Consider the following 57,671-nt stretch of genomic DNA (forward strand, 5'->3'; position numbering starts at 1 on the left):
TGAGATCCATAGGTTTCAGCTCTCTCCAGGGCATGGTCAGATCCTCGCGAAATCGACCCTGCCAGTTAAAAACTGTTACCTATGTGCGTGAACTGATTTGTAACCCATGTGGGTGAGTCATACCGGCGAAGGCCTTTTGCTTACTTTTGGGCCTTTCCAAAAGTGAGCCGCTGTAAGAGCGGAACCATAGGCAGCCGTTACCGCAGCAATGGATATGTACTCCGACCCAAAAGCCCCAGCGCCTGACACATAGCCTTCGCGAGCAAGCCCGCTCCCACATTTGGATCGGGGTACATCCGACAAACTACAGTCGCCTGACACATAGCTATCGCAGGCAAGCCAGCTCCCACATCCAGGTGTCAGCTTTTGTGCAGCTTGCTCATCAGTTGCGCCTCAGCCTGGGTCAGCCCGCAGGACTGGGTCAACTCATCCACCGTCGCCCCCATCCCCACCAACTTCGCCGCCTGGGCAAACGACAGGCTCGACGGATCACGCTGCTCAATCTGCGCCAACTTGTCCGGCAACGGCGCCAGAATCGCGCGCAGCTCGTGCACCTCATCCCCCACCCGCACCGCCGTCTGCTGGTAATGATCAACCCGCTTGACCAACTCCAGCACACGCCGATCACGCACGGCGTCGCGCTCGGCCTGTTGCAGGGCCACTTCCCGTTGCTGGCGCACATAGCGCAGCAGGAAGGCCAACGTCCCGGCCCACAACAGGGCCAGGACGATCACCGCCGCTTCAAGAAACAATCAGATGTTCTCCAGATCCGACCATTCTTCTTCGCTCATCATCTTGTCCAGCTCAACCAGAATCAGCAGTTCGCCGTTCTTGTTGCACACGCCCTGGATAAACTTGGCGGATTCTTCGTTGCCCACGTTCGGCGCGGTTTCCACTTCCGATTGGCGCAGGTAGACCACTTCGGCCACGCTATCGACCATGATCCCGACCACTTGCTTGTCGGCTTCGATGATCACGATACGGGTGTTGTCGTTGACTTCGGTCGGCACCAGGCCAAAACGCTGGCGGGTGTCGATCACGGTGACCACGTTGCCGCGCAGGTTGATGATGCCCAGCACGTAGCTCGGCGCACCTGGCACGGGCGCGATCTCGGTGTAGCGCAGCACTTCCTGCACGCGCATCACGTTGATGCCGTAGGACTCGTTGTCCAGCTTGAAGGTTACCCATTGCAGGATCGGATCATCCAAACCTTGTGCGGACGCTGACTTGTTGTTCATACCCCTGACCCCTTCAAATGCCGCGTAACACGGCGTGTGTGCTTCATTGGCCCCGAAACATCGCGGCCCTTATTGTTCAATCAACTGCGTGTATTAACCGGCATCGACTTGACCGCACCGCTGGCGATCAACTCGGCCAGTTCGGACACGTCGAGCAATGCGCACATGTGTTCGATCACGGTGCCCGCCAGCCAAGGCCGCTGGCCCCGGTGGCTGCGCCATTTGATTTCGTTCGGGTCCAGGCGCAACGAGCGGCTGACTTGATGCACCGCCAGCCCCCACTCGTAGCCCTGCACCGAGATCACGTATTGCAGGCCTTGGCGGAAGTCGTCGCGGTAGCGGTCGGGCATTACCCAGCGCGCGGTGTCGAGGACTTTGAGGTTGCCGGCCTGGCTGGGCAGGATGCCGAGGAACCACTCCGGTTGCCCGAACAGCGGCGTCAGCTCCTGGCCTTCCAGGGAATAGATCGAGCCCAGGCACACCAGCGGCACCGCCAGGGTCAAGCCGGCGACGTCGAACAGCAGGCATTCGAACGGCTCGGCGGCCCAGCTCGGGCGACCATCGGTGGTGACCGGCGGCGGTGTGATGCTCGGCGGCAGATGGACTTCCACCACCGGCGCGACCACCACGGGGGCAACGGGGGCCACCACGACGGGCGTGATCGGCACCACCACCTGGGCATCGCGGGCTTGTTCTTCGAGCACTGCCAACTGGAATTCATCCAGTGTGGCTGGCGACTCGACGACCGGCTCCAGCACCAGCAGCGGTTCGGGCAGCTCTTCGGCGGTCGCGTCCTGGAGCAAGGCATCCAGGTAGGATTCCAATGCCAGTTGCGGCCGGGTCTTGAATTCGACGGGACGGTTCATCAAGCCACCTGCGCCACAAGCTGCTGGGACAGCAGGTGCTTGAGCAGCGCGCGGTAGGCCATGACGCCACGGCTCTTGCCGTCGAACTGCGACGGCGTGAGGCCGGCGCGGCTGGCGTCACGCAGGCGCGTGTCCACCGGGATGTAGCCGTTCCAGATGGTTTCCGGGTAGGCATCGCGCAGTACGCGCAGGGTGCCGAGGGATGCTTGGGTACGGCGGTCGAACAGGGTCGGCACGATGCTGAACGGCAGCGCCTGTTTGCGCGAGCGATTGATCATCGCCAGGGTGCTGACCATGCGCTCCAGGCCTTTGACCGCGAGGTGCTCGGTCTGTACCGGGATCACCAATTGCTGACTGGCCGCCAAGGCGTTGACCATCAGCACGCCAAGCAACGGCGGGCTGTCGATAATGGCGTAGTCGAAGTCCTGCCACAGTTGCGCCAGGGTCTTGGCGATCACCAGGCCCAGGCCGCTTTGCCCCGGTGACTGGCGCTCAAGGGTAGCCAGCGCGGTGCTGGACGGCAGCAGGGAAATGCTCTCGTTGCTGGTGGGCAACAACAGTTGCCCGGGCAGGTCGGCCGGCACGCTGCCCTTGTGCAGGAACAGGTCGTAGCAGCTGTGTTCCAGCGCATCCGGGTCGTAGCCGAAATAGCTGGTCATCGAGCCGTGGGGGTCGAGGTCGACCACGACCACACGCTTGCCCGCCTCGGCCAGCAAGCCAGCGAGGGCGATGGAGGTGGTGGTCTTGCCGACCCCACCTTTTTGATTGGCAACTGCCCAGACTCTCATTCAGTTGGTTCCTCCCGGTGGGCACAGGCGCGACCGAGACATTGCATAGGTTATTGAGCCGGTGACGGAGAATTGACGGAGCTCTGCCGCACCGGCGGCGTTACCACTGCCGGTGCAGTTTGTGTGCCAGCGCGCTTCAAGGCCGCGTCCGGTGTTGCATTGGCCGTGCCGGTACCGGTCAGGCTGCGGCGCACATCAAGGTTGCGCGACACCACCAGGACCACCCTGCGGTTCTTCGCACGCCCTTCCACCGTGGCGTTATTCGCCACCGGCTGGAATTCGCCATAACCCACCGACGCCAGGCGCCCGGGGTTCACGCCCTGCATCGCGAGCATGCGCACGATGCTCGATGCCCGCGCCGAAGACAGCTCCCAGTTGGTCGGGTACTGCGCGGTGCTGATGGGGAAATTGTCGGTAAAGCCTTCGACGTGTATCGGGTTCTCGAACGGCTTGAGGATGCCCGCCACCTTGTCGATGATGGTGAATGCCTGATCACTGGGCAGCGCATCGGCACTGGCAAACAGCAGGCTGGAATTGAGTTCGATCTCGACCCACAACTCATTGCCGCGCACGGTCATCTGGTTGGAGCTGATCAAGTCGCCAAAGGCGGCGCTGATGTCGTCGGCGATGCTTTTCAGCGGGTCGCTGGTGCCGCCGACGCCAGCGGCGGTTTCGTCGCTGTCATTGACCAGCGGCTTGGCCGGGGTCACGGTCTTGGGCCGCTCTTCACCAATGGGGATCGGCTTGAGCGAACGATCGGCGTCGTTGAACACGCCGATCAGCGCTTGGGAAATGACTTTGTACTTGCCTTCGTTGATCGACGAGATGGAGTACATCACCACGAAAAACGCGAACAGCAAGGTGATGAAGTCCGCGTAGGACACCAGCCAGCGTTCATGGTTGACGTGTTCTTCAGGCTCGCGACGGCGACGGCTCACAATCATGACCTCCCATCAGTCCATGAAACCCTGGAGCTTCAATTCGATGGAGCGCGGGTTCTCGCCCTCGGCAATCGACAGGATGCCTTCCAGCAACATTTCGCGGTAACGCGACTGGCGCTGGGCAATCGACTTGAGCTTGCTGGCCACCGGCAACAACACCAGGTTGGCACTGGCCACGCCGTAGATGGTGGCGACGAACGCCACGGCAATGCCGCTGCCCAGTTGCGAAGGGTCGGCGAGGTTGCCCATCACGTGGATCAGGCCCATCACCGCACCGATGATGCCGATGGTCGGCGCGTAGCCGCCCATGCTTTCAAAGACCTTGGCGGCGTTGATGTCGCGGCTTTCCTGGGTGTAGAAATCCACCTCCAGGATGCTGCGGATCGCTTCCGGCTCGGCGCCGTCCACCAGCAATTGCAGGCCTTTGCGCGCGTAGCTGTCGGGCTCGGCATCGGCCACGCCTTCAAGGCCCAGCAGGCCTTCCTTGCGGGCGGTGAGGCTCCAGTTGACCACGCGATCAATGCCACCGGCCAGGTCGACGCGCGGCGGGAAAATGATCCACACCACAATCTGCATGGCGCGCTTGAACGAGCTCAACGGCGACTGCAACAACGCGGCGCCAACGGTGCCGCCGATCACGATCAATGCGGCCGGGCCGTTGGCCAGCGCACCGAGGTGGCCGCCTTCGAGGTAGTTGCCGCCGATGATGGCGACAAACGCCATGATGATGCCGATCAGGCTCAACACATCCATTAGAGGCAGGCCTCCACCAGATGCTTGCCGATGTCGTCCAGGCTGTAGATGGCGTCGGCCAGGTCAGCCTTGACGATGGCCATGGGCATGCCATAGATCACGCAACTGGCTTCGTCCTGGGCCCAGATTGCACTGCCGCCCTGCTTGAGCAGGCGCGCGCCTTCACGGCCGTCGGCGCCCATGCCGGTGAGGACCACCGCCAGAACTTTGTCGCCGTAGGACTTGGCTGCCGAACCGAAGGTGATGTCCACGCACGGCTTATAGTTCAGGCGCTCATCGCCCGGCAGGATTTTGATCGCGCCACGGCCATCCACCATCATCTGCTTGCCACCCGGGGCCAGCAGCGCCAGGCCAGGGCGCAGGATGTCGCCATCCTCGGCTTCCTTGACGCTGATGCGGCACAGCTTGTCCAGGCGTTCGGCGAAAGCCTTGGTGAACGCGGCGGGCATGTGCTGGATCAGCACGATCGGCGCCGGGAAGTTCGCCGGCAACTGCGTCAACACGCGTTGCAGGGCCACCGGGCCGCCGGTGGACGTACCAATGGCGACCAGCTTGTAGGCTTTGCGCTTGGGTGCTGGCGAGTGCGCGCTTGGCGCTGCGGCACGAACCGGCGCGGGGGCTGGTGCAGGCCGGGCCACCGGCGCAGGGGCCGGGCGACCGAACGACGACGTCGGCGCAGGCGGCGCCGCAACCGGTGCCGGCGCAGGGGCGCTGAACAGGCTGCGACGGTTACTGCGGGAAATGCTGTGGACTTTCTCGCACAGCAGTTGCTTGACCTTCTCGGGGTTGCGCGAGATGTCTTCGAAATTTTTCGGCAGGAAGTCCACCGCACCGGCGTCCAGCGCATCCAGGGTTACCCGGGCGCCTTCATGGGTCAGCGAGGAGAACATCAACACCGGGGTCGGGCAGCGTTGCATGATGTGGCGGACTGCGGTGATGCCATCCATCATCGGCATCTCGTAGTCCATGGTGATGACGTCAGGCTTCAACGCAATGGCTTGATCAATCGCCTCTTTGCCGTTGGTGGCCGTGCCGACCACCTGGATGCTTGGATCGGCGGAAAGAATTTCCGAGACGCGGCGGCGGAAGAAACCCGAATCGTCCACCACCAGGACCTTGACTGCCATAAACACTCCGTTAGGCGGGGCGGGCAAACCGCCCTGCCCCACCAGAATCAAATACGCCGAGCGGCGTAACGCTTGAGCATGCTCGGAACATCGAGAATCAGCGCGATCCGACCGTCACCGGTGATGGTCGCGCCGGACATGCCCGGGGTTCCCTGCAGCATTTTGCCCAAAGGCTTGATCACCACTTCTTCCTGGCCAACCAGTTGATCGACGACAAAGCCGATCCGCTGGGTGCCCACGGAGAGGATCACCACATGGCCTTCGCGCTGCTCTTCATGCTTGGCCGATGCCACCAGCCAGCGCTTGAGGTAGAACAGTGGCAACGCCTTGTCGCGCACGATCACCACTTCCTGGCCGTCCACCACGTTGGTGCGCGACAGGTCGAGGTGGAAGATCTCGTTGACGTTGACCAGCGGGAAGGCGAACGCCTGGTTGCCCAGCATCACCATCAGGGTTGGCATGATCGCCAAGGTCAACGGCACCTTGATCACGATCTTCGAACCCTGGCCCTTGGTCGAGTAGATGTTGATCGAGCCGTTGAGCTGGCTGATCTTGGTCTTCACCACGTCCATGCCCACGCCACGGCCGGACACGTCGGAGATCTCGGTCTTGGTCGAGAAGCCCGGGGCAAAGATCAGGTTGTAGCACTCGGTGTCGGTCAGGCGGTCGGCGGCGTCCTTGTCCATCACGCCACGCTTGACCGCGATATTGCGCAGGATCGCCGGGTCCATGCCTTTGCCGTCATCGGTGATCGACAGCAGGATATGGTCGCCTTCTTGCTCGGCCGCCAGGATCACCTTGCCGCCACGGGACTTGCCCGAGGCTTCGCGTTCTTCCGGGGTTTCGACGCCGTGGTCGACGGCGTTGCGCACCAAGTGGACCAGCGGGTCGGCCAGGGCCTCGACAAGGTTTTTGTCGAGGTCGGTTTCTTCACCCACCAGTTCCAGGTTGATCTCTTTCTTGAGCTGGCGCGCAAGGTCGCGAACCAGGCGCGGGAAGCGGCCGAAGACTTTCTTGATCGGCTGCATCCGCGTTTTCATCACGGCGGTTTGCAGGTCGGCGGTGACCACGTCGAGGTTCGACACGGCCTTTTGCATGGCTTCATCGCCGCTGCTCAGGCCCAGGCGCACCAGGCGGTTACGCACCAGGACCAGTTCGCCGACCATGTTCATGATGTCGTCCAGGCGTGCGGTATCAACCCGCACGGTGGTTTCGGCTTCACTGGCAGGCTTTTCAGCAGCGGCCGGTGCCGGTGCCGCAGCACGGGCAGGGGCAGGGGCTGCTGCGGCAGGCGCAGGAGCGGGTTTGGCCGCTACCGGAGCGGGTGCTTTCGCGGCTACCGGCGCAGGGGTTGCGACCGCTGCCGATGCGCCCACTTCGGTGAACTTGCCCTTGCCGTGCAACTCGTCCAGCAGGGACTCGAATTCGTGATCGGAAATCAGCCCGTCAGCGGCCGGTGCTGCGGCAGCGGTAGGCGCTGCCGCCGCGACTGCCGGCAACGCGTCGGCCACAAACGTGCCCTTGCCGTGCAGTTGGTCGAGCAGCGCTTCGAATTCATCGTCGGTGATGTCGGTGCTGGCAGCAGCGGCAGGCGCTTCGGCCGCAGCGGCAGGCGCAACGGCGTCGGCAGCGAACTGGCCTTTGCCGTGCAACTGATCGAGCAACGATTCGAATTCGGCGTCGGTGATGTCTTCGCCCGTCGGCGCTGCAACAGCAGCCACCGGAGCTTCGGCTTCAGCCTTGACCGCGTTGAGGGAGTTGAGCAGTTGTTCGAACTCGCTGTCCGTGACATCCGCCTCGGCCTCGACCACAGGCTCCGGCGCCGCTTCTGCGACAGGCGCAGCCGAAGTGTCAGCCGGTTCTGCCAGGCGCGCCAGGGCGGCCAGCAGTTCCGGGGTGGCCGCAGTGATCGGTGCACGTTCGCGCACCTCGCTGAACATGCCGTTGACCGCATCCAGTGCTTCGAGAATCACGTCCATCAATTCCGAATCAACGTGACGCTCACCCTTGCGCAGGATGTCGAACACGTTCTCGGCGATGTGGCAGCACTCCACCAGCTCATGGAGCTGGAGGAAGCCGGCGCCCCCTTTTACAGTGTGAAAACCGCGAAAAATTGCATTGAGCAGGTTCGCATCATCCGGTCGGCTTTCCAGCTCGACCAGTTGCTCGGACAACTGCTCTAAAATTTCGCCGGCCTCTACAAGGAAATCCTGAAGGATTTCTTCATCGGCGCCGAAGCTCATGTGGGTGCTCCTTAGAAGCCTAAACTGGATAACAGGTCATCAACATCATCTTGACCCGATACAACGTCTTCACGTTTATCGGCATGAATCTGCGGACCTTCACCCTTGGCGAGATGTTTTTGTGGATCTTTTTCCGAGAGGATCGCTTCGCGGTCATGTTCGATGCCGGCAAAACGGTCAACCTGGCCTGCCATGAGCACCAATTTGAGCAAATTGCTTTCCACTTCGGTGACCAGTTGGGTCACGCGCTTGATCACCTGACCGGTGAGGTCCTGGTAATCCTGGGCCAGCAGAATGTCATTGAGGTTGCTGGAAACCGTGCGGTTGTCCTGCTCGCTGCGTGACAGGAAACCTTCGACCCGACGCGCCAATTCACGAAACTCCTCCGCCCCGACTTCGCGACGCATGAAGCGGCCCCAGTCGTGGCTCAAGGCTTGGGCTTCGTTGGCCATGCCATTGACCAGGGGCGTGGCGTTTTCCACCAGGTCCATGGTCCGGTTGGCCGCCGCCTCAGTCAGCCTGACCACATAGGACAGGCGTTCGGTGGCATCGGTGATCTGCGAGATTTCTTCGGCCTGGGGCATGTGCGGGTCAATCTGGAAATTGACGATCGCACTGTGCAGCTCGCGTGTGAGCTTGCCCACTTCCTGGTACAGGCCGCGGTCACGGGTCTGGTTGAGCTCATGGATCAACTGCACCGCGTCGCCGAACTGGCCTTTTTCAAGGCTGTCGACCAACTGGTGAGCATGCTTTTTCAGGGTCGACTCGAAGTCTCCCTGTGATGTTTCTTTATGCTCCATAGCTCCCCCGCGATGGCATTAGCCGTGGATGCGTTCGAAGATTTTCTCGATCTTCTCTTTCAGCGCCAATGCCGTGAAAGGCTTGACCACGTAACCGTTGACCCCGGCTTGGGCGGCTTCGATGATCTGTTCACGCTTGGCTTCGGCGGTCACCATCAACACCGGCAAGCTGCGCAATTTTTCGTCCGCACGCACGTGGCGCAGCAGGTCGATACCGGTCATGCCCGGCATGTTCCAGTCGGTTACCAGAAAGTCGATGCTCCCGCTGTTGAGGATCGGAATCGCCGTAATGCCGTCATCCGCCTCGACCGTGTTTGTGAACCCAAGGTCACGCAACAGGTTTTTAATGATCCGCCGCATCGTTGAGAAGTCATCAACGATGAGGATTTTCATGTTCTTGTCCAATTCGACCTCCAAGCAGTCTTAAACGCGCCCAGCACCTGGACGCGCCATTTCAATCAACAGGCGTTACACAAAAAGGACTGCCCAGGGCACCACGGGGCAAACCCGCAAAGGCCTGAGGCCTTCACGGGTTCGTCTGCAGTGTCCCCACACCGCCTGTCAGCGCGCGCGCCACTCTCCCAATCGCCCCCGCAAGCGGGCTGCGCACTGGCTATGCAGCTGGCTGACACGCGATTCGCTGACCCCCAGGACCTCACCGATTTCCTTGAGGTTCAGCTCTTCGTCGTAGTACAGCGCCAACACCAGTCGCTCACGCTCCGGCAAATTGGCAATCGCGTCCGCCAACGCGCCCTGGAAACGTTCGTCTTCCAGGTCACGCGACGGCTCAAGATGTGCACTTGCGCCGTCCTCATGCAGCCCCTCGTGTTCGCCGTCCTGTAGCAGGTCGTCGAAACTGAACAGGCGGCTGCCCAAGGTATCGTTCAAAATCCCGTAGTAATCGTCGAGACTCAATTGGAGTTCGGCCGCAACTTCGTGATCTTTAGCGTCGCGACCGGTTTTTGCTTCAATTGCGCGAATTGCGTCACTGACCATGCGTGTATTGCGGTGTACCGAACGCGGCGCCCAATCCCCTTTACGCACTTCATCGAGCATCGCACCCCGGATGCGGATACCCGCATACGTCTCGAAACTCGCACCCTTGCTCGCATCGTATTTGGTCGAGACTTCGAGCAGGCCGATCATGCCGGCCTGGATCAAGTCTTCAACCTGCACACTCGCGGGCAAACGCGCCAACAGGTGATAAGCGATGCGCTTGACCAGTGGCGCATAGCGCTCGATCAATTCGCCTTGGCTGTCACGTGCCGACTTCTTGTAAAGGTTGTAGCCGCTGGCTGTCATAGCACCGGTCCTGCGCTCGTCTGATGCACCAATCGCTCGACGAAAAACTCCAGATGCCCCCGCGGGTTGGCGGGCAACGGCCAGGTATCGACCTTCTGGGCAATAGCCTTGAACGCCAGTGCGCACTTCGAACGAGGGAACGCTTCATAGACCGCACGCTGCTTTTGCACGGCCTTGCGCACACACTCGTCATAGGGAACTGCGCCGACGTATTGTAAGGCGACATCGAGGAAGCGATCCGTGACCTTGGTCAACTTGGCGAACAGGTTGCGGCCTTCTTGCGGGCTCTGGGCCATGTTGGCCAGGACACGGAAGCGGTTCATGCCGTAGTCGCGGTTGAGCAGCTTGATCAGGGCGTAGGCGTCGGTGATCGAGGTGGGTTCATCGCAGACCACCAGCAAGACTTCCTGCGCGGCGCGCACAAAGCTGACCACGGACTCGCCGATCCCGGCGGCGGTGTCGATCACCAGCACGTCGAGGTTGTCGCCGATATCGCTGAACGCCTGGATCAGGCCGGCATGCTGCGCCGGGCTCAGGTGCACCATGCTCTGGGTGCCCGAGGCCGCCGGCACGATGCGGATCCCGCCAGGCCCCTGGAGCAGCACGTCGCGCAGCTCGCAGCGGCCCTCGATCACATCGGCAAGGGTATGTTTGGGCGTCAGCCCCAGCAGAACGTCGACGTTCGCCAGCCCCAGGTCAGCATCCAGCAGCATGACGCGACGGCCAAGCTCTGCCAGGGCCAGGGACAAATTCACTGACACGTTAGTTTTCCCGACGCCACCTTTGCCGCCGGTCACCGCGATCACCTGTACGGGATGCATGCTGCCCATTTTATTTCTTTACCTTGTCTTGCTTAGACGCAGGCTACATGGCTTGGCCGCGTGAATCGCTTGCAGACCATCGATGTAGGTACATTTCACGGTGTTCGTACTGCCTCAACCCACCCGCTTTGCCGGGTTGTGATAGAGGTCAGCGAACATATCGGCCATCGCTTCCTCGCTAGGCTCTTCTTGCATTTGTACGCTGACTGCCCGGCTGACCAACTGATGACGGCGCGGCAGATGCAAATCATCTGGAATCCGCGGTCCGTCGGTCAGGTAGGCGACCGGCAGTTCATGGCTGATAGCCAGGCTCAACACTTCGCCCAGGCTTGCCGTCTCATCCAGTTTAGTCAGGATGCAACCGGCCAGCCCGCAACGCTTGTAGCTGTGATACGCAGCGGTAAGAACCTGTTTCTGGCTGGTGGTTGCAAGCACCAGGTAATTTTTCGATTTGATCCCACGCCCGGCCAGGCTTTCCAGTTGCATGCGCAATGCCGGGTCGCTGGCTTGCAGGCCGGCGGTGTCGATCAGCACCACGCGCTTGCGCAGCAGCGGATCGAGGGCGTTGGCCAGGGACTGGCCCGGGTCGACGTGGGTCACCGACACATTGAGGATGCGCCCGAGCGTCTTGAGTTGTTCCTGGGCACCGATACGGTAGCTGTCCATGCTCACCAGCGCGATATTCTGCGCGCCGTACTTGAGCACGTAACGCGCCGCCAGCTTGGCCAGGGTGGTGGTCTTGCCCATGCCGGCAGGGCCGACCATGGCGATCACGCCGCCTTCTTCCAGGGGTTCGATTTCCGGGGTGACGATCATCCGCGCCAGGTGCGCCAGCAACATGCGCCAGGCCTGGCGAGGTTCTTCGATTTCGGTGGTCAGTGCCAGCAGGTCGCGGGACAACGGGCCGGACAGGCCGATACGTTGCAGGCGGCGCCAGAGGTTGGCCTGGGCCGGCTTGCTGCCTTGCAGCTGCGTCCACGCCAGGGAGCCCAGCTGCACTTCCAGCAGCTCACGCAGGCCGTTGAGTTCAAAGCGCATCGAGTCGAACACACGCTGGTCGACCGCGGCAGCCGGGGCTGGCGCTGCGGGACGTGGCGGTTCGGTCAACGTCGGCTCGACCAGCGGCTCGGCAGCGGTCAGCGGCAAGCCGGCGAACAACTGGCGATTGGTGGTGGCATCGCTGTCGCCACGCATGCTCAGCTCAGCCTGGGCCGAGACGATGCGCGAGGCGGTCTTGCGCAGCTCGTCTTCGAGTTCCATGTTCGGCACGCGCGGGGCCAGGGCCTGGGGGGTGTAATCCAGGGCAGCCGTCAGCTCGACACCGCCGGCAATCCGACGGTTACCGATAATCGCGGCATCGGCGCCCAGCTCATCACGTACCAGTTTCATGGCCTGACGCATATCGGCGGCGAAAAAACGCTTCACTTGCATAACCCACTACCTCAGCCGTTGGGCCCTACTGTCGCGACGATAGTCACTTGCTTGTTGTCAGGAATTTCCTGATAAGCCAAAACGTGCAAATTCGGCACTGCCAGGCGTCCAAACCGCGACAGCATCGCCCGGACGGGGCCTGCCACCAGCAGAATCACTGGATGGCCCTGCATTTCCTGGCGCTGTGCGGCGTCGATCAACGAACGCTGCAGTTTTTCAGCCATGCTTGGCTCCAGCAGAACGCCCTCTTCCTGGCCTTGTCCTGCCTTCTGGATACTATTGAGCAATATTTGTTCCAACCTTGGTTCCAAGGTGATCACAGGCAGCTCAGACTCAGTGCCTACAATGCTTTGCACGATGGCGCGGGACAATCCGACGCGCACCGCCGCCACCAGCGCGGCAGTATCTTGACTCTTGGCGGCATTGTTGGCGATGGCCTCGGCAATGCTGCGGATGTCGCGCACTGGCACTTGCTCGGACAACAGCGCCTGCAACACCTTGAGCAATTGCGACAGCGACAGCACGCCCGGCACCAGCTCTTCGGCGAGTTTTGGCGAGGCTTTGGCCAGCAAGCCCATCAATTGCTGGACTTCCTCGTGACCGATCAGCTCGTGGGAGTGCTTGTAGAGGATCTGGTTAAGGTGCGTGGCGACCACAGTGCTGGCGTCTACCACGGTGTAACCGAGGGACTGGGCCTGGCTGCGCTGGCTGATTTCGATCCACACCGCTTCCAGGCCAAAAGCCGGATCTTTGGCGGTTATGCCGTTGAGCGTGCCGAAAACCTGGCCAGGGTTGATCGCCAGCTCACGGTCCGGGTAGATCTCGGCTTCGGCCAGGATCACCCCCATCAGGGTCAGGCGGTAGGCGCTTGGGGCCAGGTCGAGGTTGTCGCGGATATGCACGGTGGGCATCAGGAAGCCCAGGTCCTGGGACAGCTTCTTGCGCACGCCCTTGATCCGCGCGAGCAACTGGCCGCCCTGGTTGCGGTCCACCAGCGGAATCAGGCGGTAGCCGACTTCCAGGCCGATCATGTCGATAGGCGTGACGTCGTCCCAGCCAAGCTCCTTGGTTTCCGAGGCGCGCGCCGGGGACGGCAGCAGCTCTTGCTGACGGGCGACTTCTTGCAGCGCTTGCACCTTGACGGCGTTTTGCTTTTTCCAGAACAGGTACGCCGCACCGCCCGCCAAGGCCGCCATGCTCAGGAACGACACATGGGGCATGCCCGGCACGATGCCCATGATCGCCATGATGCCCGCCGCCACGGCCAGGGCCTTGGGCGAGGCAAACATCTGCCGGCTGATCTGCTTGCCCATGTCTTCGGAGCCCGAAGCACGGGTCACCATGATCGCCGCTGCTGTAGATAACAACAGTGATGGCAATTGCGCCACTAAACCGTCACCGATGGTCAGCAAGGCATACACGCGACCGGCATCGCCGAAGGTCATGCCGTGCTGGAAGATACCCACGGCCATGCCGCCGATCAGGTTGATGAACAGGATCAGCAGGCCGGCGATGGCGTCACCGCGCACGAACTTGCTGGCACCGTCCATGGAACCGTAGAACTCGGCTTCCTGGGCCACTTCGGCGCGGCGAGACTTGGCTTGGTTCTGGTCGATCAGGCCGGCGTTGAGGTCGGCGTCGATAGCCATTTGCTTGCCGGGCATGGCGTCGAGGGTAAACCGCGCGCTCACCTCGGAAATCCGCCCGGCACCCTTGGTCACCACGACGAAGTTGATGATCATCAGGATCGCAAACACCACGATACCGACCACGTAGTTACCGCCGATCACCACCTCACCGAAGGCCTGGATCACCTTACCGGCGGCGGCATGGCCGTCCTGGCCGTGGAGCATCACCACCCGGGTCGACGCTACGTTGAGCGCCAGCCGCAGCAGCGTCGCCACCAGCAGAATCGTGGGGAACACCGCAAAGTCCAACGGCCGCAGGGCGTACACGCAGACCAGCAGCACCACGACGGACAGGGCAATGTTGAAAGTGAAGAACACGTCCAAAAGGAACGGCGGCATCGGCAACATCATCATTGCCAGCATCACCAGCAACAACAACGGCACACCCAGATTGCCCCGCGACAGGTCAGTCAGGGTGCCACGGGCCGTGCTGAACATTTGAGAGCGATCTACCACCGGTATTCCTCGTGTCCCTTGAAGCAAAGTTTTGACGCCAGAAGGCGTCTTGGAGGCGGTATTGCAAGAAGCCTTCCAACTTTTGCTTCAAAGGGCAGATCGCGGTGAATACAGAACTCGCGACCAAACCCCATACAACTGTGGGAGCGGGCTTGTGTGGCGAGCAAGCTTGCTTGCGCTGGGATGCGAAGCAGCCCCAAAAAGCCGGCTCCAGCTGCGCTGTCGAGCGGGACGGTGCGACGATTCCACAAGCTCCCTCGCCACAGCAAGCCCGCTCCCACAATTGATCTAGTCGATTCGGGGTCAGTCTTCTTTAAATCCTGGCAGTCTCTGGGCAACACGCCATGCTTTCACGGCTTGTGCGACGCCCTCAGGGGAGCTGTCCGCCCCAGGCTCAGGATAAAAAATCAGGTCGGTGCCGTCAGGATGACCAGCGAGTTGCCTGAACCTTTCAAGTAGCTCTCCCAGAGCCGCATCAGTTCCGCCCTTGTTGACCAGCAGTATTTGATTAATAAACTTTACAAATTCAGCTTCCGTGTAATCCGCAATATTTTCCATTTCAGCTTAATAGCTCCTATGCAGATCAATATGATTTCTCGGGGTATTTACCCTAAGGTTGTCCACATCATAAACGGCACCACCATCAGTAATTCTCTCGACATGGTGCATCTCGTAGGTGCCTCTTCCTCCTACCGAGTCCTTATCTCGAACGACGGGAGCGTTTCCGGTCGATAAACGATCCCGAGCCACCTGATTCAACTGGCCAGACAATTCACCATCATTCCCTACAGCAATCCAGAACGCCTTCCGGAATGCATCAAAACTGCTGAAGGTTTTTCCCCGAAGTTTATCGGCAATTCGAGTCGGAATTGGGGCACCGAGCCCCTTCCCTGCCCACGCCAACCAGCCGCCCTCCACATCCTCCCCTCGCCCCGTCACAACCCCCGGCTGACGACGCACATTCATCACAACATACAACGGCCTCACCCCTGACCCCACCGGGAACACAAGAATGAAATCCTTGTACTCAGGCGGATGTATCGGGTTGACAATGAGGTTATCCGCCTGCTCGGTCGGCGGGTAAATCCAGATTTTCGGGGCTTGCGGCCCGCCCTCCAGGGGTGGAATGCCCGAAGTGGCCGACGGATCGACCGCTGGCGCCCAGATCAAGGTCACCCCGTCACCGAAGTCGGCGACTTGCTCGGCTCCACGCGCCCTGAATTGCACCACCGGAATCATTTCCCAATCGGGGCGTTGCTGGGTGTTGTACCCATAACCCCTCAAGGTGCCGTCGGCTTGCTGCTCTATATGTAACCGAACTCGCGTGCGGCCCTGCTTCAACGAATCGAGCTGCTCATCGGTGTACAAGCTGCTGTCACCCAGGCTGGACGGCCAAAGGAGTCCAACCAGGCCCGCCAGCGCACTGGCGCCAACAGTCGACGCAACTGCCCCGGCACCACAAAGACCACCACAGGAGACTCCCGCCGTGGCGGCCGCTGTTCCGCCCAGGGCCAACGTGCCAAGCGCAGCGGGCAAGGGGTTGCCCCTGATTTGTTTGAGAACGATATTTCCAGTGGGATTGGACTCATCGCCACCCAGCAAGGCAAAGGTGCCGTACTCAGCGACCCCGCAAGTGGGAACGGGCCCGCCGAACGCTGTGAAATCAATGGCGCCGTCAGGCAATGTGCGGGGCTTGGTAAACGTGCAGCGGTACTGCTTTTGAACAGGGTCCGGTTTTGGTCGAGTTGGCGTGTATTCGGCCCAAGACAGTGATGGTTTCTCTGGAGCGCGAGGAGGATGGTAGACACTCTCCAACACGCGCTTACCGGTGATTGCCCACCATCGATTGGCAGAGTCGCGGCTCAAAGGGAGAACCGGCTTGTCCAGAACCAACAACCAGTCACCACGCTCAACAGCTTCAAACATCCGCCGCGCTTGAGGCTCTGGGATACTGCGCCTGGATTGGCCGCGACCGCAAAACTCTGACATCAACTCGTCCAGACCCGGCAACTGCTCGTAGCCCTCCAGGTATCGACGAACACGGCCTACTGCAAAAAAAGGGTCTTCGATCTGGTCTAATTCAACGCCTGAACGCTTTAAGTCGCGCCGGCGAATAAGCTTCTCCCACATGACACATTCCTGACTGAAGCACGGCAAGGAATGGTGATGGGCAACGCAAAGCCAGACAACTGACCGTTCGGCTAGGTAGTAGCACAAAGCTCACAGGGCGCGGACGTTTTCAGCCTGCGGGCCTTTTTGGCCCTGGGTGATGTCGTACTCGACTTTCTTGCCCTCTTCGAGGGTTCGGAAACCTTCTGCCTTGATCGCAGAGTGGTGGACAAAAACATCCGCCGTGCCGTCATCCGGCTTGATAAACCCAAACCCCTTCTCCGCGTTAAACCACTTCACAGTGCCTGTTGCCATTGCCGTTCTCCCGACTTCTCATTTAACAACCCGAGATAAGTGTGATGCTGGCTGCAAATACGCCCTGGGGCCGGTGGATTCTTGCAAACCTCACCCGCTGCCCTGCGTAGAGCAAAATCCCGGCCGAGCTGATGAGGTCCACTGGCACCAACTCGCTCCCACCATCCATTGCTATCACGCCCACCCCTGTTTCACGGCTGTAAGATCTGACCGTTCCAGTGACCCACTTCATTGCTGCCTCTCTGCTTACTGCGCGCAGTATCTGCGGCCATGGAACCGCGAGAAGGGCTAGCTGGCTACTGTCAAAGTTGACAGGTCGGGAGGGGTTTTAGACGAACGGCATGAGGATGGCTTGAGGGCCTCATCGCGGGCAAGCCCGCTCCCACAGGTAAGCGCGTCGTCAGGTAGAACAGAGATCAATGTGGGAGCTGGCTTGCCTGCGATGAGGCCCGTACAAGCACTGAAAATCTCAGGAATCGCGACGTAATTCCGGCGGAATCGGCAGATCTTTCAACGGGTCCGGCCGCTTGCCCTTGCCCGCGCGGTACTGGCGGATCTGATAGACATACGCCAGCACCTGGGCCACCGCCAGGTACAGCCCGGCAGGGATTTCCTGGTCAAGGTCGGTGGAATAGAAGATCGACCGCGCCAACGCCGGCGATTCCAGCAGCAGGATGTCGTTGGCCACTGCGATTTCGCGGATCTTCAGCGCGGTAAAGTCGCTGCCCTTGGCCAGCAACATCGGCGCGCCGCCCTTCTCCGGGTCGTACTTGAGCGCCACGGCGTAGTGGGTCGGGTTGGTGATGATCACGTCGGCGTCGGGCACCGAGGCCATCATCTTGCGCTGGGACATTTCCCGCTGCAGCTGGCGAATGCGCTGCTTGACCTCGGGGCGACCCTCTTGGTCCTTGTGTTCGTCACGCACTTCCTGCTTGGTCATCAGCAGTTTCTTGTGGCTTTCCCACAGCTGGATCGGCGCATCCACGGCGGCGATGATGATCAGCCCGGCGGCCATCCACAGCGCGCTCCAACCCACCACTTGCACGCTGTGGATGATCGCCGACTCCAGCGGTTCATGGGCGATGCGTAGCAAGTCGTCAATGTCGGACGACAACACCATCAGCGCCACAAACAGAATCACGATGAACTTGGCCAAGGCCTTGAGCAGTTCCACCAGGGCCTTGGCGGAGAACATGCGCTTGAGCCCGGCGCCGGGGTTCATGCGGCTGAACTTGGGCGCCATGCTGCCGGCGGCAAACAGCCAGCCGCCGAGGGCGACCGGGCCGATCAGCGCGGCCAGCAGCAAGGTGATCAACACCGGTTGCACCGCCAGAATCGCAATCTTGCCGGAGTGCAGCAGGTATTGGCCCATGGCACCAGGGTTGAGCAACACCTCGCGGGGCAAGGTGAAGTTGTGCTTCATCAGCTCCATCAGGTCCAGCGCCAGGCCACCGCCGTAGATCAGCAAGGCACCGGCACCGGCCATCATGGTCGCTACGGTATTCAGCTCTTTGGAGCGGGCGATCTCGCCCTTTTCCCGGGAGTCCTTTTTACGTTTCTCCGTGGGGTCTTCTGTCTTGTCCTGACCACTCTCGCTCTCGGCCATGGCTCAGCGCGCCCGTGCCAGATCACGTAAAAACTGCAAGGCGTCGGACGCCAGCGGTTGATACTGATTGAGAATGTCAGCCATGCCGACCCAGAAAATTCCCATGCCCAACACCAGGGTCAACGGGAAACCGATGGAGAAGATGTTCAATTGCGGCGCCGCCCGGGTCATCACGCCAAACGCGATGTTGACCACCAGCAACGCCGTGATCGCCGGCAACACCAGCAACAGCGACGCGCCCAACACCCAGCTGAGGCGCCCGACCAGTTCCCAGAAATGGTTGACTATCAGGCCCGAGCCCACGGGCAAGGTGGTGAAACTCTCGGTCATCACCTCGAACGCCACCAGATGGCCGTTCATGGCCAGGAACAGCAAGGTCACCAGCATGGTCAGGAACTGGCCGATCACCGCCACCGACACGCCGTTGGTAGGGTCGACCATGGACGCGAAGCCCATGCCCATCTGGATCGAGATGATTTGCCCGGCGATCACAAAAGCCTGGAAGAACAACGTCAGCGAAAAACCCAGGATCGCGCCGATCAGGATCTGCTCGGCGATCAGCAACAGCGCACTGAGGTCCAGCGCATTCACCGGCGGCATCGGCGGCAGGCCAGGCACGATCACCACGGTGATGGCAAACGCGAAATACAGGCGAATGCGCTTGGGCACCAGGGTCGTGCCAAACACCGGCATGGTCATCAGCACCGCCATGACCCGGAACATCGGCAGGATGAAGGACGCCACCCAGGTGCTGATCTGGGTGTCGGTCAAGGCCAATACGGACTGCATCAGGTCAGCCGATCAACTGCGGAATACTGCCGTACAACTGCAGGATGTATTCCATGAACGTCTGCACCAGCCACGGGCCGGCGACGATCAGGGTGATCAGCATCACCAGCAGGCGCGGCAGGAAGCTCAAGGTCTGTTCGTTGATCTGCGTCGCCGCCTGGAACATCGCCACCAGCAGGCCCACCAACAGGCTCGGCACCACCAGCACGGCGACCATCATGGTGGTCAGCCACAGCGCTTCACGGAACAGGTCGACCGCTACTTCTGGAGTCATTGCGCTATACCCCGCCGAAACTGCCGGCCAGGGTGCCGATAATCAGCGCCCAGCCGTCCACCAGCACAAACAGCATGATCTTGAACGGCAACGAGATGATCAGCGGCGACAGCATCATCATACCCATGGCCATCAGCACGCTCGCCACCACCAGGTCGATGATCAGGAACGGGATAAAGATCATGAAGCCGATCTGGAACGCGGTCTTCAATTCCGAAGTCACGAACGCCGGCACCAGGATGGTCAGCGGCGCCTGGTCCGGGGTGGCGATGTCGGTGCGCTTGGACAGGCGCATGAACAGTTCAAGGTCGCTGGAGCGGGTCTGCGACAGCATGAAGTCCTTGATCGGGCCTTGAGCCTTGTCGATCGCGACCTGGGCCGTGATGGTTTCCGCCAGGTAAGGTTGCAGGGCTTGCTGGTTCACCTTGTCGAACACCGGCGCCATGATGAACAGCGTCAGGAACAAGGCCATGCCGGTGAGGATCTGGTTCGACGGTGTCTGCTGCAAGCCCAGGGCCTGACGCAGGATCGAGAACACAATGATGATCCGCGTAAAGCTGGTCATCAGCATGACAAACGCCGGGATAAAACTCAGCGCCGTCATGATCAACAGGATCTGCAGGCTGACCGAATACTCCTGCGCCCCCGCCGCGTTGGTGCCCAGGGTAATCGCCGGGATCGACAACGGGTCGGCGGCGAACGCCAATGGCGCCGCCAGCAACAGCATGAGCGTCAATAAAACGCGCATTACTTCTTATCCTTCTGATCCTTGCCCAGCAACTCCATCAGGCGCTGGGCGAATTCTGGCGTGGCCGACTCGGTCTGATCCACGTTCACGGGCGTCTTGAGCACATGCAGCGGGGTGATACGGCCGGGGGTCAGGCCCAGCAGGATCTGTTCCTCGCCGACTTGCACCAGCACCAGCCGATCACGCGGGCCAAGGGCGCGCGAGCCGATCAGCTCGATCACCTGGCCATTGCCCGGGCCGACGTTCTGCACCCGGCGCATCAGCCAGGCCAGCACGAAAATCAGGCCAACCACCAACAGCAGGCCCAGCACCAGTTGCGTCAACTGGCCGCCGAGGCCGCTGCCGACCGGCGCAGCCGTGGCGGCCTGGGCAATCGGCTCGGCGGCCATGGCGCCCAATGGCAGCGCGAGTAACAGTCCCACCATCAAGCGTTTCATATCAGCGCAGCTTCTTGATGCGTTCGCTCGGGCTGATCACGTCGGTCAGGCGGATGCCGAACTTTTCGTTGACCACCACCACTTCGCCGTGGGCGATCAGGGTGCCGTTGACCAGCACGTCCAGCGGCTCACCGGCCAGGCGATCGAGCTCGATCACCGAACCCTGGTTGAGTTGCAGCAGGTTGCGGATGTTGATTTCGGTGCTGCCCACTTCCATGGAGATCGATACCGGGATGTCGAGGATCACATCCAGGTTCGGCCCATCGAGGGTCACCGGCTCGTTGTTCTTCGGCACGCTGCCGAATTCTTCCATCGGCAGGCGGTTGCCGGCCGGCGCGGTGGCAGCGTCGGCGGCCAGCAGCGCGTCGATATCGTCCTGGCCAACATCGCCGGTCTCTTCCAGGGCAGCTGCCCATTCGTCAGCCAGGGCCTGGTCTTCGGCGGAAGTGTTTTCGTGTTCGGTAGCCATTACATGTCCTCGGCGCAGCAAAAATTAAAGTTGATCAGCGGCGGTTGATCGGTTCGATCACTTGCAACGCCAGGTTGCCCTTGTGGGAACCTAGCTTGACCTTGAACGACGGCACGCCGTTGGCGCGCATGATCATTTCTTCCGGCAATTCCACGGGGATCACGTCGCCCGGCTGCATGTGCAAGATGTCGCGCAGGCGCAGTTGGCGGCGGGCCACGGTGGCGCTCAGTGGCACGTCCACATCCAGCAAGTCTTCGCGCAGGGCCTTGACCCAGCGTTCGTCCTGGTCGTCGAGGTCGGACTGGAAACCGGCGTCGAGCATTTCACGCACCGGCTCGATCATCGAGTACGGCATGGTCACGTGCAGGTCGCCGCCACCGCCATCGAGTTCGATGTGGAAGGTGGAGACCACAATGGCTTCGCTGGGGCCGACGATGTTGGCCATGGCCGGGTTCACTTCCGAGTTGATGTACTCGAAATTGACTTCCATGATCGCCTGCCAGGCTTCCTTCAAGTCGATAAAGGCCTGCTCCAGCACCATGCGCACTACGCGCAGCTCGGTGGGGGTGAATTCACGGCCTTCGATCTTGGCGTGACGGCCGTCGCCGCCGAAGAAGTTGTCCACCAGCTTGAACACCAGCTTGGCGTCAAGGATGAACAGCGCCGTGCCGCGCAGCGGCTTGATCTTGACCAGGTTGAGGCTGGTGGGCACGTACAGCGAGTGCACGTATTCACCGAACTTCATCACCTGCACGCCGCCCACCGCCACGTCCGCCGAGCGGCGCAGCATGTTGAACATGCTGATCCGCGTGTAGCGGGCGAAACGTTCGTTGATCATCTCCAGGGTCGGCATGCGCCCACGGACGATGCGGTCCTGGCTGGTCAGGTCATAACTTTTGACGCTGCCGGGTTCGGCAGCCATTTCGGTCTGCACCAGACCATCGTCGACACCGTGGAGCAGCGCGTCGATTTCATCCTGGGACAGCAGGTCTTGCACGGCCATGTCGTGATCCTACTGCAGTACGTAATTGGTAAAGAGCACTTGCTCGATTGCGACTTTGCCGAGCTCTTTCTGGGACACTTCCTGCACGCTGGCCGTGACTTTCTGGCGCAGCATTTCCTGGCCGACCGGGGTGGCCAGGGCGTCGAAGCTTTGGGCGGAGAACAGCATCACCAGGTTGTTGCGGATCACCGGCATATGCACTTTGAGGGCATCCAGGTCGGCCTGGTTGCGCGCCAGCAAGGTCATGCTGACTTGCAGGTAGCGTTGACGGCCGTTCTGGTTGAAGTTGGCGACAAAGGCCGGCAGCATCGGCTCGAAGATTGCCGGTTGCTTGACGTTACTGGCGGTTTCGGCAGCCGGTGCCGGTTTGCTTGCACTGCTGTGCATGATGTACCAGGTGCCACCCACAGAGGCGCCGATCGCCAGGATCAGGCCCACGACAATCAACAGGATAAGCTTGAGCTTGCCTTTGCCTGCGGGTGCTTTTGCTGCGTCGTCGCTCTTCGCCATGCCAATAATCCGTCACTATTCGGGGATTCATAGATCTACGGAAAGGCAAGAGCAAGTGTTATGCCAGAGTTGTCTGGTAATGCGCGCAAGCAGCAACACCACAAATCAACTGTGGGAGCTGGCTTGCCTGCGATAGCAGTGTGTCAGTGAATACATCTGTCACTGATACACCGCTATCGCAGGCAAGCCAGCTCCCACATGGACCGCGTTCCTGCTGGGGTCAGGCGTAGTAATCGACGGCGCTGGAGCCGATCACGGTGGAGGTCACCGGCGCGACCGCTTCGGCGATCTCAGCATGGGCACCGCTGTCACTATCACCCCCACGCCCACCGACACCACTCACACCACGCGCCTGGCCCTGCTGCTGTTGCTGCTCCTGGCCACGGGACTGATCGGACACGTTCACATCCACCTGCCCCATGCCCTGCTGGGCAAACATCTCACGCAGGCGCCCGGACTGGCTTTCCAGCGCTTCACGCACCACGGCATGGCCGCTCATGAAGCTGACCTGGGCCTGCTGGTCCGCCGTCATATTGACTTTGATATCCAGGCGCCCCAATTCCGCTGGCTGCAACTGGATCTCTGCCGACTTGAGGTTGGCGCTGGACAGGTACATCACACGGTTGACCACCTCTTCGGTCCAGCCGCTCTGATGCATGGCCAACGGCGTGTTGGTGGCCGGCGGCAAGGCATTCGCGGTTTTCGGCGTGGCCGCCTGGGTCAACGCGGCCAGGCGGTTGGCGAAGTCATCGACACGGGTGTCGCTGCTGGCGCCCTTCAAGTCCTTGAGACCGTCTTCGATCAGCCCGCTGAAAGCCTTGTCGCCGCCCTGGTCAGTGCTGTCCTTGGCGGCTTGCTGGTCGACCATATTGGCCAGGCCAGCCGTGAAGTTTTGCGCGGCGGTGGGCTGGTCCAGGTTCGGCGCAGGTTTCTGCGGGGCCTGGCTGCTGGCGGAGACGTGGCCGCCCTGCTCCATCGCCAGGCGCACGGCTGGCATGGAATCGAGGGGATCTGCCTCGGGATCGAAGGCCGGTGGCTTGACCTCATCGGTCACCGCCAGCGGCGCGGCGACTACGGGCGCAGGCTTGCTGTCGTCAGTAACGGTCACCACCGGCACGACTACAGCCGGCGTGACCGCCGCGACCAAGGCCGGGTCGACGACCGGGTCAGCCGTAGGTTGCTGCGCCAACGTCGGGTCGACAGGTTTGTCGTCATCACTGCTGGCGCTGTCGTCGGACTTGGCGGTCGACTTGGCAGGCAAAGGATTGCCGCTATCGGCAACCGCTGGCTTGCTGGCGGCAGGTTTGTCATTGCTGTCCACCTGCTTGGCATTGGCGTCGGCAGGCTTGTCGCGGGTGGTTTTTGACGGCGCGTCGTCGGCCTTTGCCGCCGGTTTTGACCCCTGGCTGGCAAACACCTGGGCGAAGCCGGCGCCCTTGTCACGCGGCTCCACGGCCGCTGCCGGGGGGTTGGCAGCAGGCGCTTGCGGCTTGGCCGCAGGGGCAGCCTGGAGGAGCGAATTCGGGGCGACTGGCATAGGTAAAGGTCTCCACTGCATGGGGTCGGGGATGCAGTATCGGGAGATAGAGCAAGAGTCGGGCCAGGTTGCCGAACGCGGCTAGAAATGTGGGAGCTGGCTCCCACAGGTCAGAGCTGGAAGCGCTGGCGCTCCGATTCGTACAGTGGACGCACTAGCGCAAACTCATGATCGATCTGATCCACCAACTCACCCAAGTCACTGCCAGGCGCTTGCGCCGACTCCGCCTCCAGCCGCTGGCACAACTGCGCCAACCGCACCGCGCCCAGGTTGCCGCTGCTGCCCTTGAAGCTGTGGGCGATGCGCCCGAGCGCCTTGGCGTCATCCCGTGCCTTGCGCAGCGCTTCGACGCGCTTTTGCGAATCGTCGAGGAAGGTATCCAGCAACCGCGGATACTCCCCTTCCATCACTTCCTGCAACCCCGATAACACGTCCGGGTCCAGATGAATCTCAGCCACTTGTTCGCTCCTTGATCAAGAATCGGCGGATTATGCCTGAGCCTGCCACGAAAACTCCACGCAGACGCTACGCCCGCCATCGGACCAGTGCACGTCGCCGCTCAATTGACGTACCAGGTTCAGCCCCCGGCCCGACAAGCGATCAACCTCCAGCGGGCGCGCCAGCACCTGCTCGACGTCAAAGCCGGCGCCGCTGTCTTCGATGCGCAACGACAGTTGCCCGCCCGTCGCCGTCGGCACCACCTGCACATGCACCCGCACATAACCGCTGCTCAACTGCGCCAACCGCTCGTTGCGCTGGCGATAGTAATCGGCAAAGCCGTGCACATCCCGCTTGAGCCGCGAGTCCAGGCCCAGCACCCCGTGCTCCAGGGCATTGGAATACAGCTCGGCCATCACGCTGTACAGCGCCCCGCTGCGCTCGCGCAGGCCGTGGATTTCCAGCAACAGTTGCAGCAAGTACGGCAACGGGTTGTAGCGCTTGAGGGTCTCGGCGCGGAACTCGAAACTCACCGACCAATCCAGCGGGCACGACTGGCTGCTGTCGGTGTACAGCGGCCCGGTCGCGCGCAGGGATTGCCCGGCTTGCAGGGTGATTTCCACCATGCTCACGTCATCCCGCGCTTCACCGCGAAACCCGGCGAGGGCTTGCTCGATCTCGGCGAACAAGCGGTCGGGCTCGCGGTTGGCGGCAAACACCTGATGCAAACGCTCGGCGCCGAACAACTGGTCATTGCTGTCAGCCGTATCGAGCACGCCATCGGAGAGTAAAAACACCCGGTCACCGAGGGCCATCGGCCACACCTCGGTGCGGTCATCGAAGGCTTCAGCCGACAGTACGCCCAACGGCAAATGCCGCGGCACCAACGCCGTGCGCTTGCCGCTGGCGACTTCATGCACATAGCCTTCGGGCATGCCGCCGTTCCACACTTCCACCACGCGGCGCTGGGTGCTCAGGCACAACAGGGTGGCGCAGCAGAACATGTCCACCGGCAGGATGCGTTTGAGCTTGACGTTCATCTCCCGCAGGATCTGCGCCAGCCCGTAGCCCTTGGCGGTCATGCCGTAGAACACCTCCGCCAGGGGCATGGCGCCCACTGCGGCCGGCAAGCCGTGGCCGGTGAAGTCGCCGAGCAACACATGCATATCGCCCGACGGCGTATAGGCCGCCAGCAGCAGGTCACCGTTGAACAACGCATAGGGCGATTGCAGGTAGCGGATATTCGGCGCGGCGTTGATACAGCCTGAATGCGCCACCTTGTCGAACACCGCCTTGGCCACCCGCTGCTCATGCAGCAGATAGTCGTGGTGCCGGGCGATCAGGTCACGCTGTTGCAACACCGTGGCCTGCAACCGGCGCAGGCGATCCATGGCGTTGATCTTCGCGGCCAGGATCAGCGGGTTATAGGGCTTGGCCATGAAATCATCGCCGCCGGCATCCAGGCACTGGGCCAGGGCCGAGCTCTCGCGCAGGGAGGTGAGGAAAATCACCGGCACCAAGGTTTCGCCCGCCAACTGCTTGATCTGGCGTGCCGCTTCGAAGCCGTCCATCACCGGCATCAGCGCGTCCATCAACACCAACTGCGGGCGCTCGCGGGCAAACACTTGCACCGCGTCCAGGCCATTGCTGGCGGTAAGCACCCGGTGCCCCTGGCGCCGCACGATGGTGGACAACAACAGCAGGTCGGTGGCGCTGTCTTCGGCGATCAGCACCGTCAACGGCTCAAGCACGGGGGCCAGGCCGCTCAACTGATGTCGAACAGTTTGTCGAAGTTGGAGATGGCGAGGATCTTGCGCACATCGGAATTGCTGTTGACCACCTGCACGTCCGCGCTGTCACCGCCGGCGTGATCGCGCAACAGTAGGAGCATGCCCAGGGCCGAGCTGTCCATGTAGGTGGTGTCTTTCAAGTCGACCACGTACAACTCGGGCACCTTGTAGAAGCGCTCGTAGGATTCGCGAAACGTCTGGTGGCTGCCGAAATCGAACCGGCCCTTGATGGCGATCGTCAACTTCTTCCCGTCCAGGGATACTTCAGACTCGACTGACATGTGACTGCTTCCTTGTCATTGCGGTAGACAAAGGTTTAGCAGCTGAACGCCGCAGCGGCAACACAGAGGATCAAATGTGGGAGCTGGCTTGCCTGCGATAGCGGTACATCAGCTAAGGATGAGCCAACTGGTACACCGCTATCGCAGGCAAGCCAGCTCCCACAAAAGCCAGCTCCCACAGTAGAACGGTGGTGGTCTTTAGTACTGGGATTGGCGGGGCAGGCGCTGTGACAACTCATCCAGCAGCTTTTGCTCGCGCTTGTCTTCCAGCGCCCGCGCTTCATCGATATAGCGCTGCACCAGCTTGCGCAAGCCCTCGACCCGGGCGTACGCCTGTTGCCAGCTGTCGCGGGCCTTTTCGAAGTTGTTCTGGTGCCAGAGCAGGCTTTGCCGCTGCTGGTCGACGGCCGTTTCCAGCTGGTTGAGAAAGCCCTGGTAACCCATCAACCATTGGCCCGACACGCCCTTGGTGCCGCGTTCGATCCACTGTTGCTGGTACTCGCCGCGAAAGCGCTCCAGGTCGCCCAGTTTGCTTTCTGCCAGGCGCACCTGACCCTGGAAGTAGCCCAGGCGCTGCACCGCGGTTTTTTCGGCCTTTTCGGCCATGTCCACCACTGGGGCCAGGCGTGAAGAACGGGAACTGGCCATGGCTTAGCCGCCCGGTGCCGGGGCGAAGATCGAGTTCAGGTGCGCTTCGCTTTCGCCCATGCTGATCTTGTCGTTAAGGCCCTGGCGCAGGTACGTCACCAGTTGCGGTTGCAGGGCAATCGCCAGGTCGGTGTCGCGGTCGCCACCGGCCACGTAGGCGCCGACGCTGATCAAGTCGCGGCTCTGCTGGTAGCGCGACCACAGCTGCTTGAACTGCTGCGCCCGCGCCATGTGCGTCGGCGTGACCACCGACGGCATCACCCGGCTGATGGACGCTTCGATGTCGATGGCCGGGTAGTGCCCCTCCTCCGCCAAACGCCGCGACAGCACAATGTGGCCGTCGAGCACGCCCCGCGCCGAGTCGGCAATCGGGTCTTGCTGGTCATCGCCTTCGGACAATACGGTATAGAACGCGGTGATCGAGCCACCCCCCGCCTCAGCGTTACCGGCGCGTTCCACCAGCTTGGGCAGCTTGGCGAACACTGACGGCGGGTAACCCTTGGTCGCGGGCGGCTCGCCGATGGCCAGGGCGATTTCCCGCTGGGCCTGGGCGAAACGGGTGAGCGAGTCCATCAGCAACAGGACGTTCTTGCCCTTGTCGCGAAAATATTCGGCGATGCGCGTGCAGTACATGGCGGCGCGCAGGCGCATCAGCGGCGCATCATCCGCCGGCGAGGCGACCACCACTGAACGCTTGAGGCCTTCTTCGCCCAGGCTGTGCTCGATGAATTCCTTCACCTCGCGGCCCCGTTCGCCGATCAGGCCGACCACGATGATGTCGGCCTCGGTAAAGCGGGTCATCATGCCCAGCAGTACGGATTTACCCACGCCGGTACCGGCAAACAGGCCCAGACGCTGGCCGCGCCCGACCGTCAACAAACCGTTGATGCTGCGAATGCCCACGTCCAGCGGCTGGCTGATGGGGTTGCGCTTGAGCGGGTTGATCGTGGGGCCGTCCATCGGCACCCAATCTTCGGCCTTCATGCCGCCCTTGCCGTCCAGCGCGCGGCCGGCGCCGTCGAGCACGCGGCCAAGCATGCTCATGCCCATGGGCAGGCGGCCGGTGTCGGCCAGGGGCACCACGCGGGCGCCGGGGGCGATGCCCGCCAGGCTGCCGACGGGCATCAGGAAAATCTTGCTGCCGGAAAAGCCCATCACTTCGGCTTCGACCTGCACCGGGTGGTAGCTGTCGTCGTTGATCACCAGGCAACGGCTGCCCATGGCGGCGCGCAGGCCTTCAGCTTCGAGGGTCAGGCCGACCATGCGCAACAGGCGCCCTTCGAGGATCGGCTGGCCGGGCAACTCCGTGGCCTCGGCGTAACCGCTCAGGCGCTTGGCGAAGCTGGTGCGATCAAGGCGCATCGGGGGCGTCCAGGTCCACGCTCAGATCCGGCTCGGCCGGGTTCAGCACCTGCTCGTGGGCCTGGTCCAGCAGCTTGGCCATGATCTGGCTGATGCGGGTTTCCACCGTGGCATCGATGCGGCTGTGTTCGGTCTCGACGCGGCAACCCCCGGGCTGCAACGCCGCATCTTCGACGATGCGCCAGGTTTCTTCATGGCGCTCGCGCAGGGCTTTGACCTGTTCGAAATCCTGCGGGTTGATGTACAAGCGCACATTGCCGACGCCCAGGGGCAGCAGCTTGAGAGCTTCACGCATGACGCTTTCGATATGGCTGGAATCAAGCACCAGTTCGCGCTGGATCACCTGGCGGGCGATGTGCTCCACCAGGCCGACCATGGATTTTTCCAGCTGCGAATCCTGCTCGGCAATCGGGTCGAACAGGCTGCGCATCAAGCGTTCCAGGCTGCCCAGCTTGACGCTCAGGGCGGCCTCGGCTTCCTGGCGCACCTTGAGGGTGGAACTGCGAAAACCGTCTTTTTCACCGGCGGCAAAGCCTTCGTTGTAGGCCTCCTGGCGGATGCTTTCCAACTCTTCGAGGGTCAGTGGCTGGACTTCGTCCAGCGGCACTTCTTCCATCTCCACCGGCAGTTCGGGTTCCGGCTCGGGCTCCGGTTCCGGCACATGCGGGTCGAAGCTGGGCAACGACCAGATGTCGAACCCGCCGACATCCCGCGCGCGAATCAGATCGCTGGGCGTCTCATCTTTGTTCGACATGGGGCGCGCCTTAGATCATTTCTTCGCCGCCCTTCCCGCCGAGAACGATTTCTCCGGCTTCGGCCATACGGCGGGCAATGGTGAGGATTTCTTTCTGCGCCGTTTCCACGTCGCTGACGCGCACCGGGCCCTTGGCTTCGAGGTCGTCGCGCAACAGTTCGGAGGCACGCTTGGACATGTTCTTGAAGATCTTCTCCTTGACGCCTTCGTCCGAACCCTTGAGGGCCAGCACCAGTACGTCGGAGGACACTTCGCGCAGCAACGCCTGGATGCCACGGTCGTCGACATCGGAGAGATTGTTGAACACAAACATGAGGTCTTCGATCTGGCCGGACAGGGTGTCGTCGATCTCGCGGATCGAGTCCATCAACTGACCTTCGACCGAGCTGTCGAGGAAGTTCATGATGTCGGCGGCACGCTTGATACCACCCAAGGTGGTGCGCGCGGCATTCGAGTTGCCGGAGAACTGCTTCTCCAGGATCGTGTTGAGTTCTTTCAGCGCCGCTGGCTGCACGGTGTTCAGCGACGACACGCGCAGGATGATGTCCAGGCGCACTTTATGGTCGAAGTGGCCAAGCACTTCACCGGCCTGGTCCGGGTCGAGGTACGCGACGACGATGGCCTGGATCTGCGGGTGCTCGAAGCGGATCACATCGGCGACGGCACGCGGTTCCATCCACTTGAGGCTGTCGAGGCCGCTGGTGTTGCCGCCCAGCAGGATCCGGTCGATCAGGCCGTTGGCCTTGTCTTCGCCCAGGGCCGAGGTGAGCATCTTGCGGATGTAGCTGTCGGAGCCGACGCCCAGGCTGGTTTGGTCGCCGACGATCTCGACGAACTCGCTCATCACCTGTTCGACTTGCTCGCGGTGCACATTGCGCATTTGCGCCATGGCCACGCCGACGCGCTGAACCTCTTTGGGGCCCATGTGACGCAGCACTTGGGCGGCATCGGTCTCACCGAGGGACAGCAGCAGAACCGCCGCTTTGTCGACCTTGGTGAGCTTGGCAACAGCGGCTCGATTATCACTCATCTGCGTTGATCCACTCTTTCACGACCTGGGCCACACGGCCCGGGTCTTCTGCCACCAGACTTTTGATTGCATTCAACTGCGCGTCGTAACCTTCGCTCGGGCTTGGCAACAGGATGCTTTGCGGGCCGCCGAGGCTGACGCGGTCGTTGGCCAGTTCGCCGTCCAGGCCGCCCATGCCACCCAACTCGACATCGCTGCCACCAAAGGCTGCCAGTTGTTTCTTGCTGCCGTTGCCGGTGATGTTGTTGAGCACCGGGCGCAGCACGCCGAACACCAGCACCAGGATGAACAACACACCCAGCACTTGCTTGACGATGTCCCAGAACCACGGCTGCGTGTAGAACGCCGCTTCGGCGATCACTTCGCCACGCTCGGCGGAGAACGGCATGTTGATCACGCTGACGCTGTCGCCACGGCTCGCGTCGAAACCGACTGCGTCCTGCACCAGGCGGGTGAAGCGCGCCAGTTCATCGGCGCCCCATGGGGCACGGGTGATGGTGCCGTCAGCGGCGTTGACCTTGACCTGGTCATCGACCACCACCGACACCGACAGGCGATTGACGCGGCCCTGTTGCTGCTTGGTGTGGCTGATGGAACGGTCGAGCTCGAAGTTCTTGGTGGACTGGTTACGCTTGTCCGCCGGGTACGGGGCGAGCATCGGCTGGCCGGTGGCCGGGTCCATGATCTGCTGGCCGTTGGCGTCCAGCAACGGTTGGCCCGGGGCGATGGCGCCTGCGGTGGCTGCGGCGCCACCGGTAGTTTGCGGGGCCGAGGCTGGCGCAGGCGGCTGGTTGCTCAGGGCACCCGGTACGCCTTGCGGCGGGCCATTGGCGGCGGTGCGTTGCTCGCTGGTGGACTGCTCGCTGCGCAGCGCGGGCTGGTCCGGGTTGAATTGTTCAGAGGTCGACTCGACGGCGCTGAAGTCCACATCGGCCGACACTTCAGCCTTGTAGCGGTCGTTGCCGAGCACCGGTTGCAGGATGTTGTGCACGCGCTGGGTGAGCATGCTTTCCATGCGACGGCTGTAGTCGAACTGCTTGCCGGCTTGGGTCAGCGCGGAGTTCTCGGCCATGTCCGACAGCAGGTTGCCCTTCTGGTCGACCACGGTGATCTGCGACTTGCTCAGCTCAGGAACGCTAGTTGCCACCAGGTTGATGATCGCCAGCACCTGGCCAGGCTCGAGGGAGCGGCCAGAGAACAGCTCCACCAGTACCGAGGCGCTGGGCTTGCGCTCATCGCGCACAAACACCGAGCTTTTCGGGATGGCCAAGTGCACGCGGGCGCCCTTGACGTTGTTCAGGCTGGAGATGGTGCGGGCCAACTCGCCTTCCAGGCCACGGCGGTAGCGAGTGGCTTCCATGAACTGGGAAGTCCCCAGGCCCTGGTCTTTGTCGAGGATTTCAAAACCGATATTGGCGTCGGACGGCGTCACGCCGGCGGCGGCGAGTTTCATGCGCGCACGGGCCACGTCATCTGCCTTGACCAGCAAGGCGCCAGAGTTGGGCTCGACGGTGTAGGCGATGTCGGCGGCGGCGAGGGTTTCCATGATCTGCTTGGAATCCATGCCCGCCAGGCTGCCGTACAATGGCCGGTAATCCGGTTGTTGCGACCACAACACCACGGCAAAACCAATCGCCACGCTGGCAGCCAGGCCGACCATCAGGCCCACCTGACGCAGCATGGTCATTTCCGAGAGGTTTTCCAGGAACGACAGGCCAAACAGCGGCGGCTTGCCGTCTGCCTTGGCGGGTACGTTGTCGGAGACTGCTTCTGCCATGACTTAAATCTCGTCCTTAAACCGGCATCTGCATGATGTCTTGATAGGCTTGAACCAACTTGTTACGCACCTGGGTCAACGCCTGGAATGACACACTGGCTTTTTGCGAAGCGACCATCACATCGGTGAGGTCCACGCCGCTTTTGCCGATTTCGAACGCGGTGGCCAACTGGCTGGAGGCTTGCTGGGTGTCACTGACTTTATTGATCGCCTGGCCGAGCATGTCGGCGAAGCTGCTTTGGCCCAATTCCGGCGCTTGCGCGACGGATTTCGGTTGAGCCATGGCATCCATTTGCATGGAGCGCATATCCAACATCAACCGATTGAACTCAATACCCTGGCTCATGACCTTCTCTCTCCGACAACCCGCAAATTTTTGACACTACGCCGCAATTACTAGGGGAAGTAGCAACAAGGGTGCCAGCTCTGTATCGATTCGTAAGAAAAGGCGACAAACCTTGTCGGCCTTGATACCAGTTAGGTAGCAAACAGATACGCTTCCACATCCATCCCCGCATCGCGCATCTGCGCCAGCTTGTAGCGCAGGGTGCGCGGGCTGATGCCCAGGCGTTCGGCGGCCTCTTTGCGGCGGCCGCGCTCGGCACGCAGGGTGTCGATGATCATCTGGAATTCGCGGCGGCGCAGGTCGTCGCCCAAGGCACCGGCAGATTCGGCTTCGGCCAGCACCGGCGCGGGGGCCAGGCTCGGCAATGGCGCCGCGCCGCTGCCCATGGCCAGGCAGAAATCCTGGGGCTGGATCAGGCCGCCCTGTTGCAGGATCAGCGCGCGCTGGATTGCATTGTCCAATTCACGCACGTTGCCGGGCCACGGATAGCCGATCAGGCACGCCTGGGCTTCGGCCGACAGGCGTGCCTGGGCGTGCTTCATTTTTTTGACGTGGTTGTTCAGCAGGCGCTCGGCCAGCGGGATGATGTCGGCCGGGCGCTCACGCAGCGGGCGCCACGCCAGGGGAAACACCGACAGGCGGTAGAACAGATCCTCACGGAAACGCCCCGCCGCCACTTCACCGGCGAGGTCGCGGTTGGTGGTGGCGACCACGCGGATATCCAGCTGGATCGGCTTGCGCGCGCCGACCCGCTCCACTTCACGTTCCTGCAACACGCGCAGCAACTTGGCTTGCAGGCCCAGGGGCATTTCGGAAATTTCGTCGAGCAGAATGGTGCCGCCGTCGGCTTGTTCGAACTTGCCCGCCTGGGCCGCAATGGCGCCGGTGAACGAGCCCTTTTCATGGCCGAACAGGGTGGCTTCGAGCATGTTGTCGGGGATCGCCGCGCAGTTGATCGCGACAAACGGCTGGCTGGCGCGGCTGGATTGCTGGTGGATGTAGCGCGCCAGCACCTCCTTGCCGGTGCCGGACTCGCCGGAGATCAACACCGTGGAGTCGCTGCGCGCCACGCGGGCGGCCAGTTCCAGCAGTTGCGCGCTGGCCGGCTCGAAGGCAATCGGCCCTTCGCCATCGCTGGCCGGCAGTACGCCGAGGGCATGGCGGGCCACCAGTTCGATCAAGGCTTTCGGCTCGAACGGTTTGACCAGGTAATCCGCCGCGCCTTGGCGCATGGCATCGACCGCGCGCTCCACGGCGCCATGGGCAGTCATCAGCAGCACCGGCAGTTGCGGCTGGCGGGCGCGCAGCAGGCCGAGCAACTGGTGGCCATCCATGCCGGGCATATTGACGTCGCTGACCACCAGGCTGAAGGGCTCCTGCTCCACCGCGTCCAAGGCTTCCTCGGCTGAACCGACCGCCCGATAGTCATGGCCCGCCAACAGCAGCGTGTCAGCCAATGCCTCACGCAGGGCGCGATCGTCTTCTACCAATAAAACCTTGATTGCCATGTTCGTTTACTCCGCGCTTGCCGCGCCTGAAAACAGCGGCAAGGTCATCAATGCACAGGTGCCACGCCCCAACCGGGAACGCAGCTGCAATTCTCCCTGATGCGCACGTGCCACGGCCTTGACCACGGTCAGGCCAAGGCCCGTTCCGTTGGTCTTGGTGGTGAAAAAGGGTTCGCCGAGGCGCTGCAGCACCTGCGGGTCGATGCCACTGCCGCTGTCACTGATGCACAGGCGCAGGGTTTGCGCGCGGCTGTACAGGTGGATCTTCAGGCGCGCGCCGGGGGCGCTGGCCTGGGTGGCGTTTTCGATCAGGTTGAGCAAGGCGCCGACCAGGGTGTCGCGGTTACACAGCAACTCGCCGAGGTGGCTGTCGCATTGCCAGCGCACATCAGCGTCTGCGATATGGGTGCTTGCGGCGGCTTGCAGGGCGCGCATCAGTTCGGCCGGGGTGACGCGGTCGGTCAGCGGCAATTCGCCGCGGGCGAACACCAGCATGTCGCGCACCTGGTGCTCCAACTCGTGCAGGCGCTCCTTGAGCCTGCCAGCAAAACGTTGCTGGGTTTCTGGCGGCAGTTGCTCATCAGTCAAATGACTGGCGTAGATCAGCGCCGCCGACAGCGGCGTACGGATCTGATGCGCCAAAGAAGCGACCATCCTGCCCAGCGACGACAAACGCTCATGGCGCGCCAACTGGTCTTGCAGGTGACGGGTTTCGGTGAGGTCGTTGAGCAGCACCAACTGGCCGGGCTCGGCATCAAGCGAGCGCGTGGCGATGGACAGGCGGCGGCCGTCCTTCAGGGAGATCTCATGGCCGTCGTCTTCACGGGGCGCGAAGCAGCGGGTGATGACATGGCGCCACAGCTCGCCTTCCAGCGGCAGGCCGAGCATGTCGCACGCCGCCGGATTGGCTTCGCGCACGCGGCCGTCTTCGTCGATGACGATCACGCCACCGGGCAACAGCGACAACAGGTTTTGCAGACGGTTGGCCAGGCGCTCTTTCTCGGCCAGCTCTTCCATGCGCTGCGCACTGACCACGGCCAGCTCACCTTTAAGCTCGGAAACCCGGGCTTCCAGCAGGCTGTAGGAGTCTGTCAGTTGGCTGGACATCTGGTTGAACAGCGAAAAGGCCTGTTCCAGGCCATTGCGGCTGAGCTGCTCGGCATCGGGAGCCGAAGATAGTTGGGCGGCGTGGGGCATCATGCTCTCTCGCTTGGCTGACCGTCAGTTAAACGGAACGTTGCGAGGGCTGTAGCAATACCCGTGCCGAAAAAAAACCGCTGACTAATCAGCGGCTTGAAAAACAGGCGTCAATCATCCGCCTGTTCATCACCGTCTCGACGGCTCATGCCGTACTTGCGCATCTTCTCCACCAGGGTGGTGCGGCGGATACGCAAGCGCTCGGCGGCGCGGGCGACGATGCCGTTGGCGTCGTCCAGGGCCTGTTGGATCAGGCCTTGCTCCAGGTTGCCGAGATAGTCTTTCAGGTCGAGGCCTTCCGGCGGCAGCATGGCGCTGGAACCGAAGTCCGGGGTGTGGCCATTGATGGCTACACGCTCTTCCATGTCGCTGCGGATGTCATTGAGCTGCTCGTCTTCGTCATCGACGTAGCGGAATTTCTTCGGCAGCTCGACCACGCCGATCACACCGTAGGGATGCATGATCGCCATGCGCTCCACCAGGTTGGCCAGCTCGCGGACGTTGCCCGGCCAGCCGTGGCGGCACAGGGACATGATCGCGGCGGAATTGAAACGGATCGAACCGCGCTTCTCGTGCTCCATGCGCGAGATCAGTTCGTTCATCAGCAGCGGGATATCCTCCACGCGCTCGCGCAGCGGGGCCATCTCGATTGGGAAAACGTTGAGGCGGTAGTACAAGTCTTCGCGGAAGCTGCCCACCTCGATCATGCTTTCGAGGTTCTTGTGGGTGGCCGCGATGATGCGCACATCGACGCTCTGGGTCTTGTTGCTGCCCACGCGCTCAAAGGTACGTTCCTGCAACACGCGCAGCAGCTTGACCTGCATCGGCAGCGGCATGTCGCCGATTTCGTCAAGGAACAGGGTGCCGCCGTTGGCCAGCTCGAAACGCCCGGCACGGCTGGTGATCGCCCCGGTAAAGGCGCCCTTCTCGTGGCCAAACAGTTCGCTTTCGAGCAGCTCTGCCGGGATCGCCCCGCAGTTGACCGGGACAAAGGGCCCGTCGCGGCGCTTGGAGTGATAGTGCAGGTTGCGCGCAACCACTTCCTTGCCGGTGCCCGACTCGCCGAGGATCAGCACGCTGGCGTCGGTGTCGGCCACTTGCTGCATCATCTGGCGCACGTGCTGGATCGCACGGCTGGTGCCGACGAGACTGCGGAACAGGTTGGGTTCACGGTGGCGGCCGCGCTCGCGGGCCTGGTCGTACATCTCGCGATAGACCTGGGCGCGGTGCAGGGAATCGAGCAATTTGCTGTAGCTGGGCGGCATTTCCAGGGTGGACAGCACGCGGCGGCGCTGGTCTTCGGGCAGCTCGACGGAAGAAATATCGCCCATCAGCAACACGGGAAGGAACTCATCCCAGGTAGACAGTGTCTTTAACAAGCCCAAAACAGCGCCAGGAGCGTTTACCGTCCCGATCAGCACACAAATGACTTCACGGCTCGATGACAATGAGCTGACCGCCTGCTGCCAATCATGGCTGCCGCAGGGCAGATTTTCTTCGCCAAGAAAATTCAAAATCACCGCTAAATCGCGGCGGCGGACGCTATCGTCATCAATCAGCAGAATTTTGGTTTCACGCCACATGCAATAGCAACTTCCCTAGTTAACTCAAGTGCCCTGAAGTCTGGGCAATCTAGATGGCTGTAAGCATTTTCTGCTTTACACCCCTCTGAAATCTGAAAACAGCACTAGTTAAGTCAAAAAATCACGCGCAGTCAAATTTATGACGCGCATTCGGTTTAACTGAGCCCGTTCAGCCGAACAGATGGTAAACCTTTGACGCATTTTTAGCTTGGTTGATCTGCGACATCTCTTCAAAAATCGCCTGTCTTTCGCCCGTCGTCACTTCCAGCAACTGCTGATACACCGCCAGCAGACTCTCCAGCTTCTCGCGCAGCGCATCCTCGTCCACCGGCGCCTCGCTGAGCACCTCATCGATCACCGCACGGCAGCCCATATCCAGCTCACCGACAGCATCCCAATTGCGCTCGGCCAACGCGCATATCAGGGCGTCGCGGGCTTCATCGATGCGTTGCAGTGCTTGGCTCATGATGTGTTCCTCAAGGCGCTTGGCCTTATTGTGGAGCGATGGCATCCCAGCCGGACTTGACGGTAATCAGCAACCGCGCGACTTCGTCGATCATGTCGGCATCGTTCACTTGGTTGGCTTCAACCAGACGGTTGCTCATGTAGTCATACAGCGCATCCAGCTGCTGCACCGACGCCGGATCTTCAGCTTTTTCCGGTTCGAGGCCATCACGCAGGCCAGAGATGATTTCAATCGCCTTGCCCAGCATCAGACCTTTTTGAGCGATATCGCCACGGCTCAATGCCCCCTTGGCCTGCGCCATGCGATCAAGGCCGCCTTCCATCAGCATCTGCACCAAGCGGTGCGGGCTGGCTTCGGAGACTTGGGCGTGGGAATTGACCTTCTGGTACTGGCGAAGGGCTCTCATCGGGTTCATGTTGCTACCTCGTTACTGGCCATGTCGAATAGGTTTGCTTAACCAGTTTTTCGACCACGTCACAAAATTCTTTAATCCAGGCGTCACACGCCAGACCACCGGTAAGCCCTGCTGCGGGGCGCCGAAGCGCCCCCACCAATCAGGACGACGACTTCGCGTTGTTCAGCGAGTTGAGGGTGGTCATGATGCTGGAGCTGCTGGCGTTGATCTGCGCGATCATCGTGTCCATCGCGGTGTACTTGGCGCTCAAGGACTTCTTCAAGGCCTCCATGCGCACGTCCAGATCGGAGGATTCGGTGGTCAGCGAGGTCAACTTGTTGTTGAGGTCGGTGGCGCGCGTCGCCAGGGTGCCCGTGGTGCCGACGTAGCTGGCGGTAGCCTTGTTCATGCGGGTGATCAAGCCGGTGTCGCCAGTGAAGAACTTGGCAACATCGCCAGCGCCCTTGACCACGGCCTTGTCCCACGCCTTGTCGTCCAGGGTCAACAGGCCGGTTTTCTGGTCCGTGGTAATCCCCATCTGTGCCAGACTGGTCATGCTGCCCGCACCGGAGCCGCTGGTCAGTTCGGTACGCATGCTGTTCACCAGCTGACGCATCGACGCATCACCCGTCAGGGCGCCCGCAACCGTCGTCGACGCATCGCCTGTGGCGGTCACCTTGGTCTGGGTGTTGATCGCCGTAGTCAACGCGTTGTACGCGGTAACGAAGGACTGCACCGAGGTCTTCAAGGTGTCGGTATTGGTGGCCACGGTGATGGTGGTGGTCGGCTTGGTCAAGTCAACGGCCAGCAAGTCGAGGGTCACACCACTGATGGCGGAATCGATCTTGTTGGTGGCGGACGACATCGCGACGCCGTCGATGCTGTACTTGGCGTTGGCCGGGGGCTTGCCTTGGTCGTAACCGACGGCAAGCTCCGAGTCACCGCTGAGGGTGATATCGGTGCCATCGCCGGTCTTGGTCGACGTCAGGACCAGACGTGCGCCGTTGGAGTCGCTCAGCACGTTGGCACTGATACCCTGGGCCGAGAGCTGGGTGTTGATGGCTTCACGCACTTCCTTGAGGGTCGCGCCGCCGGCAATCACCACGTCGTAGCTTTTGTCGCCCTGGTTAATGGTCAACGTCTGCGCTTCGTCAGTGCTGTTGGCCTTGCCCGTGGCACCGTCCGTATTCACCTTGCTGGTGACTTTGGCGGCGGTGGCCAGGCTATCGACCTTTACCTCGTACTTGCCGCTGGAAGCACCGTCACCCAAGGTGACCTTGATGTTCTTCTCTTCGGAGGAACTGGCAGAAAGCCCGTTGAACGCAGAGACGTTGTTCAACTTGGTGATTGCCGCCTGATAGGCTTCCAACGCGGTTTTGATCGAGCCGACAGCCGACAACTTGATAGTCGCGTCTTTTTGCTGACTGGTGATCTGGGCCAGCTTGGGTGCCTTTTCAGCCCCAACCAGTGCCTCGACGATCGCTTGCGTGTTGTAGCCCGAACCTGGGCCGGAAATCGTTGAACTAGCCATCTGCTTATTCTCCTTGTCCTGAAGCGGCCGTTTTTTGGCGCTCAAGCGCCGATGCCGCAATCAGAAACATGTTTCGTGCCAACTCAAGCCTTGCTATCAAACAGCAGGCTGCTGGCATCGCTCAAATTCTGCGCCAATTTCAGCGCGGTCTCCGATGGAAGCTGTCGAATCACTTCACCACTGTCGGTGGCGATCACCTTGACGACCACTATGCCAGTGGAGTCATCGATGGAAAAATCCAGGTTGCGCTGTGAAGCCTGCACAAACTCACGCATATCGGTTACAGCTTTTTCCAGCGCAACGCGCTGTGGCTCTTCGCTCGCCGGCACTTTCGCTTCACTGTTGGCCGCAGGCTGGGCCTGGGCGACAGGTGCAGTGCTGGGCTGGGTTACGGCAGCCGGGTACGGCGTGTTCAGCTTGATGCTCATGTCCATGTCATCACCTCCAAACTGAAAAAACGGAAGGGCACGTTATTCACGCACCCTCCCGTTATTTAACCGCTACCGACTATTACTGAAGCAGCTTCAGAACAGAGGATGGCAGTTGGTTGGCCTGGGACAGGATCGCAGTGGAAGCCTGTTGCAGGGTTTGTTGCTTGGTCAGTTCAGCAGCTTCGGAAGCGAAGTCAGCGTCTTCTACGCGGCCTTTGGCAGCGGAGGAGTTCTGCGAAATGCTCTGCAGGTTGGCCACGGTGCTGGCGAAGCGGTTTTGTACGGCACCCAGCTGCGAACGCTGGCTGTCGATCTGCTGCATGGCGTCGTCCAGAGCCTGGATAGCCTGCTGCGAAGAAGCGGCGGACAGGATGTTCAGGTCGGAAACGCTGGTTTCCATGGTCACGGCGGTTTTGGTGCCGTTGGCAGCAACAGTGGTCAGGCCCAGGGCTTTCAGACCGGTACCAGCGCTGCCGTCTTTGATGGTGATGTCTTTGTCTGCGAACAGGCTCAGAGTACCGTCAGCGTTTTTGCTCGCCTGTACACCGGTGCTTGCGCTGTTGATCGAAGCTACAACTGCATCAGCGGTGTCGCCTTTCTTGAACTTGACTTCTACGCCGTTGACGGAGATGGAAGTATCGTCGGTCAGTTTGGCCTGAGTGGTACCGGCAGACAGACCCAGTTGCGACAGTGAACCGCTGTTAGTGTTAGCCAGCTTGATGTCTGCACCGTTGCCCGAGGTCAGCTTGAGACGACCTTCGGTGAAGGTAGCGGAAGCACCCGCTGCAGTGCCGCCAGCAGCTTTGGTGAGCTTGGTGAGAACGGTCGACATGGCGTCGCCTTTCGCCCAAGTTACTGCAGCACCGTTTACAGTGATCGCACCGTCAGAGGTCAGGTTGCTGGTAGTGGCAATGGCAGGGTTAGCAGTCAGCTTCAGGTTAGCCAAGCCATCAGTTTTGGCAGCGACTGTGGGTGGGCCAGCAGAAGCAGTTACAACATCGCCAGCTGCGAGGTTGATAGCCTTGGTGGAGCTCAGTGTCAGGACGCCAGTAGCATCGGTGCTTGCAGTAACACCGGTGGTAGCTGTCTCTTTGTTGATAGCAGCAGCTGCGGCAACACCCAAGTCACTAGCTGCGACAGCACCGAAAGTGATTGTTGTACCGTTGATTTTGATATTGTCGCTCGCCACAGTAGCGCCAACAGCAGCGGAACCCGAGACAGTGGCTTTATCAGTGAGTACCGAGCCAGTAGTGGTAGCAGCGAGACCGCTCAATGCGATGCTGTTAACAGTGGCTTCGCTGAAGTTACCTTTCAGCGCGGTGGAGCTGATGTCGGTCATGCCGAACGAGATAGTCTCGTTGGCGTTGGCGCCGATTTGGAAAGCTACGTTCTGGAACGAGCCGTCCAGCAGGTTACGACCACCGAAGGTAGTGGTGCTGGCGATACGGTTCAGCTCGCCCACTTTAGCGGTGAATTCTTGCTGCAGGGAAACACGGTCAGCGTCGCTTTTATCACCGTTCGCCGCTTGCAGGGCGAGTTCACGCAGACGCTGCAGGGTGTTGGTGGATTCTTGCATCGCGCCTTCAGCAGTCTGGGCAATCGACACGCCGTTGTTGGCGTTGGCGATGGCAACGTTCAGGCCTTTGACCTGGTTGTTCAGACGGTTGGCGATCTGCATGCCGGCAGCGTCGTCTTTGGCGCTGTTGATTTTCAGGCCGGAGGACAGACGGTTCATCGACTGGCTCAGAGCGTCGGAAGCCTTATTCAGGTTCTTCTGGACCCCCAGAGACGTGATGTTGGTGTTAACTGATAATGCCATGACGAAATCCTCGTTGGATGGGATGCTGCGGCTTCCGGCCCTGGCAACCGCCGGGTGTGGCCTAGAGAACCTTCGTAATAGTTATCGTCGTGTGTGCCGGTTGCTTGAGTCTTTTTTTTGATTTTTTTGCTGGCTTGGTGCCACCCCTTGCAATTCAAGGGCTTACACAGGGGTAAAACCCAGCATTCATTGGCTTTTCTGGCGCCAAATAAAAAACGCCGATGATCGAGCGATCATCGGCGTTTTTTGTATTGCCGGTTAAAGCGTCACGGACGATAGAGAATCGCCGAGCCCCACGACAGGCCCACACCAAAACCACTGATCGCCACGCGCTTCCAGGTGGCGTCCATCACGTGCTTTTCCAGCAGCAGCGGAATGCTCGACGACACGGTGTTGCCGGTCTCGACCATATCCTTGATGAACTTCTCCACCGGCGCCTCTTCAAAGCGGCGCGCCACGGCGTCGACAATCGCCGCACTGCCCTGGTGAATGCAGAAGGCATCGATGTCGTCGGCCTTGAGGTCCGACTCATTGAGCAGCTCGTGCAAATGCGCCGGTACTTTGAGCAGTGCGAAGTTGAACACCTGGCGGCCGTTCATGAAGAACACACCATCGCTAACCTTCAGGTGCGGTGCGCCTGAACCGTCGGTGCCGAACTTCGACTTGCCCAGCAGCCAAGGCGCGTCTTCACCCATCCACGTGGCCGTGGCGGCGTCGCCGAACAGCATGGTGGTGTTGCGGTCTTCGGGGTCGACGATCTTCGAGTACGGGTCGGCGGTGATCAGCAGGCCGTTTTTCAGGCCGGCGGCTTCCATGAAGCCCTTCATCGCGTAGATGCCGTAGACGTAGCCGGAGCAGCCCAGGGAGATATCGAACGCGGCCACGTGGGTCGGCAGGCCCAGTTTGTCCTGGACGATGGCGGCGGTGTGGGGCAAACCCTCTTCGTCACCGTTCTGGGTGACGACGATCAGCGCGTCAATGGACTCGCGTTTCAACTGCGGGTTGTTGGCAAACAAAGCGTTGACTGCCTCGACACACAGATCGGAGGTTTCCTGGGCAGCTTCCTTGCGCGGCAGGAACGCCGAACCGATCTTGCCAATGATGAATTCCTCATCCTTGGCGAATTTGGCACCCTGGGCGTAGTTATCGATGCCGTCGGCCGGCACGTAACTGGCGATGCTTTTTATGCCAATCATTGTGGCTTCCCAATACTAAATAGCTGGAGAACACCCCGCGAACTGCCTCGCGAAGTGGTGACAATAAAGGGGACAAACCCCGTGAAGAACTCGCTGAAAGCCGCTCTGCAAGGAGGCTGAGACGACTTATCCTTTTCACACGATACAGTGAAGATGCGCTTTATGACCCGCAGGTCACCTAATTGTGTGTGCTTTCTGCAAAACCTTCAAACAATTAAGTCCCGCAAACGACAACGGCCCAGCCTGTTTCCAGGCTGGGCCGTTGCTGTGCAGCAGGCCGATTACATCTTGTTGAACAGGCTCAGCTGGGAGATTTTCACGAACGCCAGCTGCGAGGCTTGCAGCATGGTTTGCTGCAGGCTCAGGTTGATGGCGGCTTCGGCGAAGTCAACGTTACCCAGCGAACTCATGGTGGTGGCGTTCGCCAGGCTCAGGCTGGTGTTTTCGGCACTCTGGATATCCAAGGTGTTCAGCCGTGCGCCGATATCCCCACGAACCTGATCGATCTGGCTGTAGGCGTTGGTCAGGTTGCCGATGGACCGGGCCACCACATCCTTGAGCTCCTTCTGCGCCGCCGGGTTGCCATCCGACGGGGTCTCCAGCGTGCGGCGCAAGCGGCCGAGGGTGTCGAGCACGTTTTCATTCTTGTTGCTGGTGGCGCCCACCAGGAACTGGTCGCCATCTGCCGGTGCCGGCGCGGTGGTCACACCCAGCGTCACGCCCGCCACGGTGATCGAGGTCGCGCCCGCAGCCAGCGTGTCACTGGCGATGGATTTGCTGTCCGCCGTGTACGGCTGCGCGTAGACGTTATAGCTACCGCCCGCACCGAACTTGACCACCAGGCCGGCGTTGGGAAAGGTGCTGGCATAAGCCGTCGGGTCACTCACCGAACCACCGGTCAACTGGGCCGCGCTTGGGTTGCTGGCGGTACGCGAAACACTGAACGAGTCCGGCTTGAGGGCCAGGCTGAACTCGCGGTCTTTTACCAGCGCATCCGACGGCGCGCCCGGCAAGACGTCTTTGCCCAGGTTCAGGCCGATGTCGAACTTGACCCCGCGCAGGCTGATGGTCGAACCGCCTTCCTTGGTGGAGTCAAAGGTGCCATTGCCCGCGATCTCGGACGTGATGTCTTTGCCGGTGCTGTCACTGACGGTGTACTGGGTGCTGCTGAGGAACTTCAGCGTGTAAGGCTGGCCGTCGGCAAACTTCACATCGACACCCGACGCAATCAGGCCCGCCGAGATCGTGACCTTGCCGTCATCCACCGCCGGGGGAACCAGCACCGGCGTGGCTTGGGTACGACCGGTGTTGGCCGAGGTCTCGAGCATTTTCTTCGCGGTATCGCCCATCGGCACCGACAGATTCTCCGCCACCCGCAGGTTCAGCGCGGTGTCATCGCCCTGATAGGTGTAGGTGCCATCGTTGTTGCGCGTGTAGGGCGGCGTGTCGGTCTTGCTGCCGGAGAACAGGTAGTTGCCGCTGGCATCCTTGGTATTGAGCAGACCCATGATCTGGTCTTCCAGGGCACCGATTTCGGCGGCGGTCGATTTGCGGTCAGCATCGCTGATCCCGACGTTACCAGCCTTCAACGCCAGCTCGCTGGCGCGCTGGATCGCCGTGTTGATGTTCTGAAGCACGCTGTCTTCGGTCTGCAGCGAGTTTTTCAGCGTGTCGATATTGGTGTTGTACTGCCCCAGCATGTCTTTCTGCTGTTGCAGCATCAGCAAGCGTGCGGCCGCGACCGGATCATCCGCGGCGGTTTGCACGCGAACGCCAGAGCTGGCCTGGTCCTGCGCTTTCACCACACTGGAATAGTTTTCCTGGTACTTGGTGGAGCTGGTTTCGAAATACTGCTGTGTAGAAATACGCATCGTCCCAGACTCCCTTAAAGGCTATTGATCAATGTGGTGAAGGTTTCCTGCGCGGCCTTGATGATCTGCGACGACGCGGTGTAGTACTGCTGGAACTTGATCATGTCGCCCGCCTCGTCATCCAGGTTGACCCCGGACACCGAGTTGCGCGCGCCCTTGTTGGCGGCCAGCAAGGCGCCGGTCGCGGCCACATCGACACTCGACTGGCTGGCCTTCGCGCCCACCTGGGACACCAGGCGGCTGTTGGCACCCACCAGGCTCACGCCGACGTTGCCGTCGCCCATGCCAACGGTGGCCTTGGTTTGCAGGTCAAGCAACTGCTGCGCGTTGCGGCCATCGGACTTGCCGGCGCTGTTGAACGAGAACGTGGTGCTGTCACCGTCAGCCGGCGAGCCGTTGATGGTGGTGTCGAATTTGAAGCCTGAACCCGGGATCGGCGTACCGCTAGCGTCCAGTTCGGGCACATTGACGGTGATCTTGTTGCCCTGCCCCGGCACGATGGTGCCGGTGCCAATCGCCTTGCCCTGGGCGTTGCTGATCGTATACGACTGGGTACCGTCGGCGGCCGGCTTGCCAAACACCATTTTCACCGGCATCAGGCCTTCGATGTTGGTACGCAGCTTCGCCGTGTCCGCACCGCCATGGATATCCAGTGGCGCGGTCAGCGTCGGCTGGGTAAAGGTGCCCGTGCCGCTGTTGGTCTTGCCGCCTTCGCCGATGAGTGGGCCGGCAAAGGCGAGCTTGTTGGCATCCGCCATGTCCACACCGATAGCGCTCGCACCGTTGGCCGTCGGGCTGACCTTGAAGGTGTCGCCATAGCTCATCGTGCCTTTGCCATCGAGCGTCACGGTCACGCCGTCAAACGACACCGGCACGGTAGTGGAGCTGATGTCGAAGTTGCCCATGGACTTACCGTCCGAGCGCTCCACGGTGATCATGTTCGGGTTGGTCTTGTCGCTGAACGTGATCTTGTAGTCATAGGTCGTCAGCTTGCTGCTGTCGTTGATCGTCACATTCAGGTTGCTGGACGCGGCACTGTTGCCCGCCGCCGCCTGGCTGCGCGAAGCAATGGCGGTGGCGCTGTTGATGTCCTTGAACAGCGACGTGCCGAAATCACCGTTCAGATCCAGGCCTTGGCCCAGCTGATTGTTGATCGTATCGGCAGTGGCAATCGCCAGACGCCCCAGCTCGTTGATGGCGGGCATCAGGGCGTCGCTGCGATAACGCAACAAGCCACCAATGCTGCCGCCGCTGATCACCGAGCCCATGTCCAGGGCCGTGCCATTGACGTTCAGCTGGATGGTGTACTGGCTGTTGTCGTCCTTGCTCGGCACCGCCGAAATCGTGTTGGCAATCCCGCCTTCCACCAGCGACTGGCCGGTACCGGTGTTGATGCTGAATTGACCGTTCTTTTCTGTTGCGGTGACGCCGATCAGCTCATTGAGCGCACGCACGGCCTCGTTGCGCGAATCCAGCAAATTCGCGGGCGCGGCGGTTGCAGAGCCCTGGGCCTGGGAGATCTGCTTGTTCAGCGAAGCAATCGAGGAGGTCAGTTGGTTGACCTGGTCACTCATGGTGCTCAGCTGGCTATTGATGGTTTCTTTTTGCTGGGTCAACTGCGTCGAGATCGAGTTGAAGCGGTTGCTCAGCGTCTTGGCGTTGGACACCAGCAGTTGGCGCGCCGACAGGTCATTCGGGTTGGACGACGCGGTCTGCAAGGTCGCAAAGAACGAGCTCAGCGCCGAAGACATGCCGGTGGTCTTGTCCGACAGCACTTTATCGATGGCGCTGACCTGCCCCAGGTAGGCATTGGCATCGCTGCTCAGCGCGGTGCTGTTCTGATACGCCGCATCCAGATACTCGTTATACACCCGGCGCACATCCGCCAGGGTCGTGCCGGTGCCGATGAACACGCCGCCGAACTGGTTCGACGCGCTGGCGTTCTGGGTGGCCTGCTGACGTGAGTAGCCCGCGGTGTTGACGTTGGCAATGTTATTACTCAAGACCGACAACGATCCTTGAGCGGCATTGAGCCCTGACATCCCGATACTGAGCAAACTCATGATTCAGACCTTATAAATGTGTGGTTGCGCCAGCGGCAGCGTAGTTCTGGTAGCTGTTCATCGTTTTGGCGATCTGCGAAATCTTGCTGGCATAGTCTGGGTCGGTTGCGTAACCGGCCTTTTGCAACTCGCGTACAAACTGTTCCGGGTTGTCGGCCGACTTCACAACTTCTTTATAGCGATCATTGCTTTGCAGCAATGTCACGAGGTCGTGAAAGCTGTCCTGATAGGAATTGTAGGAACGGAACTGCGCCGTTTCCTTGACCATCGCGCCATCGCGGAACTCGCTGGTGATTGCCCGGGCCTGGCCGCCCTGCCAGCTCTGGCCGGCCTTGATGCCGAACAGGTTGTGGCTGCTGCTGCCGTCTTCGGCGCGCATCACTGACTTGCCCCAACCGGTTTCCAGCGCGGCCTGGGCCACCAGGTACTTCGGATCGACGCCAATGCGCGCGGCCGCGGCCTTGGCCATCGGCAACATGGTGGCGACAAATTCGTCCTGGGAGCCGAAGGCTTTTTTCGCCGGTGCCAGCGGTGGCTGGGCAATGGCGCGGCCATAGACCTGCATGCGCCCGCTCGGCACGGCAAAGGTGCGCGCGGTGCTGTTGATTACGTTGTCTTCGGCGGCACTGTTACGCAGTGGCGCGGCCTTGGCCACGCTGGTGTCGGTGCTTGGCACGATGCCGGCCAGCAGGCGATCCGTCAGCTTGCTCGGCAAGGCGATGCGGCGCTGGTTCATCAGTTCCATGTCGTTGCTGTGGGATGCCGCGGCGCCGGCCTGCGGCTCTGCCACGCGGTACGCCCACAGTGGGCGCTGGCCATTGGAACGACCCAGCGGGCCCTCGGCCTGGGTGCCGGCGCCGATTTCCGTCGGCACATCCACTTTCTTCGCCGGCTCAGCCGCTGCCGGGCCCTGCAAGGTGGCCGCCTGGGCTTCCACCGGTTTGTTCTTCTGCATCTGGCGCATCAGCACGTCGGCCAGGCCGATACCGCCGCCCTCGCGGGACATCGACACCGCCAGCTGCTGGTCGTACATTTCCTGATACTGCTTGGCCGCCGGCGTGTTCATCGGGTTGTCTTTACCCAATGCCTCGGTCGCCGAACGCATGGACTTGAGCATCTCGCTCAGGAACAGCGACTCAAACTCCTGCGCCACCTTGCGCATGTTGCCTTCGCTGTTCTTGTCGGCACCGACCTTGAGCTGGTTAAGCCGGTTCAAGTCGGAGTACGACCCCGAGTCCGCCGTGCTGCTGATCCCGCTCTTGCGCATATCCATGGCCATGGCCTCAGATCACAATCAGGTCGGCTTGCAAGGCGCCGGCCTGTTTCAGGGCTTCAAGGATCGCCATCAAGTCGCCGGGCGCTGCGCCCACCTGGTTCACCGCGCGGACAATCTCATCCAGGGTGGTGCCGGGGCCGAACTTGAACATCGGCTTGGCTTCTTGCTGGGCATTCACCCGCGAGCGTGGCACCACGGCCGTCTGGCCATTGGACAACGGCCCAGGCTGGCTGACGATCGGGTCTTCGGTGATGGTCACGGTCAGGCTGCCGTGGGTCACCGCCGCCGGCGACACCTTGACGTTCTGGCCGATCACGATGGTGCCGGTGCGCGAGTTGATAATGACTTTGGCCACCGCCTGGCCCGGATCGACTTCGAGGTTTTCCAGGATCGACAGGTAGTCCACGCGCTGGCTTGGGTCCAGCGGCGCGGTCACGCGGATCGAGCCGCCGTCGATAGCCTGGGCCACGCCGGGGCCGAGCATGTCGTTGATCTTGTCCACCACGCGCTTGGCGGTGGTGAAGTCGGAACGGTTGAGGTTCAGGGTCAGGCTGTTGCCCTGGTTGAAGCCGCTCGGCACGGTCCGTTCCACCGTGGCGCCGCCAGGAATGCGCCCGGCGGACGGCACGTTGACGGTGATCTTCGAACCGTCGCGGCCTTCGGCGTCAAACCCGCCCACCACCAGGTTGCCCTGGGCAATGGCGTAGACGTTGCCGTCGATACCTTTGAGCGGGGTCATCAGCAAGGTGCCGCCACGCAGGCTTTTCGAGTTACCGATGGAGGACACGGTAATGTCCACCACCTGGCCCGGCTTGGAGAACGCCGGCAAGTCGGCACTGATGGACACCGCCGCGACGTTTTTAAGCTGCACGTTGCCCGAGCCGGCCGGCACCTTGATGCCGAACTGCGACAGCATGTTGTTGAAGGTCTGCAGGGTGAACGGGGTCTGGGTGGTCTGGTCACCCGTGCCGTTGAGTCCCACCACCAGGCCGTAGCCGATCAACTGGTTGGAGCGCACGCCGGAGATGCTGGCGATGTCTTTCAGGCGCTCGGCCTGGGCGACGGCGCTCAGGGACAGCAACAAGGCCGCCACCATCAGCTGTTTGAAGTTCAAAATGGCCACCTAGAAAGGGAACAGCGGGCTAAGGAAGAAACGGTCGAACCAGCCCGGCTGGCTCGCATCGGCAAACGAACCCGTACCCGAATAGGTAATGCGCGCATCGGCAATCCGCGTGGACGGCACGGTGTTATCGGTGGAGATGTCATCGGCACGCACCATGCCGGCAATCCGCACCAGCTCGTCGCCGGTGTTGAGGGTCATCCACTTTTCACCGCGTACGGCGATGATGCCGTTGGGCAATACATCGGCCACGGTCACGGTGATCGAACCGGTCAGGCTATTGCCCTGCCCCGCCGCGCTCTTGCCGTTGGTGGCACGGTCGCCGTTGTAGCCGGCGTCCAGGCTCAAGTCACCACTGCCCAACGGGTTGTTGGTGTTGGGCACGCCGCCAAACAGCGAGGTCAGGCCGATGCTGGCCTTGCTGGTCTTGCCGATCTGCGAGTTGGCGTTTTTGCTGGCCTGGGTCTTCTCGTTCAGGGTGATGGTGATGATGTCACCCACCCGGAACGCCTTGCGGTCGCTGTACAGGTTCTGTTCGAAACCGGCCTGGTAGATCGAGCCATTGTTGGCCGCCGCCGGCAACGGCGTGCGTGGCAACACCGGCGCGTAGTACGGGTCATTGGGTTTCGGCGTCGGGGCGACACAGCCCGCGAGCACGGTAATCCCACTCAATGCCAGAACAGAAACGTAGCGATTCATGACCCTTACCTCACGGTGTTGCAGGCGCCCTCAAGGGCGCCCCATAGACTTGATTACAGATTCTGCGTGACGAACGAGAGCATCTGGTCGGCGGTGGAGATCACCTTGGAGTTCATCTCGTAGGCGCGCTGGGTGGTGATCATGTTGACCATCTCCTCAACCGTGCTCACGTTGGAGGTTTCCAGGGTGCTTTGCAGCGTGGTACCAAAACCGTTCAGGCCAGGGGTGCCGATTTGCGGCGCGCCGCTGGAGGCAGTTTCGAGGAACAGGTTGTTACCCATGGCTTGCAGCCCGGCCGGGTTGATGAAGTCGGCGGTTTGCAGGTTGCCGATCACTTGCGACGCCGGGTTGCCGGCCACGGTGATGGACACGGTGCCATCGTTGCCGACGGTGAAGGTCTTGGCATCGGCCGGGACGATCACGGCTGGTTCCAGGGCGAAACCGTTGGCGGTGACCATCTGACCGTTGGAGTCCAGGTGGAAAGTACCGTCACGAGTGTAGGAGGTAGTGCCATCCGGTTGCAGGATCTGGAAGAAACCACGGCCGTTGATGGCCATGTCCAGCGGCTGGCCAGTCTGTTGCAGGTTACCGGCGCTGAAGTTCTTCTGGGTGCCGACGATCGCCACACCCGTACCCAGTTGCAGGCCCGACGGCAGTTCGCTGTCCTGGGTCGATTGGGCGCCCGGCTGCTTCTTGATCTGATAGAGCAAGTCCTGGAATTCGGCACGGTCACGTTTGAAACCCGTGGTCGACACGTTGGCCAGGTTGTTGGAGATGGTGGTCAGGTTGGTGTCCTGGGCGGACAGGCCTGTTTTGGCAACCCATAGAGCCGGAAGCATGCTGTTCTCCTTTGGGCGCCTGTTTGTCGGCGCCGCATCACAAATTAGTTAGTGGGTTGCAATCAGGTCATCGCCATGACGCGCGTCATGGCCTGATCGTCTTCCTTGGCGCTGTTCATCATCTTGATGTGCAGCTCGAATTGCTTGGAAAGCGCCAGCACTGCGGTCATTTCTTCCACCGCATTCACGTTGCTCGCCTGCAGGAAACCCGAGGTCAGCTTGACGCCCGCATCGGCCTGGGCCGGCTGGCCGTCCTTGGTGTGGATGCTGCCATCCAGACCCTTGGTCATGTTCTTCAGATCGGGCTGCACTAGCTTGATCCGGTCCACTTCAGCCATCACGCGCGGGCCTTCGCCCATGGCGCGGATGCTGATGGTGCCGTCGGCGCCCACTTCGATTTTTTGCTGGGGCGGCACGGCAATCGGGCCACCGTTGCCCATGATCGGCATGCCGTTGCCGGCGCGCAGCACGCCCAATGCATCGACGTTCATGCTCGCGCTGCGCACGTAGGCTTCGCCGCCATCCGGGGTCTGCACGGCCATCCAGCCGTCGCCGCTGACGGCGACGTCCAGGTCACGACCGGTTTCAATCATTGCGCCGGGGCTAAAGTCGGTGGCCGGGCGCTCGGTGAGGGCAAACGCCCGCGCCGGAAAGCTGTCACCAAATACCGGCATCGAACGCGCCTGCTCCAGGTCACGCTGGAAGCCATTGGTGGAAATGTTCGCCAGGTTGTTGGCATGGGCCTTCTGCGCCAGAGCATTCTGGCTGGCGCCGGTCATTGCCACATAAAGGTACTTGTCCACGCTCTATCCTCTTTCTGACGGACGTTTGCCGCCCACCGCTGTGCTGATGAGGGATAAGCAATTTACGAACCAACTTTTCAAAAGAGGAGAAGGTCCAGGCAGAGCGGGGGTTTGCGCGCAGGCCCTGGCAAATGAGGGCCGAGCGAGAGTCGAAAAAACGGCGGAGTTATGCCGCTAACGGCAAAGGCAGGTGCCGACACCAGGTTCGATCTTCAGGCCGACCGAGCCTAAGGGGCTGACTCAGCCGATTAAATGTAACCATCGCGAACCTAAACAAAAGCTCGGTGCCCATTTTATTTTTCGTTTCAAATCCCATCTCTGTGCCGGAGCACGACCATAGATCACGCACCGACAAATCAGTTAACGCATATGTATTTACTTGCAGTTTTCAAAGCACGAAAAACACCAGACTTTCCCGACACACACTTACAATTGCTTAATACACTCAACTTGTCGCCCGCACACCTACACAAGTAGTTTGCGCCCATCGCACAATCAATTCGTAGCCCCATAGCGAACCACTTTGATTGCGATACACACTTATCAACAATATAAGGCCATGTCATGTTTAGAGTTAATGGCAACACTCCGACGTACTTTCGGGACCCGTACACCCCCAATACATATGATCGGCAACACGACTCGCGCGCAACTAGTCGGTCGCAGGCACATTCCCACTACCACCGCTGCGACCAAGACCATCGCACCGACCGAGCCCGCCCAGATTGGCGGCGGGATTCGGACTACCCCGTTGATCGAGCCCGCCGAGCCAGGGACTACTTTCCAGACCGCGAATTGCCCGATACCCGCCGTGGCGGGGGCCATCGCCCGGCCTTCAGCACCAATGAACACCGCCTCGCCCCGCAGGAAGCCAGCAACGCGTCCCGCCACAATGACAGGCCCTGGAAGATTGACGCACAAGATGAGCCGCCAGTGGAGCTTGACCAAGAGCATGCACATCCGACACTGAATGGGTCTAAAGAGCCATGGTTCGGCCTTTACGACTTTCGCCAAACGCAGATAGGTGCTCGCATCACCGATCACAACTTCAATCCGGACAACAAAGCCTTGCACAACAATAGAAACTACTCGGCGAATCGCCTACCAACAAACAATCGTTAAAACATCGATAACACTGCGAGCAGTTTGCCTTGCTGTCAAACTGCTCGCTTCAGCCCACCCCCACTAGCGCACCCGCAAAATCTTCTAACCAGCACTCTCTGTCTTTATGACCTCATACCCACGCAACTTATTAGCAATTGTCGTATGGGACACTCCCAGTCGTTTACCCAACTGCCGGCTGCTGGGGTATTCGGTATACAGGCTTTCCAGTACCGCCTTCTCAAATCGACCGACAATCTCTTCCAACCCCCCTTCCAGGGAGAAATCGCCAAGCGGTTGACGCACGCCATAATCCGGCAGCCGAATATGCTCGAGCTTCACCGTTCCCCCCTCACACAACGACACGGCTTGGAACAGCACGTTTTCCAGCTGCCGCACGTTACCCGGCCAGTGGTAGTGGCTGAGCCGATCCATGGCCGCAGGCGCCAGCCTGGGCAACGGGCAACCAATCTGCCGGCTGGCCTGGTCGAGGAAGTGCTCAACCAACGGCGCCAAACCATCCAGGCATTCGCGCAGCGGCGGGATATGCAGCGACAACACGTTGAGCCGGTGATAAAGATCCTGGCGAAATTCGCCACGGGCGCAGAGTTCCGACAAGTCCACCTGGGTTGCGCAAATCACCCGTACATCGAGATAGACTTCTTCATCGCTGCCTACGCGACGGAAGCAGCCGTCCTGCAGGAAACGCAGCAATTTCGCCTGCAAACGCGCGCTCATTTCACCCACACCATCCAGAAACAACGTCCCGCCCGCTGTCAGCTCCAGCAGCCCCAACTTGCCTTCGGCCCGTGCCCCTTCAAACGCGCCCGGGCCGTAGCCGAACAACTCGGTCTCAGCCATCGACTCCGGCAAACCGGCGCAGTTGAGCGCCATCAACGGCGATTGCCCACGCGGGCTGGCCAGGTGGCAGGCACGCGCGAGCAATTCCTTGCCGGTGCCGGTTTCGCCTTCTATTAATAGCGGCGCATCCAGCGGCGCCATGCGTCGGGCCTCGCGGACCACCGCAGCCATGACCTTGGAGCTTTGGAAGATGCTGTCAAAACCACGCAGCTCCTGCTTGCGCACATTGTAGATACGCTCACCCACGCGGTCGGCGCGGTGCAGGGTCAGCACGGCGCCAGCCATGGCTTCGCTGTCATCGTGTTCGGAGGATTGCAGCGGCGCGATGTCCGCCAGGAACACGTCGCCCTTGACCTTGACTCGCAGGCCGTTGATCCGCGATTTGCTAGCGCGCACCAGCTCCGGCAAGTCGAAATCTTCGGCATAGCGCGACAGCGGAATGCCCGGTACCTCATCCACGCGCACCCCGAGGAGCTGCGCCGCCGCACGGTTGGCGGCGACGATGGAGCCCCCCATATCAATGGACAGCACCGGAAACTCCAGGGCGCCAAGCAACGCATTGAGTTCCATATGCCGACGCTCGCTAGGCATCAGCCCTACGCGCTTCACGCCAAATACACCGGCAATCGCTTCGAACTGTGGGCGCAGCGCCTGGAACTGCATATTCACCAGGTTCGGGCAAAACAGATAAATGGCGTTGCCATGCTCACCGCCGACCTCGCCCTTGGCGACGTTGACCCCGTACTCCACCAGCAGGTTGAGAATGTCCCGCAGGATGCCGATGCGGTTCTGGCAGTGCACTTTGATACGCATGAAGAGGCTCGAAAAGTGGGTAGGCGCCGCGTCTTTTTGTCGCTGGGCGCAGATAGTCGTCAAGATTATGTGACAGCTGGTGACCTTTTCCCAGCCCATTGCAACGACTGGCGCCATAACTGTAACGAATACTTTACGAAAACCAGTAACTTTTCCCACATTCCAGCCTGAAACACGGATGGAGTCTCGCCCGCTACGGGGTATCAATAGAGGCATCGCAGGACATAACAAGAACGAATGCCTAGCAGGAGAGCCGTATGAAGCAGACGCACTACGTGGCCCGCGAGCCCGATGCGCAAGGTTTTATCCACTACCCGCCAGAAGAACACGCGGTGTGGAACACCCTGATCACGCGCCAGTTGAAAGTGATCGAAGGCCGCGCCTGCCAGGAATACCTGGACGGCATCGACAAGCTCGGCCTGCCCCTGGATCGCATCCCGCAACTGGGCGAGATCAACAAAGTGCTGGCCGAGACGACCGGCTGGCAAGTGGCCCGCGTTCCGGCGCTGATCCCCTTCCAGACCTTTTTCGAATTGCTCGCCAACAGGCAGTTTCCGGTCGCGACCTTTATTCGCACCCGTGAAGAACTGGACTACCTGCAAGAGCCGGATATTTTCCACGAGATCTTTGGCCACTGCCCACTGCTGACCAATCCTTGGTTCGCCGAATTCACCCACACCTACGGCAAGCTCGGCCTCGCCGCCAGCAAAGAGCAACGGGTTTACCTTGCGCGCCTGTACTGGATGACCATCGAGTTCGGCCTGGTGGACACGCCCCAAGGCCTGCGCATTTACGGCGGCGGCATTTTGTCGTCGCCCAAGGAGACGGTATACAGCCTGTCCGCCGAGCCCGAGCACCAGGCCTTCGACCCGCTGGAAGCGATGCGCACGCCGTATCGCATCGACATCCTGCAACCCTTGTACTTCGTGCTGCCAGAGCTCAAGCGCCTGTTCGAAGTGGCGCAGGAAGACATCATGGGCATGGTCGAACGCGGCATGCAGCTGGGTCTGCACGCGCCGCTCTTTACCCCAAAGGCAGCCCCCCAAGCCCAAGGCGGCGTGAACCTTACGTTTTGATGCCAGGTGAGTCTTTTCCCTAGCCCCGCGTTGCTTTAGGGTGACGCCACTGACCTTCAAATACTCGAATTCAGGACACTTTCCCATGACCACCTTGAACCAAGCCCACTGCGAAGCCTGCCGCGCCGACGCCCCACAAGTCAGCGATGAAGAACTGCCGGTGCTGATCAAGCAGATCCCCGACTGGAACATCGAAGTGCGCGATGGCGTGATGCAGTTGGAAAAGGTTTTCCTGTTCAAGAACTTCAAGTTCGCCCTGGCCTTTACCAACGCCATGGGTGACATCTCCGAAGCCGAAGGCCATCACCCTGGCCTGCTCACCGAATGGGGCAAGGTCACCGTGACCTGGTGGAGCCATTCCATCAAAGGCCTGCACCGCAATGACTTCATCATGGCCGCCCGCACCGACGAAGTGGCCAAGGACGCCGAGGGCCGCAAATAATGCACTTTGACGCGATTGGCCGCGTACCCGGCGACCCGATCCTCGGGCTGATGGACCTGTATGCCCAGGACAGCAACCCGAACAAGTTCGACCTCGGCGTCGGCGTGTACAAGGACGACCAGGGCCTGACGCCAATTCCTCACTCAGTGAAGCTGGCCGAACAGCGCCTGGTGGACACACAAGCCACCAAGACCTACATCGGCGGCCACGGCAACGCGGCCTTTGGCACACTGATCAGCCAATTGGTGCTCGGTGCCGACTCCGCGCTGATCCAGGCCCGCCGTGCCGGCGCCACCCAGACCCCAGGCGGCACCGGCGCCCTGCGCCTGAGCGCCGATTTCATCGCCCACAGCCTGCCGGGCCGTGGCGTATGGCTGAGCAACCCGACCTGGCCGATCCACGAAAGCATCTTTGCCAAGGCCGGCCTCAAGGTCAGCCACTACCCCTACGTGGGCGCGGACAACCGCCTGGATGTGACGGCCATGCTCGCCACCCTGGCCACCGTACCCAAGGGCGACGTGGTGCTGCTGCACGCCTGCTGCCATAACCCGACCGGTTTTGACCTGTCCCAGGACGACTGGCGCCAAGTGCTGCAGATTGTGCGCGAGCGCCAGTTGCTGCCACTGATCGACTTTGCCTACCAGGGTTTTGGCGACGGCCTGGAGCAAGATGCCTGGGCCGTGCGACTGTTTGCGGCCGAACTGCCGGAAGTGCTGGTCACCAGTTCCTGCTCGAAGAACTTTGGCCTGTACAGCGACCGTGTCGGTGCGCTGATCGTATGCGCGGCAGATGCCGAAAAGCTGACGGATGTGCGCAGCCAACTGGCGAATATCGCCCGTAATTTGTGGTCAACGCCACCGGATCATGGCGCGGCGGTGGTGGCGACGATCCTCGGTGATGCTGAGCTGAAAACGCTGTGGAGCGGTGAAGTGGAAGCCATGCGCTCGCGGATTGCGCAGTTGCGCTCCGGGTTGGTGGAAGCCTTGGTGCCGCACGGTTTGGCTGAGCGGTTTGCGCATATTGGGGCGCAGCGTGGGATGTTTTCCTACACCGGTTTGAGTGCCGAGCAGGTGAGACAACTGCGCGAGAAGCACAGCGTGTATATGGTCAATTCGGGGCGGGCCAACGTTGCCGGGGTTGATGCGACACGCCTGGCACTGCTGGCCAAAGCAATCGCCGACGTATCCAACTGAAGAAACCCAAAGCTGGCTTGTGTGGGAGCTGGCTTGCCTGCGATGCAGGCACCTCGGTGCCTCAGGTATACCGAGGTGATGCTATCGCAGGCAAGCCAGCTCCCACATTTGGACCGAGTACGACCTTTCAGCCAGCAACCATCTCAGCCTTGAGCTGCGCCTCTTTCGCCTGCGCATCCGCCAACCGATACAACTCGATCTGCCCATCCCAGTGCTCGATCAAAGCCGTGCACGACTCCACCCAGTCCCCGCAATTGAGGTAATCCACCTCGCCCACCTTGCGAATCTCCGCATGGTGAATGTGCCCGCACACCACGCCGTGCAGCTCGCGCTTGGTCACTTCGTGGGCGATGGCTTCTTCGAAATCGCTGATAAAGCTCACCGCCGTTTTCACCTTGTGCTTCAGATACGCCGACAACGACCAGTAGCCGTAGCCATACCGCGCACGCCAGTGGTTGAGCCAGCGGTTCAGGGTAAGGGTGAATTCGTAGGCCGAATCGCCAAGGAACGCCAGCCAACGGTGATAGCGGGTGATCACATCGAACTGATCGCCATGAATCACCAGCAGATGCCGACCGTCCGCGGTCACGTGCACCGCTTCGTCCACCAACTGGATATTGCCCAGGATCAGCTTGGAATAGCGGCGCAGGAATTCGTCATGGTTGCCGGTAACATAGATCACCTCGGTGCCGCGCTTGGCCATGGTCAGCAG

The 57,671-nt window shown here is 61.1% G+C and carries 56 protein-coding genes (1 of these 56 running past the window's edge); 3 read left to right on the plus strand and 53 right to left on the minus strand.

Annotated features, from left to right (window positions below):
• Positions 1-359 precede the first annotated feature (359 nt).
• From J1G37_RS20900 to J1G37_RS21155, 52 genes are all read right to left on the minus strand, one after another.
• Complete coding sequence (locus J1G37_RS20900; protein WP_207045176.1) at positions 360-752, minus strand: DUF2802 domain-containing protein; 393 nt, start codon at positions 750-752, stop codon at positions 360-362.
• A complete protein-coding gene (locus J1G37_RS20905) occupies positions 753-1,238 on the minus strand; it encodes a chemotaxis protein CheW (protein ID WP_017735234.1) in 486 nt (161 codons plus the stop codon).
• An 80-nt stretch (positions 1,239-1,318) separates the two neighbouring features.
• Positions 1,319-2,104 carry a CheW domain-containing protein gene (locus J1G37_RS20910; protein ID WP_207045179.1) on the minus strand — a complete coding sequence of 262 codons (786 nt, stop codon included), beginning with the start codon at positions 2,102-2,104 and terminating at the stop codon, positions 1,319-1,321.
• Positions 2,104-2,892, minus strand: a complete 789-nt coding sequence (locus tag J1G37_RS20915) for a ParA family protein (protein ID WP_124526494.1) — start codon at positions 2,890-2,892, stop codon at positions 2,104-2,106. The genes J1G37_RS20910 and J1G37_RS20915 overlap by 1 nt, the downstream gene beginning before the upstream one ends.
• 50 nt (positions 2,893-2,942) lie before the next feature.
• Entirely contained in the window at positions 2,943-3,836 is an 894-nt protein-coding gene (gene motD / locus J1G37_RS20920) for a flagellar motor protein MotD (protein WP_207045181.1), read from the minus strand.
• 9 nt (positions 3,837-3,845) lie between these two features.
• Positions 3,846-4,586, minus strand: a complete 741-nt coding sequence (locus tag J1G37_RS20925) for a flagellar motor protein (RefSeq protein ID WP_124526496.1) — start codon at positions 4,584-4,586, stop codon at positions 3,846-3,848.
• Positions 4,586-5,713 carry a chemotaxis response regulator protein-glutamate methylesterase gene (locus tag J1G37_RS20930; RefSeq protein ID WP_207045184.1) on the minus strand — a complete coding sequence of 376 codons (1,128 nt, stop codon included), beginning with the start codon at positions 5,711-5,713 and terminating at the stop codon, positions 4,586-4,588. Before J1G37_RS20930 ends, J1G37_RS20925 begins: the two co-directional genes overlap by 1 nt.
• 47 nt (positions 5,714-5,760) lie before the next feature.
• Positions 5,761-7,956, minus strand: a complete 2,196-nt coding sequence (locus tag J1G37_RS20935; RefSeq protein WP_207045186.1) for a chemotaxis protein CheA — start codon at positions 7,954-7,956, stop codon at positions 5,761-5,763.
• A gap of 11 nt (positions 7,957-7,967) precedes the next feature.
• On the minus strand, positions 7,968-8,756 hold the full coding sequence (locus J1G37_RS20940; RefSeq protein ID WP_207045188.1) for a protein phosphatase CheZ: 789 nt from the start codon (positions 8,754-8,756) through the stop codon (positions 7,968-7,970).
• An 18-nt stretch (positions 8,757-8,774) separates the two neighbouring features.
• Positions 8,775-9,149, minus strand: a complete 375-nt coding sequence (locus J1G37_RS20945; protein ID WP_015885173.1) for a chemotaxis response regulator CheY — start codon at positions 9,147-9,149, stop codon at positions 8,775-8,777.
• 168 nt (positions 9,150-9,317) lie between these two features.
• Positions 9,318-10,058: an RNA polymerase sigma factor FliA gene (fliA, locus tag J1G37_RS20950; RefSeq protein WP_017735226.1), complete on the minus strand. Its 741-nt coding sequence runs from the start codon at positions 10,056-10,058 to the stop codon at positions 9,318-9,320.
• Positions 10,055-10,888, minus strand: a complete 834-nt coding sequence (gene fleN / locus J1G37_RS20955; RefSeq protein WP_003192912.1) for a flagellar synthesis regulator FleN — start codon at positions 10,886-10,888, stop codon at positions 10,055-10,057. The genes fliA and fleN overlap by 4 nt, the downstream gene beginning before the upstream one ends.
• A gap of 105 nt (positions 10,889-10,993) precedes the next feature.
• Complete coding sequence (flhF, locus tag J1G37_RS20960) at positions 10,994-12,310, minus strand: flagellar biosynthesis protein FlhF (RefSeq protein WP_017735225.1); 1,317 nt, start codon at positions 12,308-12,310, stop codon at positions 10,994-10,996.
• 11 nt (positions 12,311-12,321) lie between these two features.
• The gene (gene flhA, locus J1G37_RS20965) at positions 12,322-14,436 is read right to left on the minus strand and encodes a flagellar biosynthesis protein FlhA (RefSeq protein ID WP_017735224.1); all 2,115 of its coding nucleotides are present in this window, start codon (positions 14,434-14,436) and stop codon (positions 12,322-12,324) included.
• 321 nt (positions 14,437-14,757) lie between these two features.
• A complete protein-coding gene (locus J1G37_RS20970; protein ID WP_207045190.1) occupies positions 14,758-15,012 on the minus strand; it encodes a bacteriocin immunity protein in 255 nt (84 codons plus the stop codon).
• A 6-nt stretch (positions 15,013-15,018) separates the two neighbouring features.
• Complete coding sequence (locus J1G37_RS20975) at positions 15,019-16,584, minus strand: S-type pyocin domain-containing protein (protein WP_207045192.1); 1,566 nt, start codon at positions 16,582-16,584, stop codon at positions 15,019-15,021.
• Between the two features lie 90 nt (positions 16,585-16,674).
• The gene (locus J1G37_RS20980; RefSeq protein ID WP_207045194.1) at positions 16,675-16,878 is read right to left on the minus strand and encodes a cold-shock protein; all 204 of its coding nucleotides are present in this window, start codon (positions 16,876-16,878) and stop codon (positions 16,675-16,677) included.
• 469 nt (positions 16,879-17,347) lie between these two features.
• Positions 17,348-18,484 carry a flagellar biosynthesis protein FlhB gene (flhB, locus tag J1G37_RS20985; RefSeq protein WP_207045196.1) on the minus strand — a complete coding sequence of 379 codons (1,137 nt, stop codon included), beginning with the start codon at positions 18,482-18,484 and terminating at the stop codon, positions 17,348-17,350.
• 3 nt (positions 18,485-18,487) lie between these two features.
• Positions 18,488-19,273 carry a flagellar biosynthetic protein FliR gene (gene fliR / locus J1G37_RS20990; protein ID WP_207045197.1) on the minus strand — a complete coding sequence of 262 codons (786 nt, stop codon included), beginning with the start codon at positions 19,271-19,273 and terminating at the stop codon, positions 18,488-18,490.
• 4 nt (positions 19,274-19,277) lie between these two features.
• Positions 19,278-19,547: a flagellar biosynthesis protein FliQ gene (gene fliQ / locus J1G37_RS20995; RefSeq protein ID WP_003214552.1), complete on the minus strand. Its 270-nt coding sequence runs from the start codon at positions 19,545-19,547 to the stop codon at positions 19,278-19,280.
• A gap of 4 nt (positions 19,548-19,551) precedes the next feature.
• Positions 19,552-20,295, minus strand: coding sequence for a flagellar type III secretion system pore protein FliP (gene fliP, locus J1G37_RS21000; protein ID WP_017735219.1), 744 nt, complete (start codon positions 20,293-20,295; stop codon positions 19,552-19,554).
• A complete protein-coding gene (gene fliO, locus J1G37_RS21005) occupies positions 20,295-20,732 on the minus strand; it encodes a flagellar biosynthetic protein FliO (protein WP_207045201.1) in 438 nt (145 codons plus the stop codon). Before fliO ends, fliP begins: the two co-directional genes overlap by 1 nt.
• Before the next feature lies 1 nt (position 20,733).
• Positions 20,734-21,201 carry a flagellar motor switch protein FliN gene (gene fliN / locus J1G37_RS21010; protein ID WP_010208756.1) on the minus strand — a complete coding sequence of 156 codons (468 nt, stop codon included), beginning with the start codon at positions 21,199-21,201 and terminating at the stop codon, positions 20,734-20,736.
• 34 nt (positions 21,202-21,235) lie between these two features.
• Positions 21,236-22,204, minus strand: coding sequence for a flagellar motor switch protein FliM (fliM, locus tag J1G37_RS21015; RefSeq protein WP_017735217.1), 969 nt, complete (start codon positions 22,202-22,204; stop codon positions 21,236-21,238).
• A gap of 9 nt (positions 22,205-22,213) precedes the next feature.
• Positions 22,214-22,714 carry a flagellar basal body-associated protein FliL gene (gene fliL, locus J1G37_RS21020; RefSeq protein ID WP_207045203.1) on the minus strand — a complete coding sequence of 167 codons (501 nt, stop codon included), beginning with the start codon at positions 22,712-22,714 and terminating at the stop codon, positions 22,214-22,216.
• 220 nt (positions 22,715-22,934) lie between these two features.
• The gene (locus tag J1G37_RS21025) at positions 22,935-24,251 is read right to left on the minus strand and encodes a flagellar hook-length control protein FliK (RefSeq protein ID WP_207045206.1); all 1,317 of its coding nucleotides are present in this window, start codon (positions 24,249-24,251) and stop codon (positions 22,935-22,937) included.
• Between the two features lie 110 nt (positions 24,252-24,361).
• Positions 24,362-24,709, minus strand: coding sequence for an Hpt domain-containing protein (locus J1G37_RS21030; RefSeq protein WP_017735214.1), 348 nt, complete (start codon positions 24,707-24,709; stop codon positions 24,362-24,364).
• Positions 24,710-24,739: 30 nt separating this feature from the next.
• Complete coding sequence (locus tag J1G37_RS21035; RefSeq protein WP_207045209.1) at positions 24,740-26,458, minus strand: fused response regulator/phosphatase; 1,719 nt, start codon at positions 26,456-26,458, stop codon at positions 24,740-24,742.
• Complete coding sequence (locus tag J1G37_RS21040) at positions 26,455-26,760, minus strand: STAS domain-containing protein (protein ID WP_207045213.1); 306 nt, start codon at positions 26,758-26,760, stop codon at positions 26,455-26,457. The genes J1G37_RS21035 and J1G37_RS21040 overlap by 4 nt, the downstream gene beginning before the upstream one ends.
• Before the next feature lie 198 nt (positions 26,761-26,958).
• Positions 26,959-27,408 (minus strand): flagellar export protein FliJ, encoded by a 450-nt coding sequence (gene fliJ, locus J1G37_RS21045; RefSeq protein ID WP_124526516.1) that lies wholly within the window; start codon positions 27,406-27,408, stop codon positions 26,959-26,961.
• Positions 27,409-27,411: 3 nt separating this feature from the next.
• Complete coding sequence (gene fliI, locus J1G37_RS21050) at positions 27,412-28,770, minus strand: flagellar protein export ATPase FliI (protein WP_017735210.1); 1,359 nt, start codon at positions 28,768-28,770, stop codon at positions 27,412-27,414.
• A complete protein-coding gene (gene fliH, locus J1G37_RS21055) occupies positions 28,760-29,524 on the minus strand; it encodes a flagellar assembly protein FliH (protein ID WP_207045215.1) in 765 nt (254 codons plus the stop codon). Before fliH ends, fliI begins: the two co-directional genes overlap by 11 nt.
• 10 nt (positions 29,525-29,534) lie before the next feature.
• On the minus strand, positions 29,535-30,554 hold the full coding sequence (fliG, locus tag J1G37_RS21060) for a flagellar motor switch protein FliG (RefSeq protein WP_017735208.1): 1,020 nt from the start codon (positions 30,552-30,554) through the stop codon (positions 29,535-29,537).
• A complete protein-coding gene (gene fliF / locus J1G37_RS21065; protein WP_207045216.1) occupies positions 30,547-32,331 on the minus strand; it encodes a flagellar basal-body MS-ring/collar protein FliF in 1,785 nt (594 codons plus the stop codon). The genes fliG and fliF overlap by 8 nt, the downstream gene beginning before the upstream one ends.
• A gap of 16 nt (positions 32,332-32,347) precedes the next feature.
• Entirely contained in the window at positions 32,348-32,677 is a 330-nt protein-coding gene (fliE, locus tag J1G37_RS21070; RefSeq protein ID WP_017735206.1) for a flagellar hook-basal body complex protein FliE, read from the minus strand.
• Between the two features lie 131 nt (positions 32,678-32,808).
• Positions 32,809-34,185, minus strand: a complete 1,377-nt coding sequence (locus J1G37_RS21075; protein WP_207045218.1) for a sigma-54 dependent transcriptional regulator — start codon at positions 34,183-34,185, stop codon at positions 32,809-32,811.
• Between the two features lie 6 nt (positions 34,186-34,191).
• Entirely contained in the window at positions 34,192-35,382 is a 1,191-nt protein-coding gene (locus J1G37_RS21080) for an ATP-binding protein (RefSeq protein WP_277990821.1), read from the minus strand.
• Positions 35,383-35,492: 110 nt separating this feature from the next.
• The gene (locus tag J1G37_RS21085) at positions 35,493-36,965 is read right to left on the minus strand and encodes a sigma-54 dependent transcriptional regulator (RefSeq protein ID WP_207045222.1); all 1,473 of its coding nucleotides are present in this window, start codon (positions 36,963-36,965) and stop codon (positions 35,493-35,495) included.
• Between the two features lie 169 nt (positions 36,966-37,134).
• Positions 37,135-37,431 carry a flagellar protein FliT gene (gene fliT, locus J1G37_RS21090; protein WP_207045224.1) on the minus strand — a complete coding sequence of 99 codons (297 nt, stop codon included), beginning with the start codon at positions 37,429-37,431 and terminating at the stop codon, positions 37,135-37,137.
• A 25-nt stretch (positions 37,432-37,456) separates the two neighbouring features.
• Positions 37,457-37,846 carry a flagellar export chaperone FliS gene (fliS, locus tag J1G37_RS21095; RefSeq protein ID WP_026136596.1) on the minus strand — a complete coding sequence of 130 codons (390 nt, stop codon included), beginning with the start codon at positions 37,844-37,846 and terminating at the stop codon, positions 37,457-37,459.
• Between the two features lie 139 nt (positions 37,847-37,985).
• The gene (fliD, locus tag J1G37_RS21100; protein ID WP_124526523.1) at positions 37,986-39,356 is read right to left on the minus strand and encodes a flagellar filament capping protein FliD; all 1,371 of its coding nucleotides are present in this window, start codon (positions 39,354-39,356) and stop codon (positions 37,986-37,988) included.
• A gap of 83 nt (positions 39,357-39,439) precedes the next feature.
• The gene (locus J1G37_RS21105) at positions 39,440-39,790 is read right to left on the minus strand and encodes a flagellar protein FlaG (protein WP_017735199.1); all 351 of its coding nucleotides are present in this window, start codon (positions 39,788-39,790) and stop codon (positions 39,440-39,442) included.
• Positions 39,791-39,866: 76 nt separating this feature from the next.
• Positions 39,867-41,606 carry a flagellin gene (locus J1G37_RS21110; protein WP_207045226.1) on the minus strand — a complete coding sequence of 580 codons (1,740 nt, stop codon included), beginning with the start codon at positions 41,604-41,606 and terminating at the stop codon, positions 39,867-39,869.
• 266 nt (positions 41,607-41,872) lie between these two features.
• Positions 41,873-42,802 (minus strand): ketoacyl-ACP synthase III, encoded by a 930-nt coding sequence (locus J1G37_RS21115; protein ID WP_017735197.1) that lies wholly within the window; start codon positions 42,800-42,802, stop codon positions 41,873-41,875.
• Between the two features lie 281 nt (positions 42,803-43,083).
• Complete coding sequence (locus J1G37_RS21120; protein ID WP_207045228.1) at positions 43,084-44,673, minus strand: flagellar hook-associated protein 3; 1,590 nt, start codon at positions 44,671-44,673, stop codon at positions 43,084-43,086.
• A gap of 14 nt (positions 44,674-44,687) precedes the next feature.
• Positions 44,688-46,736: a flagellar hook-associated protein FlgK gene (gene flgK, locus J1G37_RS21125; protein WP_207045231.1), complete on the minus strand. Its 2,049-nt coding sequence runs from the start codon at positions 46,734-46,736 to the stop codon at positions 44,688-44,690.
• Positions 46,737-46,746: 10 nt separating this feature from the next.
• Positions 46,747-48,015 carry a flagellar assembly peptidoglycan hydrolase FlgJ gene (flgJ, locus tag J1G37_RS21130; protein WP_207045234.1) on the minus strand — a complete coding sequence of 423 codons (1,269 nt, stop codon included), beginning with the start codon at positions 48,013-48,015 and terminating at the stop codon, positions 46,747-46,749.
• 4 nt (positions 48,016-48,019) lie between these two features.
• On the minus strand, positions 48,020-49,108 hold the full coding sequence (locus J1G37_RS21135; protein ID WP_177325314.1) for a flagellar basal body P-ring protein FlgI: 1,089 nt from the start codon (positions 49,106-49,108) through the stop codon (positions 48,020-48,022).
• A 27-nt stretch (positions 49,109-49,135) separates the two neighbouring features.
• Complete coding sequence (gene flgH, locus J1G37_RS21140; protein ID WP_207045237.1) at positions 49,136-49,831, minus strand: flagellar basal body L-ring protein FlgH; 696 nt, start codon at positions 49,829-49,831, stop codon at positions 49,136-49,138.
• Between the two features lie 53 nt (positions 49,832-49,884).
• Positions 49,885-50,670, minus strand: coding sequence for a flagellar basal-body rod protein FlgG (flgG, locus tag J1G37_RS21145; RefSeq protein WP_017735191.1), 786 nt, complete (start codon positions 50,668-50,670; stop codon positions 49,885-49,887).
• A 62-nt stretch (positions 50,671-50,732) separates the two neighbouring features.
• Positions 50,733-51,473: a flagellar basal body rod protein FlgF gene (locus J1G37_RS21150; protein WP_124526531.1), complete on the minus strand. Its 741-nt coding sequence runs from the start codon at positions 51,471-51,473 to the stop codon at positions 50,733-50,735.
• 1,206 nt (positions 51,474-52,679) lie between these two features.
• Positions 52,680-54,248, minus strand: a complete 1,569-nt coding sequence (locus J1G37_RS21155) for a sigma-54-dependent transcriptional regulator (protein ID WP_207045240.1) — start codon at positions 54,246-54,248, stop codon at positions 52,680-52,682.
• A gap of 257 nt (positions 54,249-54,505) precedes the next feature.
• Between J1G37_RS21155 and phhA the strand changes: the two genes are divergently transcribed.
• From phhA to J1G37_RS21170, 3 genes are all read left to right on the plus strand, one after another.
• On the plus strand, positions 54,506-55,324 hold the full coding sequence (phhA, locus tag J1G37_RS21160; RefSeq protein ID WP_207045242.1) for a phenylalanine 4-monooxygenase: 819 nt from the start codon (positions 54,506-54,508) through the stop codon (positions 55,322-55,324).
• Positions 55,325-55,409: 85 nt separating this feature from the next.
• On the plus strand, positions 55,410-55,766 hold the full coding sequence (locus J1G37_RS21165; protein ID WP_017735186.1) for a 4a-hydroxytetrahydrobiopterin dehydratase: 357 nt from the start codon (positions 55,410-55,412) through the stop codon (positions 55,764-55,766).
• A complete protein-coding gene (locus J1G37_RS21170) occupies positions 55,763-56,959 on the plus strand; it encodes an amino acid aminotransferase (protein WP_207045302.1) in 1,197 nt (398 codons plus the stop codon). Before J1G37_RS21165 ends, J1G37_RS21170 begins: the two co-directional genes overlap by 4 nt.
• Positions 56,960-57,086: 127 nt before the next feature.
• Here the strand turns inward: J1G37_RS21170 and J1G37_RS21175 are convergent, their stop codons facing one another.
• On the minus strand, positions 57,087-57,671 hold the 3' portion of the coding sequence (locus J1G37_RS21175; RefSeq protein ID WP_207045245.1) for a UDP-2,3-diacylglucosamine diphosphatase. The gene runs 225 nt beyond the window's last position; the window shows 585 of its 810 coding nt (coding positions 226-810); its start codon lies off the right edge, out of view — the gene reads right to left on this strand; its stop codon occupies positions 57,087-57,089.

The sequence above is a fragment of the Pseudomonas sp. Marseille-Q1929 genome, assembly GCF_017316265.1.
GTDB lineage: Bacteria > Pseudomonadota > Gammaproteobacteria > Pseudomonadales > Pseudomonadaceae > Aquipseudomonas.

Coding starts and splice junctions, on each gene's coding strand:
- fleN (WP_003192912.1), bottom strand. CDS start 10,888: ATGGGCAGCATGCATCCCGTACAGGTGATCGCGGTGACCGGCGGCAAA.
- J1G37_RS21115 (WP_017735197.1), bottom strand. CDS start 42,802: ATGATTGGCATAAAAAGCATCGCCAGTTACGTGCCGGCCGACGGCATC.
- fliQ (WP_003214552.1), bottom strand. CDS start 19,547: ATGACTCCAGAAGTAGCGGTCGACCTGTTCCGTGAAGCGCTGTGGCTG.
- fliR (WP_207045197.1), bottom strand. CDS start 19,273: ATGCAGTCCGTATTGGCCTTGACCGACACCCAGATCAGCACCTGGGTG.
- flgH (WP_207045237.1), bottom strand. CDS start 49,831: ATGAATCGCTACGTTTCTGTTCTGGCATTGAGTGGGATTACCGTGCTC.
- fliD (WP_124526523.1), bottom strand. CDS start 39,356: ATGGCTAGTTCAACGATTTCCGGCCCAGGTTCGGGCTACAACACGCAA.
- phhA (WP_207045242.1), top strand. CDS start 54,506: ATGAAGCAGACGCACTACGTGGCCCGCGAGCCCGATGCGCAAGGTTTT.
- fliE (WP_017735206.1), bottom strand. CDS start 32,677: ATGAGCCAGGGTATTGAGTTCAATCGGTTGATGTTGGATATGCGCTCC.
- fliI (WP_017735210.1), bottom strand. CDS start 28,770: ATGCGCCTTGATCGCACCAGCTTCGCCAAGCGCCTGAGCGGTTACGCC.
- J1G37_RS20935 (WP_207045186.1), bottom strand. CDS start 7,956: ATGAGCTTCGGCGCCGATGAAGAAATCCTTCAGGATTTCCTTGTAGAG.
- fliM (WP_017735217.1), bottom strand. CDS start 22,204: ATGGCCGTGCAAGACCTGCTGTCCCAGGATGAAATCGACGCGCTGCTC.
- flgJ (WP_207045234.1), bottom strand. CDS start 48,015: ATGGCCATGGATATGCGCAAGAGCGGGATCAGCAGCACGGCGGACTCG.
- J1G37_RS21025 (WP_207045206.1), bottom strand. CDS start 24,251: ATGCCAGTCGCCCCGAATTCGCTCCTCCAGGCTGCCCCTGCGGCCAAG.
- J1G37_RS20980 (WP_207045194.1), bottom strand. CDS start 16,878: ATGGCAACAGGCACTGTGAAGTGGTTTAACGCGGAGAAGGGGTTTGGG.
- J1G37_RS20925 (WP_124526496.1), bottom strand. CDS start 4,586: ATGGATGTGTTGAGCCTGATCGGCATCATCATGGCGTTTGTCGCCATC.
- J1G37_RS21135 (WP_177325314.1), bottom strand. CDS start 49,108: ATGGTGGCGGCCTTGTTGCTGTCCCTGAGCGCCGTCGCCCAGGCCGAG.
- fliP (WP_017735219.1), bottom strand. CDS start 20,295: ATGCGCGTTTTATTGACGCTCATGCTGTTGCTGGCGGCGCCATTGGCG.
- motD (WP_207045181.1), bottom strand. CDS start 3,836: ATGATTGTGAGCCGTCGCCGTCGCGAGCCTGAAGAACACGTCAACCAT.
- fliN (WP_010208756.1), bottom strand. CDS start 21,201: ATGGCTACCGAACACGAAAACACTTCCGCCGAAGACCAGGCCCTGGCT.
- fliS (WP_026136596.1), bottom strand. CDS start 37,846: ATGAACCCGATGAGAGCCCTTCGCCAGTACCAGAAGGTCAATTCCCAC.
- J1G37_RS21105 (WP_017735199.1), bottom strand. CDS start 39,790: ATGGACATGAGCATCAAGCTGAACACGCCGTACCCGGCTGCCGTAACC.
- fliG (WP_017735208.1), bottom strand. CDS start 30,554: ATGAGTGATAATCGAGCCGCTGTTGCCAAGCTCACCAAGGTCGACAAA.
- J1G37_RS20940 (WP_207045188.1), bottom strand. CDS start 8,756: ATGGAGCATAAAGAAACATCACAGGGAGACTTCGAGTCGACCCTGAAA.
- J1G37_RS21040 (WP_207045213.1), bottom strand. CDS start 26,760: ATGTCAGTCGAGTCTGAAGTATCCCTGGACGGGAAGAAGTTGACGATC.
- J1G37_RS21080 (WP_277990821.1), bottom strand. CDS start 35,382: ATGCCCCACGCCGCCCAACTATCTTCGGCTCCCGATGCCGAGCAGCTC.
- J1G37_RS21075 (WP_207045218.1), bottom strand. CDS start 34,185: ATGGCAATCAAGGTTTTATTGGTAGAAGACGATCGCGCCCTGCGTGAG.
- J1G37_RS20905 (WP_017735234.1), bottom strand. CDS start 1,238: ATGAACAACAAGTCAGCGTCCGCACAAGGTTTGGATGATCCGATCCTG.
- J1G37_RS20930 (WP_207045184.1), bottom strand. CDS start 5,713: ATGGCAGTCAAGGTCCTGGTGGTGGACGATTCGGGTTTCTTCCGCCGC.
- fliT (WP_207045224.1), bottom strand. CDS start 37,431: ATGAGCCAAGCACTGCAACGCATCGATGAAGCCCGCGACGCCCTGATA.
- J1G37_RS20975 (WP_207045192.1), bottom strand. CDS start 16,584: ATGTGGGAGAAGCTTATTCGCCGGCGCGACTTAAAGCGTTCAGGCGTT.
- fliA (WP_017735226.1), bottom strand. CDS start 10,058: ATGACAGCCAGCGGCTACAACCTTTACAAGAAGTCGGCACGTGACAGC.
- fliJ (WP_124526516.1), bottom strand. CDS start 27,408: ATGGCCAGTTCCCGTTCTTCACGCCTGGCCCCAGTGGTGGACATGGCC.
- J1G37_RS20910 (WP_207045179.1), bottom strand. CDS start 2,104: ATGAACCGTCCCGTCGAATTCAAGACCCGGCCGCAACTGGCATTGGAA.
- J1G37_RS21085 (WP_207045222.1), bottom strand. CDS start 36,965: ATGTGGCGTGAAACCAAAATTCTGCTGATTGATGACGATAGCGTCCGC.
- J1G37_RS21155 (WP_207045240.1), bottom strand. CDS start 54,248: ATGCGTATCAAAGTGCACTGCCAGAACCGCATCGGCATCCTGCGGGAC.
- flgK (WP_207045231.1), bottom strand. CDS start 46,736: ATGAGTTTGCTCAGTATCGGGATGTCAGGGCTCAATGCCGCTCAAGGA.
- fliH (WP_207045215.1), bottom strand. CDS start 29,524: ATGTCGAACAAAGATGAGACGCCCAGCGATCTGATTCGCGCGCGGGAT.
- fliF (WP_207045216.1), bottom strand. CDS start 32,331: ATGGCAGAAGCAGTCTCCGACAACGTACCCGCCAAGGCAGACGGCAAG.
- fliL (WP_207045203.1), bottom strand. CDS start 22,714: ATGGCGAAGAGCGACGACGCAGCAAAAGCACCCGCAGGCAAAGGCAAG.
- fliO (WP_207045201.1), bottom strand. CDS start 20,732: ATGAAACGCTTGATGGTGGGACTGTTACTCGCGCTGCCATTGGGCGCC.
- flgG (WP_017735191.1), bottom strand. CDS start 50,670: ATGCTTCCGGCTCTATGGGTTGCCAAAACAGGCCTGTCCGCCCAGGAC.
- J1G37_RS20970 (WP_207045190.1), bottom strand. CDS start 15,012: ATGGAAAATATTGCGGATTACACGGAAGCTGAATTTGTAAAGTTTATT.
- flhF (WP_017735225.1), bottom strand. CDS start 12,310: ATGCAAGTGAAGCGTTTTTTCGCCGCCGATATGCGTCAGGCCATGAAA.
- flhA (WP_017735224.1), bottom strand. CDS start 14,436: ATGTTCAGCACGGCCCGTGGCACCCTGACTGACCTGTCGCGGGGCAAT.
- J1G37_RS21110 (WP_207045226.1), bottom strand. CDS start 41,606: ATGGCATTATCAGTTAACACCAACATCACGTCTCTGGGGGTCCAGAAG.
- J1G37_RS21120 (WP_207045228.1), bottom strand. CDS start 44,673: ATGCGTATTTCTACACAGCAGTATTTCGAAACCAGCTCCACCAAGTAC.
- J1G37_RS21165 (WP_017735186.1), top strand. CDS start 55,410: ATGACCACCTTGAACCAAGCCCACTGCGAAGCCTGCCGCGCCGACGCC.
- J1G37_RS20945 (WP_015885173.1), bottom strand. CDS start 9,149: ATGAAAATCCTCATCGTTGATGACTTCTCAACGATGCGGCGGATCATT.
- flhB (WP_207045196.1), bottom strand. CDS start 18,484: ATGGCCGAGAGCGAGAGTGGTCAGGACAAGACAGAAGACCCCACGGAG.
- J1G37_RS20915 (WP_124526494.1), bottom strand. CDS start 2,892: ATGAGAGTCTGGGCAGTTGCCAATCAAAAAGGTGGGGTCGGCAAGACC.